At 66.8% G+C, this 56,082-nt stretch carries 53 protein-coding genes and 1 pseudogene (2 of these 54 only partly in view); 30 read left to right on the top strand and 24 right to left on the bottom strand.

Annotated elements, in window-relative coordinates:
* A protein-coding gene (gene parC, locus FHT36_RS01645; RefSeq protein ID WP_169120548.1) for a DNA topoisomerase IV subunit A crosses the window boundary here: on the bottom strand, positions 1-211 show its beginning. The gene continues 2,027 nt to the left of window position 1, outside the view; 211 of the gene's 2,238 nt are visible here — the first part of the coding sequence; its start codon is at positions 209-211; the stop codon falls past the left edge of the window.
* 294 nt (positions 212-505) lie between these two features.
* Between parC and FHT36_RS01640 the strand changes: the two genes are divergently transcribed.
* Positions 506-757: a hypothetical protein gene (locus FHT36_RS01640; protein ID WP_169120546.1), complete on the top strand. Its 252-nt coding sequence runs from the start codon at positions 506-508 to the stop codon at positions 755-757.
* Here the strand turns inward: FHT36_RS01640 and recO are convergent.
* Positions 742-1,476, bottom strand: coding sequence for a DNA repair protein RecO (gene recO, locus FHT36_RS01635; RefSeq protein ID WP_169120544.1), 735 nt, complete (start codon positions 1,474-1,476; stop codon positions 742-744). The genes FHT36_RS01640 and recO overlap by 16 nt on opposite strands.
* A 124-nt stretch (positions 1,477-1,600) precedes the next feature.
* Between recO and FHT36_RS01630 the strand changes: the two genes are divergently transcribed.
* From FHT36_RS01630 to FHT36_RS01570, 13 genes are all read left to right on the top strand, one after another.
* Complete coding sequence (locus tag FHT36_RS01630; protein ID WP_169120542.1) at positions 1,601-1,915, top strand: septum formation initiator family protein; 315 nt, start codon at positions 1,601-1,603, stop codon at positions 1,913-1,915.
* A 155-nt stretch (positions 1,916-2,070) separates the two neighbouring features.
* Positions 2,071-3,087, top strand: coding sequence for a pyruvate dehydrogenase (acetyl-transferring) E1 component subunit alpha (gene pdhA, locus FHT36_RS01625; RefSeq protein ID WP_371745092.1), 1,017 nt, complete (start codon positions 2,071-2,073; stop codon positions 3,085-3,087).
* 10 nt (positions 3,088-3,097) lie between these two features.
* Complete coding sequence (locus FHT36_RS01620) at positions 3,098-3,454, top strand: hypothetical protein (protein WP_169120538.1); 357 nt, start codon at positions 3,098-3,100, stop codon at positions 3,452-3,454.
* 5 nt (positions 3,455-3,459) lie between these two features.
* Positions 3,460-4,851, top strand: coding sequence for a pyruvate dehydrogenase complex E1 component subunit beta (locus FHT36_RS01615; protein ID WP_169120536.1), 1,392 nt, complete (start codon positions 3,460-3,462; stop codon positions 4,849-4,851).
* Positions 4,848-5,555, top strand: coding sequence for a class I SAM-dependent methyltransferase (locus FHT36_RS01610; protein ID WP_169120534.1), 708 nt, complete (start codon positions 4,848-4,850; stop codon positions 5,553-5,555). The genes FHT36_RS01615 and FHT36_RS01610 overlap by 4 nt, the downstream gene beginning before the upstream one ends.
* A 31-nt stretch (positions 5,556-5,586) precedes the next feature.
* Positions 5,587-6,948, top strand: a complete 1,362-nt coding sequence (locus tag FHT36_RS01605) for a pyruvate dehydrogenase complex dihydrolipoamide acetyltransferase (RefSeq protein WP_169120532.1) — start codon at positions 5,587-5,589, stop codon at positions 6,946-6,948.
* A 146-nt stretch (positions 6,949-7,094) separates the two neighbouring features.
* The gene (locus FHT36_RS01600) at positions 7,095-7,331 is read left to right on the top strand and encodes a YdcH family protein (RefSeq protein ID WP_169120530.1); all 237 of its coding nucleotides are present in this window, start codon (positions 7,095-7,097) and stop codon (positions 7,329-7,331) included.
* Positions 7,332-7,443: 112 nt separating this feature from the next.
* Positions 7,444-8,079 carry a nucleoside 2-deoxyribosyltransferase gene (locus FHT36_RS01595; protein ID WP_169120528.1) on the top strand — a complete coding sequence of 212 codons (636 nt, stop codon included), beginning with the start codon at positions 7,444-7,446 and terminating at the stop codon, positions 8,077-8,079.
* Positions 8,072-9,487 (top strand): dihydrolipoyl dehydrogenase, encoded by a 1,416-nt coding sequence (gene lpdA / locus FHT36_RS01590; protein ID WP_169120526.1) that lies wholly within the window; start codon positions 8,072-8,074, stop codon positions 9,485-9,487. The genes FHT36_RS01595 and lpdA overlap by 8 nt, the downstream gene beginning before the upstream one ends.
* 103 nt (positions 9,488-9,590) lie before the next feature.
* Positions 9,591-10,028 carry a hypothetical protein gene (locus tag FHT36_RS01585; protein ID WP_169120524.1) on the top strand — a complete coding sequence of 146 codons (438 nt, stop codon included), beginning with the start codon at positions 9,591-9,593 and terminating at the stop codon, positions 10,026-10,028.
* 21 nt (positions 10,029-10,049) lie between these two features.
* Positions 10,050-10,328 (top strand): GlsB/YeaQ/YmgE family stress response membrane protein, encoded by a 279-nt coding sequence (locus tag FHT36_RS01580; protein ID WP_024279094.1) that lies wholly within the window; start codon positions 10,050-10,052, stop codon positions 10,326-10,328.
* 124 nt (positions 10,329-10,452) lie between these two features.
* Positions 10,453-11,406 (top strand): lipoyl synthase, encoded by a 954-nt coding sequence (gene lipA, locus FHT36_RS01575; RefSeq protein WP_169120522.1) that lies wholly within the window; start codon positions 10,453-10,455, stop codon positions 11,404-11,406.
* Between the two features lies 1 nt (position 11,407).
* Positions 11,408-11,866, top strand: a complete 459-nt coding sequence (locus FHT36_RS01570; RefSeq protein ID WP_169120520.1) for a type II toxin-antitoxin system RatA family toxin — start codon at positions 11,408-11,410, stop codon at positions 11,864-11,866.
* Here FHT36_RS01570 and FHT36_RS01565 read toward each other — a convergent pair.
* The 8 genes from FHT36_RS01565 to FHT36_RS01530 all read right to left on the bottom strand — a co-directional run bounded on the left by FHT36_RS01565 (position 11,848) and on the right by FHT36_RS01530 (position 19,465).
* Entirely contained in the window at positions 11,848-12,261 is a 414-nt protein-coding gene (locus FHT36_RS01565) for a rhodanese-like domain-containing protein (protein WP_169120518.1), read from the bottom strand. The genes FHT36_RS01570 and FHT36_RS01565 overlap by 19 nt on opposite strands.
* Positions 12,262-12,329: 68 nt before the next feature.
* Entirely contained in the window at positions 12,330-13,430 is a 1,101-nt protein-coding gene (locus FHT36_RS01560; RefSeq protein ID WP_169120516.1) for a branched-chain amino acid ABC transporter substrate-binding protein, read from the bottom strand.
* 239 nt (positions 13,431-13,669) lie between these two features.
* Positions 13,670-14,770 carry a branched-chain amino acid ABC transporter substrate-binding protein gene (locus FHT36_RS01555; RefSeq protein ID WP_169120514.1) on the bottom strand — a complete coding sequence of 367 codons (1,101 nt, stop codon included), beginning with the start codon at positions 14,768-14,770 and terminating at the stop codon, positions 13,670-13,672.
* 125 nt (positions 14,771-14,895) lie between these two features.
* The gene (locus FHT36_RS01550; protein ID WP_348644364.1) at positions 14,896-15,354 is read right to left on the bottom strand and encodes a DUF6867 family protein; all 459 of its coding nucleotides are present in this window, start codon (positions 15,352-15,354) and stop codon (positions 14,896-14,898) included.
* Position 15,355: 1 nt separating this feature from the next.
* A complete protein-coding gene (locus tag FHT36_RS01545; protein WP_169120512.1) occupies positions 15,356-16,129 on the bottom strand; it encodes an ABC transporter ATP-binding protein in 774 nt (257 codons plus the stop codon).
* Entirely contained in the window at positions 16,126-17,070 is a 945-nt protein-coding gene (locus FHT36_RS01540; RefSeq protein ID WP_169120510.1) for an ABC transporter ATP-binding protein, read from the bottom strand. Before FHT36_RS01540 ends, FHT36_RS01545 begins: the two co-directional genes overlap by 4 nt.
* On the bottom strand, positions 17,070-18,548 hold the full coding sequence (gene livM / locus FHT36_RS01535) for a high-affinity branched-chain amino acid ABC transporter permease LivM (protein ID WP_169120500.1): 1,479 nt from the start codon (positions 18,546-18,548) through the stop codon (positions 17,070-17,072). Before livM ends, FHT36_RS01540 begins: the two co-directional genes overlap by 1 nt.
* Entirely contained in the window at positions 18,548-19,465 is a 918-nt protein-coding gene (locus tag FHT36_RS01530) for a branched-chain amino acid ABC transporter permease (RefSeq protein WP_169120498.1), read from the bottom strand. The genes livM and FHT36_RS01530 overlap by 1 nt, the downstream gene beginning before the upstream one ends.
* 363 nt (positions 19,466-19,828) lie before the next feature.
* Here FHT36_RS01530 and FHT36_RS01525 point away from each other — a divergent pair, with 363 nt between their 5' ends.
* From FHT36_RS01525 to FHT36_RS01510, 4 genes are all read left to right on the top strand, one after another.
* The gene (locus FHT36_RS01525) at positions 19,829-20,893 is read left to right on the top strand and encodes a bile acid:sodium symporter family protein (protein WP_229644032.1); all 1,065 of its coding nucleotides are present in this window, start codon (positions 19,829-19,831) and stop codon (positions 20,891-20,893) included.
* A 161-nt stretch (positions 20,894-21,054) separates the two neighbouring features.
* Positions 21,055-21,573, top strand: coding sequence for a (2Fe-2S)-binding protein (locus FHT36_RS01520; RefSeq protein ID WP_169120494.1), 519 nt, complete (start codon positions 21,055-21,057; stop codon positions 21,571-21,573).
* A 76-nt stretch (positions 21,574-21,649) separates the two neighbouring features.
* Positions 21,650-24,028, top strand: coding sequence for a xanthine dehydrogenase family protein molybdopterin-binding subunit (locus FHT36_RS01515; RefSeq protein ID WP_169120492.1), 2,379 nt, complete (start codon positions 21,650-21,652; stop codon positions 24,026-24,028).
* A 9-nt stretch (positions 24,029-24,037) separates the two neighbouring features.
* The gene (locus FHT36_RS01510) at positions 24,038-24,838 is read left to right on the top strand and encodes a xanthine dehydrogenase family protein subunit M (RefSeq protein WP_169120490.1); all 801 of its coding nucleotides are present in this window, start codon (positions 24,038-24,040) and stop codon (positions 24,836-24,838) included.
* A 12-nt stretch (positions 24,839-24,850) separates the two neighbouring features.
* Here FHT36_RS01510 and FHT36_RS01505 read toward each other — a convergent pair whose 3' ends face one another.
* The gene (locus tag FHT36_RS01505) at positions 24,851-26,368 is read right to left on the bottom strand and encodes an EAL domain-containing protein (protein ID WP_169120488.1); all 1,518 of its coding nucleotides are present in this window, start codon (positions 26,366-26,368) and stop codon (positions 24,851-24,853) included.
* Positions 26,369-26,649: 281 nt separating this feature from the next.
* Between FHT36_RS01505 and FHT36_RS24920 the strand changes: the two are divergent.
* A pseudogene (locus FHT36_RS24920) lies at positions 26,650-26,949 on the top strand (TMEM175 family protein); the annotation flags it as partial.
* A 121-nt stretch (positions 26,950-27,070) separates the two neighbouring features.
* Positions 27,071-27,253 (top strand): hypothetical protein, encoded by a 183-nt coding sequence (locus FHT36_RS24285; RefSeq protein ID WP_169119955.1) that lies wholly within the window; start codon positions 27,071-27,073, stop codon positions 27,251-27,253.
* Between the two features lie 76 nt (positions 27,254-27,329).
* Here the strand turns inward: FHT36_RS24285 and FHT36_RS24280 are convergent, their stop codons facing one another.
* The 5 genes from FHT36_RS24280 to FHT36_RS01470 form a co-directional block, all read right to left on the bottom strand.
* Positions 27,330-27,671, bottom strand: a complete 342-nt coding sequence (locus FHT36_RS24280) for a hypothetical protein (RefSeq protein ID WP_197023024.1) — start codon at positions 27,669-27,671, stop codon at positions 27,330-27,332.
* A gap of 167 nt (positions 27,672-27,838) precedes the next feature.
* The gene (locus tag FHT36_RS01485) at positions 27,839-29,011 is read right to left on the bottom strand and encodes an isovaleryl-CoA dehydrogenase (RefSeq protein ID WP_168457791.1); all 1,173 of its coding nucleotides are present in this window, start codon (positions 29,009-29,011) and stop codon (positions 27,839-27,841) included.
* A gap of 129 nt (positions 29,012-29,140) precedes the next feature.
* Positions 29,141-30,244, bottom strand: coding sequence for a serine/threonine protein kinase (locus FHT36_RS01480; protein WP_169120486.1), 1,104 nt, complete (start codon positions 30,242-30,244; stop codon positions 29,141-29,143).
* Positions 30,245-30,253: 9 nt separating this feature from the next.
* The gene (gene trmFO / locus FHT36_RS01475; protein ID WP_169120484.1) at positions 30,254-31,699 is read right to left on the bottom strand and encodes a methylenetetrahydrofolate--tRNA-(uracil(54)-C(5))-methyltransferase (FADH(2)-oxidizing) TrmFO; all 1,446 of its coding nucleotides are present in this window, start codon (positions 31,697-31,699) and stop codon (positions 30,254-30,256) included.
* A 195-nt stretch (positions 31,700-31,894) separates the two neighbouring features.
* Entirely contained in the window at positions 31,895-32,056 is a 162-nt protein-coding gene (locus FHT36_RS01470; RefSeq protein ID WP_169120482.1) for a DUF1127 domain-containing protein, read from the bottom strand.
* Positions 32,057-32,372: 316 nt separating this feature from the next.
* On the opposite strand from FHT36_RS01470, the gene FHT36_RS01465 reads away from it, so the two are divergent.
* Positions 32,373-33,089 (top strand): FkbM family methyltransferase, encoded by a 717-nt coding sequence (locus FHT36_RS01465; RefSeq protein ID WP_169120480.1) that lies wholly within the window; start codon positions 32,373-32,375, stop codon positions 33,087-33,089.
* 30 nt (positions 33,090-33,119) lie between these two features.
* On the opposite strand, the gene uvrA is transcribed toward FHT36_RS01465, so the two are convergent.
* Positions 33,120-36,257: an excinuclease ABC subunit UvrA gene (uvrA, locus tag FHT36_RS01460; RefSeq protein ID WP_246701972.1), complete on the bottom strand. Its 3,138-nt coding sequence runs from the start codon at positions 36,255-36,257 to the stop codon at positions 33,120-33,122.
* Between the two features lie 451 nt (positions 36,258-36,708).
* Here uvrA and ssb point away from each other — a divergent pair, with 451 nt between their 5' ends.
* From ssb to recQ, 4 genes are all read left to right on the top strand, one after another.
* Complete coding sequence (ssb, locus tag FHT36_RS01455; protein WP_169120479.1) at positions 36,709-37,269, top strand: single-stranded DNA-binding protein; 561 nt, start codon at positions 36,709-36,711, stop codon at positions 37,267-37,269.
* 336 nt (positions 37,270-37,605) lie between these two features.
* Positions 37,606-40,365 (top strand): DNA gyrase subunit A, encoded by a 2,760-nt coding sequence (gene gyrA, locus FHT36_RS01450; protein WP_169120477.1) that lies wholly within the window; start codon positions 37,606-37,608, stop codon positions 40,363-40,365.
* 38 nt (positions 40,366-40,403) lie between these two features.
* On the top strand, positions 40,404-41,015 hold the full coding sequence (locus tag FHT36_RS01445) for a LysE family translocator (RefSeq protein WP_169120475.1): 612 nt from the start codon (positions 40,404-40,406) through the stop codon (positions 41,013-41,015).
* Positions 41,016-41,071: 56 nt separating this feature from the next.
* Positions 41,072-42,889 carry a DNA helicase RecQ gene (recQ, locus tag FHT36_RS01440; protein WP_169120473.1) on the top strand — a complete coding sequence of 606 codons (1,818 nt, stop codon included), beginning with the start codon at positions 41,072-41,074 and terminating at the stop codon, positions 42,887-42,889.
* A gap of 69 nt (positions 42,890-42,958) precedes the next feature.
* On the opposite strand, the gene FHT36_RS01435 is transcribed toward recQ, so the two are convergent.
* The gene (locus FHT36_RS01435) at positions 42,959-43,843 is read right to left on the bottom strand and encodes an ATP-binding protein (protein WP_169120471.1); all 885 of its coding nucleotides are present in this window, start codon (positions 43,841-43,843) and stop codon (positions 42,959-42,961) included.
* Positions 43,844-44,076: 233 nt separating this feature from the next.
* Between FHT36_RS01435 and FHT36_RS01430 the strand changes: the two genes are divergently transcribed.
* Entirely contained in the window at positions 44,077-44,730 is a 654-nt protein-coding gene (locus FHT36_RS01430; protein ID WP_169120469.1) for a hypothetical protein, read from the top strand.
* Between the two features lie 9 nt (positions 44,731-44,739).
* Here the strand turns inward: FHT36_RS01430 and FHT36_RS01425 are convergent, their stop codons facing one another.
* The 5 genes from FHT36_RS01425 to FHT36_RS01405 all read right to left on the bottom strand — a co-directional run bounded on the left by FHT36_RS01425 (position 44,740) and on the right by FHT36_RS01405 (position 50,300).
* On the bottom strand, positions 44,740-45,576 hold the full coding sequence (locus FHT36_RS01425; protein WP_169120467.1) for a sulfite exporter TauE/SafE family protein: 837 nt from the start codon (positions 45,574-45,576) through the stop codon (positions 44,740-44,742).
* Between the two features lie 134 nt (positions 45,577-45,710).
* Positions 45,711-46,664 carry a tRNA dihydrouridine(20/20a) synthase DusA gene (gene dusA / locus FHT36_RS01420; RefSeq protein ID WP_246701971.1) on the bottom strand — a complete coding sequence of 318 codons (954 nt, stop codon included), beginning with the start codon at positions 46,662-46,664 and terminating at the stop codon, positions 45,711-45,713.
* A 496-nt stretch (positions 46,665-47,160) separates the two neighbouring features.
* Positions 47,161-48,216, bottom strand: a complete 1,056-nt coding sequence (locus FHT36_RS01415; RefSeq protein WP_169120463.1) for a hypothetical protein — start codon at positions 48,214-48,216, stop codon at positions 47,161-47,163.
* A 139-nt stretch (positions 48,217-48,355) separates the two neighbouring features.
* Entirely contained in the window at positions 48,356-48,880 is a 525-nt protein-coding gene (locus FHT36_RS01410) for a phenolic acid decarboxylase (protein WP_169120461.1), read from the bottom strand.
* A 247-nt stretch (positions 48,881-49,127) separates the two neighbouring features.
* Positions 49,128-50,300 (bottom strand): PAS domain-containing protein, encoded by a 1,173-nt coding sequence (locus tag FHT36_RS01405; RefSeq protein WP_169120459.1) that lies wholly within the window; start codon positions 50,298-50,300, stop codon positions 49,128-49,130.
* Between the two features lie 806 nt (positions 50,301-51,106).
* Here FHT36_RS01405 and FHT36_RS01400 point away from each other — a divergent pair.
* The 4 genes from FHT36_RS01400 to FHT36_RS01385 are packed head-to-tail and all read left to right on the top strand — an operon-like array spanning position 51,107 to position 55,322.
* The gene (locus FHT36_RS01400) at positions 51,107-52,714 is read left to right on the top strand and encodes a thiamine pyrophosphate-binding protein (protein WP_169120457.1); all 1,608 of its coding nucleotides are present in this window, start codon (positions 51,107-51,109) and stop codon (positions 52,712-52,714) included.
* 59 nt (positions 52,715-52,773) lie between these two features.
* Positions 52,774-53,109: a hypothetical protein gene (locus FHT36_RS01395; protein ID WP_348644363.1), complete on the top strand. Its 336-nt coding sequence runs from the start codon at positions 52,774-52,776 to the stop codon at positions 53,107-53,109.
* The gene (locus FHT36_RS01390; RefSeq protein ID WP_169120455.1) at positions 53,106-53,474 is read left to right on the top strand and encodes a hypothetical protein; all 369 of its coding nucleotides are present in this window, start codon (positions 53,106-53,108) and stop codon (positions 53,472-53,474) included. Before FHT36_RS01395 ends, FHT36_RS01390 begins: the two co-directional genes overlap by 4 nt.
* A 54-nt stretch (positions 53,475-53,528) precedes the next feature.
* Positions 53,529-55,322, top strand: coding sequence for a CocE/NonD family hydrolase (locus FHT36_RS01385; protein ID WP_169120453.1), 1,794 nt, complete (start codon positions 53,529-53,531; stop codon positions 55,320-55,322).
* A 41-nt stretch (positions 55,323-55,363) separates the two neighbouring features.
* Here the strand turns inward: FHT36_RS01385 and FHT36_RS01380 are convergent, their stop codons facing one another.
* Positions 55,364-56,082, bottom strand: the end of a protein-coding gene (locus FHT36_RS01380) for a hydantoinase/oxoprolinase N-terminal domain-containing protein (RefSeq protein ID WP_169120451.1). It continues 832 nt past the right edge of the window; 719 of the gene's 1,551 nt are visible here — the last part of the coding sequence; its start codon lies off the right edge, out of view; the stop codon is at positions 55,364-55,366.

The following is a 56,082-nucleotide window of genomic DNA, read 5'->3' as shown; positions in this document are numbered from 1 at the left end:
ACTTCTTGAAGCCCTGCCCGGGATCGAGCCGCAACTGCCGCATGGCGTGGAGGATGCGCCGGTGGACAGGCTTCAATCCGTCGCGCGCGTCGGGCAGCGCGCGGTGCATGATGGTCGAGAGAGCATAGGCGAGGTAGCGCTCTTCCAGCGCCTCCTTCAGCGTGACTTTCTCGATGTTCCCGTCGCCGGGCGGAAGTGTGCGGGTGGCCATGCCCCGCAGTACCTCGCGCGCAAGCGCGCGACAAGCCCGCGCCACCGGCCCGGCCGCCTCCGGTCCCCCGCGTTCCGCTGCCTTCCGAGCCGCGATCTCGCCGCAAGACTGAACGGATCGTCAAGTCTGGGGCATGCCGCTGCGTCATACGGCACGAATGTACCGGAGAAGGCCACAATCTGCGGCGAAGCACACGCTTAAGATGTCACTCCCGGAACAAAATCCCGCCCCTGCGACGTTTCAGCATTGATCTGCGAGCGCTTCTCTACGTTCGCATCAAGAGGAGAAGGGTCCATGAAGGTTGCAACTCTTGCGGCGGGGGGAGTCGTTGCGTTGGCGCTTCTTGGTGCGGCGCCTTCTGCATCGGCGGGATCACTTGCCGGCAGCGCGGGAAGTTTTGCCGGTGCCGTCCATGAACAGGCGAAGGTCGAGGATGTGCGCTGGGTGCGGCGCTGCTGGCAGGTGCGCCGTTGGTGGAACGGGCGCCCGCATTGGGTGACGCGCTGCCGCAACGTCTGGGTCGCGCCCCGTTACAATCGCTGGTGATCGGCGCTTCGCCGCCACGATGCGATGAACGCCGCGCGGGCTTCTGAAAAGCCCAGCCCGCGCGGCTCCAGCGCCCGCACCAGCAGGAAATGCCCGGTGATCGCCAGCGCCGATTCCACATCATCCATGGCGGGTGGTGCGCCGGTCCGGAGAAAGGGCGGCAGAGGAAACAGGCGATCCTTGTAGGGCGCCCCGGCTTCGCGGCACACCGCCCGTCCGCTCTTCGGAGAGACATAGATGAGATCATCGCGCTGGCCGGTCGCAGCGCACGTCTCCAATTCCAATCCGAATCCCAGCTCCGACAGCATGGCCAGCTCGAACCGCGCGACCAGCATGCCGGCGGAGTCTGCCTCCCCAAACGCATCGAGAATGGCCCCGAGGGTGACGAACAGCTCCTCGTGGGGATCGCGCTCCGGCAGCAGGTGCAGCAGCTGCGCCATATGGGTGAAGCCGAAAGCCGCGTGGGGGGCTTCCATCAGGAGCCCGGCACGGACCACCGAAGCTTCCAGCGCATAATTGCCCATGTGCTCATCGAGTCGGGCGCGCCACGTGGCGCTCACCGAATTGCCGGGCTGGAGGACGGGCGCCAGCCGGCGCGAGCCACCGCCGCGCACCATGCCGAGATGGCGGCCCCGCTGGCGCGTCAACAATTCGACGATGGCATTGCCTTCGCCGTGCCGCCTGACCCCAAGCACGATGCCCTCGTCCGTCCACTCCAACGACTTCCGCTCCCGTGTGGTGCTTCCTCCCCCAGTTGATGCGCGGATGGCGCCGGGTGCAACTCCAGCGCTCCGAAGCGTCAGCCTTAACAGGGCGGAAACCTAAAAACGGCAGGATGCGCCCATGCAAAGCCGCTCGCGCCTCCAGACCATCCTTGCGACGCTCGCCCTCCATGTGGGGGCTGCGGCGCTCATTGGCTATTTCGCCTATCATGCCTATATCGGCGATCACGGCCTCCTCGCCCGTCGCAATTACGAGCAGGAGATGAAGGCGCTCGAATCCGACCTCGCCGCACTCAAGGCGCAGCGGCAGGCGATGGAGAACAAGGTGTCTCTTCTCGCCCCTAGCCAGCTCGATCCGGACTTGCTGGACGAGGAGGCGCGGCGGCAGTTGAACTTCATAAACACCAAGGATCTTGTGCTGCTACGCACCAAATGAACTATAAAGTGGTTCATACACCATTTGAACCATATTCGAGTTCAATCCTTGATCCACAAGAGTTTGCAACGTGTTGCGTTGCAGCATCGAAAATTTCCCGCTTTCAGGCGGCTCGGCTGTGCGTTAGAGAGGCGCAGTTCCAGAGCTTCCTGAGGATGCCGATGGCCGCCAAGAAGACTTCCCCCCGGACCGCCGTGCCGTCCGGCCCGGTACCCTTCACCAAGGATCAGGACCTCGAAGCCTATCGCGAGATGCTGCTCATCCGCCGCTTCGAGGAGAAGGCCGGCCAGATGTACGGCATGGGCCTCATCGGCGGCTTCTGCCACCTCTATATCGGCCAGGAAGCGGTCGTCGTCGGCATGCAGATGGCGATGAAGCCGGGCGACCAGGTCATCACCGGCTACCGTGACCACGGGCACATGCTGTCCACCGGCATGGACGCCAAGGGCGTTATGGCCGAGCTGACGGGCCGCCGCGGCGGCCTCTCCAAGGGCAAGGGCGGCTCGATGCACATGTTCAGCATCGAGAAGCAGTTCTTCGGCGGCCACGGCATCGTCGGCGCGCAGGTGTCGCTCGGCACCGGCCTCGCCTTCGCGGACCGCTACCGGGAGAACGGCAACGTCTCCGTCACCTATTTCGGCGACGGTGCGGCCAACCAGGGCCAGGTCTACGAGAGCTTCAACATGGCCGAGCTGTGGAAGCTGCCGGTCGTGTATGTGATCGAGAACAACAAGTACGCCATGGGCACCGCGGTCTCCCGCGCCTCCGCCCAGCAGGACTTCTCCAAGCGCGGCACCTCCTTCAATATTCCCGGCGAGCAGGTGGATGGCATGGACGTGCAGGCGGTGAAGGCCGCCGGCGAGCGGGCCCTGGCCTTCGCCCGCGAGGGCAACGGCCCCTACATCCTCGAGATGCAGACCTACCGTTATCGCGGCCACTCCATGTCGGACCCGGCGAAGTACCGGTCCAAGGAGGAGGTCCAGAAGATGCGCACCGAGCATGATCCCATCGAGCAGGTGCGCACCCGTCTCCTCGACGGCCACAAGGTGACCGAGGACGATCTGAAGAAGATCGACGCCGACGTCCGCGAGATCGTCAATGCGGCGGCGGATTTCGCCAGCAGCGATCCGGAGCCGGATGTCGCCGAGCTCTACACGGACATCCTGCGCTGAGGCCCGGCCCGTGGCCGAACTCTTCCATGTAATCGCCGGGGCGGCGCTCATCGCCGCCATCGGTGCCTGGGTCGTCGCGGTGCGCGGCGGCCGCGCCGCCCTCGCCGCCGAGCGGGCGACCGGGCGCCCCGTGGGCGTGGGGAGCTACCTCCTGCTCGCCTTCTGGCCGTTCGCCGTCGGCCGCTCCGGCGCCGCCGAGGATGTGGACCGGGTGCGCTCCGGCAAGGCGGCCATCGCCTTCTTCGTTTCCCTGACCGTCGCGATCGCGGCCATCTCCGCCTACACCAACCTCACCTTCAAGCGCGATCATGCGGCCCCGGCCGGCGCCACGCCGTCCGTCCCCGCTCCCGCGCCGAGCAAGAGCTGACAGCCATGGCCATCGAAGTCCTCATGCCGGCCCTGTCTCCCACCATGGAGAAGGGCAACCTCACCAAGTGGGTGAAAAAGGAAGGTGACACGGTCAAGTCCGGCGACGTGCTCGCCGAGATCGAGACCGACAAGGCCACCATGGAGGTGGAGGCCGTCGACGAGGGCATCCTCGGCAAGATCCTGGTGCCGGAAGGCGCGCAGGACGTGGCGGTGAACACGCCCATCGCCACCATCCTGGCCGACGGTGAGGATGCGAATGCCGCGCCCGCCCCCGCGGCCAAGGCCGCTGAGAGCGCGCCGTCCCCGGTCGCCGCTGCGGCGCCTGTCACCCCTGTCTCTCCGGCCCCCTCGGCTGTTGCGGCCCCGCCGCAGGTAACCGTGCAGCCCGATCCGGAAGTGCCTGCCGGCACCGAGTTCGTCACCCAGACTGTCCGCGAGGCCCTGCGCGACGCCATGGCCGAGGAGATGCGCCGCGACGGCGATGTCTTCGTCATGGGCGAGGAAGTGGCCGAGTATCAGGGTGCCTACAAGATCACCCAGGGCCTGCTGCAGGAATTTGGCGCCCGCCGCGTGATCGATACCCCGATCACCGAGCACGGCTTTGCCGGTGTCGGCGTCGGCGCCGCCATGGCGGGACTGAAGCCCATCGTGGAGTTCATGACCTTCAACTTCGCCATGCAGGCGATCGACCAGATCATCAACTCCGCCGCCAAGACGCTCTATATGTCCGGCGGTCAGGTCCACTGCTCCATCGTGTTCCGCGGCCCCAACGGCGCTGCCGCCCGCGTCGCCGCCCAGCACAGCCAGGACTACACTGCCTGGTATTCCAACGTGCCAGGCCTCAAGGTCATCGCGCCTTATTCGGCGGCTGACGCCAAGGGCCTGCTCAAGGCCGCCATCCGCGACCCCAACCCGATCATCTTCCTCGAGAACGAGATCCTCTACGGTCACTCGTTCGAGGTGCCGAAGCTCGACGATTACGTGCTGCCCATCGGCAAGGCGCGGATCGCGCGGTCGGGCAAGGACGTGACGATCGTCTCCTTCTCCATCGGCATGACCTATGCGCTCAAGGCCGCCGAGGAACTGGCGAAGCAGGGCATCGAGGCGGAGGTCATCGACCTGCGCACCATCCGCCCCATGGACGTGGAGGCCATCGTTACCTCGGTGAAGAAGACCGGCCGCTGCGTCACGGTGGAAGAGGGCTGGCCGCAGTCGGGCATCGGCGCTGAGATCGCCGCCCAGCTCATGGACAAGGCCTTTGATTTCCTTGACGCTCCGGTCCTGCGCGTCACCGGCAAGGATGTGCCGATGCCGTATGCCGCCAACCTCGAAAAGCTTGCGCTGCCGTCGGTTGCGGAGGTGATCGAGGCGGTCAAGGCGGTGACCTACAAATGACCGCCGGAAAGCGGTCGGAAACCGCTCCGACCACCTATTACGACCTCGATCACGTGGCGCGCCACGTGCAGCAGGGACAGCACCGCGAAGTCATCGGCGGCCTCTGGGAAGAGGTCGGCCGGCTGCAGCGGGATTTCCTTGTGAAGCAGGGGCTTAAGCCGCACCACCGGCTGGTGGACATCGGCTGCGGCAGCCTGCGCGGCGGGGTCAAGTTCGTCGCCTATCTCGATGCCGACCGGTACTACGGTATCGACCTCAGCGGCGATCTGCTGGAGGCCGGATACGCCCAGGAGATCGTCCCGGCGGGGCTCGATGCCAAGCTGCCGCGCGACCACCTGAGTGTGTCTGACAGCTTCGATATCGGTGGGTTCGGTGTGCAGTTTGACATGGGAATCGCCCAGTCAGTCTTCAGTCACCTGCCGATGCCGTATCTGGTCGACTGCCTCGCCCGGGTCGCCCCCCATTTCGTGCCCGGAGGTATCTTCTTCGTGACCTGCTTCCTCGTGCCCGACCGCAAGTTCGGGCAGCAGGTGAAGCAGGGCAAGGGTGGGGTGGTGACGTTCCCGGACAAGGACCCGTACCACTATACCCAGGCACAGCTTTCCACGGCGCTCGCCGGCGATCCCAATTGGGAGATGAAGATCATCGGCGACTGGTCCCATCCCCGCCAGCAGCAGATGCTCGCCTTCGTCCGGCGTCGCTGAGGGTTTTTGCTTTTTTCGAAAGGCCAAGAAGATGCCCATCGAAATCCTGATGCCGGCCCTGTCTCCCACCATGGAGAAGGGCAACCTCGCCAAGTGGCTCAAGAAGGAAGGCGACACGGTCAAGTCCGGCGACGTGCTGGCCGAGATCGAGACCGACAAGGCCACCATGGAAGTCGAGTCCATCGACGAAGGTGTGCTCGCCAAGATCCTCGTGCCGGAAGGCTCGCAGGACGTGCCGGTGAACCAGCTCATCGCCATCCTCGCCGCCGAGGGTGAGGACGTGGCGACCGCTGCCGCCGGCAAGGGCGCTCCGGCCCCGGCCGCTGCTCCCGCGCCTGCCGCGGCTGCTCCTGCTGCGAGCCCGGCTCCTGCGGCCGCTCCCGCCCCTGCGGCGGCGGCGCCGGCTCCGGCATCGAACGGGCAGGGTGGGCGTGTGTTCGCCTCGCCGCTCGCCCGCCGGATCGCCAAGGACAAGGGCATCGACCTCGCCAGCCTGTCGGGTTCCGGCCCGCACGGCCGCATCGTCGCCCGCGACCTCGAAGGCGCCCAGCCCGGCGCGAAGCCGGCGGCGGCGCCCGCTCAGGCGGCTGCTGTGGCTCCGGCCCCTGCGGCTGCGGGTCCCGCCCCCAAGGCGACGGCCGCGCTCACCGGTCCCACGGCGGATCAGGTGAAGGCCATGTTCGAGGCCGGCACCTACGAGGAAGTGCAGCTCGACGGCATGCGCAAGACCATCGCGCGCCGTCTGGTGGAGAGCGAGCAGCTCACCCCGCACTTCTACCTGACGGTGGATTGCGACCTCGACGACCTCATGGCCCTGCGCGAGCAGGTCAATGCCAATGCGTCGAAGGACAAGGACGGCAAGCCGTCCTACCGCGTCTCGGTCAACGACTTCATCATCAAGGCGCTGGCGCTCGCGCTCCAGAAGGTGCCGGCGGCCAACGCCGTGTGGGCCGAGGACCGCATCCTGCGCATGAAGCATTCGGACGTGGGCGTCGCGGTCGCCATCGATGGTGGCCTCTATGCGCCCATCGTGAAGAAGGCCGAGCAGAAGACCCTCTCCACCATCTCCAACGAGATGCGTGATCTGGCCGCCCGCGCCCGCACCAAGAAGCTCAAGCCGGAGGAATATTCCGGCGGCTCCACCTCCGTGTCGAACCTCGGCATGATGGGGATGCGCAACTTCACCGCGATCATCAACGCGCCGCAGTCCTCCATCCTCGCGGTGGGCGCTTCGGAGCAGCGGGCGGTGGTGAAGGGCGGCGAGGTGAAGGTCGTCACCCAGATGACCGTCACCATGACCTGCGACCACCGGGTGATGGACGGCGCGCTCGGCGCAGAACTCCTCAGCGCGTTCAAGGGCTTCATCGAGAAGCCCATGGCGATGCTGGTCTGAGGTCGCAGCTGACGCGACTTCGCCGGCGCGAGGCCAGCGCCTCCGCCGGCGGGACCGGGCTGCGGCAGATCAAATCCTGCCGCAGCGGAGCAGTGTAGCTGCGGGGCAGCGGCGCCCGCGCCGTTCGACCCGAGAAAGGAACAACAATGAGCCACACGCCGCACGAGCTCGCCGCCGACTTCCCGGAATATGCCGAGAAGATCCAGGCCCTGAAGCTCTCAGACGCTCATTTCGCCAAGCTCCACGAGGCCTATCACGAGGTGAACCGGAAGGTGCACCGGGCCGAGACCGACGTGGAGCCCACCGGCGACGAAGAGATGGAAGCCATGCGCCGCGAGCGCATGCGCCTCAAGGATGAGCTTTACGCCATCCTCGCCAAGTGAGGCTCGCCAAGTGAGGTGATGACGGGGCTGGATTCCCGCCCCGGTGCAGCCTGACCCCTCTCCCGCCCGCGGGGGAGGGATCGAACGGGGAACGGAAGGACACGCCCACCCGATGAAGCTCTATCTCGCCGGCCCGGAGGTGTTCCTCGACGATGCGCGCGAGATCGGCCGGCGCAAGGTGGAGCTGTGCGCCCGCCACGGTTTCACGGGCCTGTTTCCCCTCGATGGCGAGATCGCCCTCGATGCGGCGGGCGGGGTTTCCGCCTCCGCGATCTTCGCCGCCAATGTGAGCATGATGCGGACCGCCGACGCGGTGCTCGCCAACCTCACGCCGTTTCGCGGCATCAGCGCCGATCCCGGCACCGCCTTCGAGGTGGGATTCGCCTTCGCCCTCGGCAAGCCGGTGGCGGCCTATTCCAATCATCCCGGCGAGCTGAAGCACCGCGCCCGCGCCACTATCGGTCCCGCGCCGGAGGGGCCGGACAGCCTCATGGCGGACGGCCTCCATGTTGAGGACTTCGGCCATTTCGACAATCTCATGCTGGCCGAGGCGCTGCATGCCTTCTGCCTGCCGGTAATCCAGGCCGAAGCTCCGGCCGAGGATCCCTTCCGCGACCTTTCCCTGTTCGAGGAGGCGCTTTTGCGCCTCGCCGAAGCCCACGCTGGCGGCCGCCTCGGGACGCCCCGATCCCCATCACGACCAGAGCCCGCCGCAACAGCGCGCGGCGAGGAGACCTTCCATGGCTGATACCTACGACATCATCGTCATCGGCGGCGGGCCGGGCGGCTATGTGGCCGCCATCCGCGCGGCGCAGCTCGGCTTCAAGACCGCGGTGGTGGAGAAGAGCCACCTCGGCGGCATCTGCCTGAACTGGGGCTGCATCCCCACCAAGGCGCTGCTGCGCTCCGCCGAGATCTACCACTACATGGAGCACGCCAAGGATTACGGTCTCTCCGCCGAGAAGATCGGCTTCGATGCGGCTGCCGTGGTCAAGCGCTCGCGCGGCGTCTCCTCCCAGCTCGCCACCGGCGTGGGCTTCCTGCTCAACAAGAACAAGGTGGACGTGATCTGGGGCAAGGCCGCCTTCACCGCCCCTGGCAAGCTGAAGGTCGAGGCGGCGCAGAACCCGCCCAAGAATGCCAAGGGCGGCGGCGACTACACCGCCAAGCACATCATCGTCGCCACCGGCGCCCGCCCGCGCGCCCTGCCCGGTCTTGAGCCCGACAAGAAGCTGATCTGGACCTATTTCGAGGCCATGGTGCCGGAAAAGATGCCCAAGAGCCTGCTGGTCATGGGCTCCGGCGCCATCGGCATCGAGTTCGCCTCCTTCTACCGCACCATGGGCGTGGACGTGACCGTGGTTGAGGTGCTGCCGCAGATCCTCCCCGTGGAGGACGAGGAAATCGCCGCCATCGCCCGCAAGCGCTTCGAGAAGCAGGGCATGAAGATCATGTCCGGCGCCAAGGTCACGGGCGTGACCAAGCACGCGGACAGTCTCACGGCGCATATCGAGGATGCGAAGGGCACCAAGCACGACATCACCGTGGACCGGATGATCTCGGCCGTGGGCGTGGTGGGCAATGTGGAGGGCCTCGGGCTCGAGGCCATCGGCGTGAAGATCGAGCGCGGCATCGTGGTGACCGACGGCCTCGGCCGCACCAACGTGCCCGGCGTCTATGCCATCGGCGACATCGCCGGCCCACCCATGCTGGCGCACAAGGCCGAGCATGAAGGCGTGATCTGCGTGGAGACCATCAAGGGCCTCCACACCCACCCCATGGACAAGAACAAGATCCCCGGCTGCACCTATTGCACGCCGCAGATCGCCTCCGTGGGCCTCACCGAGAAAAAGGCGAAGGAAGCCGGCCGCGAGATCAAGGTCGGCCGCTTCCCCTTCATCGGCAATGGCAAGGCCATCGCCCTCGGCGAGCCGGACGGCCTCGTGAAGACCATCTTCGACGCCAAGACCGGCGAGTTGCTGGGCGCCCACATGGTGGGTGCGGAAGTGACCGAACTGATCCAGGGCTTCGTGGTGGCCATGAATCTGGAGACCACCGAGGAAGACCTGATCCACGCCGTCTTCCCGCACCCGACCCTGTCCGAAATGATGCACGAGAGCGTCATGGCGGCCTACGGGCGCGCGATCCACGTGTGAGGTTGGGCGGCGCGGATCGGCTGCGTGGTGACCCCTCTCCCGCTTGCGGGGGAGGGCGGGATAAGGCAGAAGTCATTGCAACCTCACCTTGCGAGAAGTTGCTATGGCAGAAGAGCGCTTTGAAGAATCGAAGACCCGATCTGCCGTGAGGCGCATGCTTGAAAATTCCTCCGCCGAGGAGAGGGAAAATCTCAGGCTGTGGTCAAAGGCGATTATTGAGATATACAAATCAGACGCATCTGCCTTTCAAAAATCTAAAAAGGCAATGACTGTCACCTATTCATCTAAGACTATTCTTCCATTACTGAGGGCTCTGGGATCTTATGCGCGGCGTCATGCCTGGGATGGCCGCGGGCCGGCGATGAAGCTGGGTCTAGGTGGGGCAGCCGCTGGTGTGTTGTTTTTTGGCTTCCAGGGTGCCGGGATCGCCGCATTTGGCACCGCCGTTGGCGTGCCATTATTCTTTCTCACTGGTGCTGTCTTTGCCGTTGCCGGTGTCGTTTGGCAAGAAATCGCGGGCAAGGACGGGACGGGGAAGTAGAGCCGGATCAAGGGGACCATCATGGACCAGCAGACCTATGCCTTCCTGAGCCAGCCGGGGGTCGGCTTCTTCTCGCTCATCATCATCGGCGTCATCGCCGGATGGGTGGCGGAGCGGGTGACCGCGAGCAATCACGGCCTGCTGACGAACCTCATCGTCGGCGTGGCCGGCGCCTTCATCGGCGACAAGCTGGCCGGTGTGCTGAACGTGCCGGTGCATGGCTTCTTCCGCACGCTGATCGCCGCCATCGTCGGTGCCATCATCCTGCTCTGGGTGTGGCGGGCGATCAGGTCGCGCTGACGGAAGGTCCGCGCTGGGGTATGCCGGCCCTGCGGCGCCGTCCCTTCCGGGCGGCGGCGCGGGGCACTATGTTGCAAGGATGCAGGCGCCGAAACGGCGCGCTGCCGGGTATGGAAGTTCGCACATGGTCACGGTGATCGACACGCGGGAACGGCCCCGCCATCCGGAGAAGGCGCATCGGCCGGAAACCGAGGTGCTGCGCAAGCCGGACTGGATCCGGGTGAAGGCGCCGGGCTCGGCCGGCTGGTCCAAGACCGCTGGTATCGTGAAGGAGCACGGGCTCGTCACCGTGTGCGAGGAGGCGGGCTGCCCCAATATCGGTGAGTGCTGGGAGAAGAAGCACGCCACCTTCATGATCATGGGCGACACCTGCACCCGCGCCTGCGCCTTCTGCAACGTGCGCACCGGCCTGCCCGACGCCCTCGACCGGGACGAGCCGCAGAAGGTGGCGGATTCCATCGCCAAGCTCGGCCTCTCCCACGCCGTCATCACCTCGGTGGACCGCGACGACCTCGCCGATGGCGGTGCCGAGCACTTCGCCCGCACGATCGCCGCCATCCGCAAGGCGAGCCCGTCCACCACCATCGAGATCCTGACCCCCGACTTCCTGCGCAAGGACGGGGCGTTGGAAGTGGTGGTCGCGGCCCGGCCCGACGTGTTCAACCACAATCTGGAGACGGTGCCCTCGCGCTATCTCTCGGTGCGCCCGGGCGCCCGCTATTTCCATTCGCTGCGCCTGCTGCAGAAGGTGAAGGAGCTGGACCCGTCCATCTTCACCAAGTCCGGCATCATGGTCGGCCTCGGCGAGGAACGCCCCGAGGTGCTCCAACTCATGGACGACCTGCGTTCGGCGGACGTGGACTTCATCACCATCGGCCAGTATCTCCAGCCCACCCGCAAGCACCACAAGGTGGAGCGCTTCGTGACGCCGGACGAGTTCAAGGCCTATGAGACGGTCGCCTACGCCAAGGGCTTCCTGATGGTCTCGGCGAGCCCGCTCACCCGCTCGTCCCACCATGCGGGCGACGATTTCGAGAAGCTGCGCGCGAACCGCGCGGCGCGGCTCGGACGGGCCTGACGTGCCCTCCTTCTCCAACAGCCGGCGCGTCAGGCACTCCGCCCCCGACATGTTCGACCTGGTGGCGGACGTCGAGCACTATCCCGAGTTCGTGCCGCTCTGCCAGGCGCTCCGTGTGAAGCGCCGCACCAAGTCCGACGAGGGCGTGGAAATCCTCGTGGCGGACATGACGGTCGCCTACAAGCTCATCCGCGAGACCTTCACGTCTCGGGTGACGCTGGATCGGCCCCGCCTCACCATCCACGTGGAATATCTCGACGGCCCGTTCAGCCGGCTCGATAACCGCTGGGAGTTCATCCCCCAGGGCGACGCGGCGTGCGACGTGAAGTTCTTCATCTCCTACGAATTCCGCTCGCGCACGCTGGGCATGCTCATGGGCGCCATGTTCGACGCCGCCTTCCGCCGTTTCGCCGATGCCTTCGAGAAGCGGGCGGACGAGGTCTACAGGACGGTCGGGTAGGCGGACGGCACCTCCACCGGCGCGCCGGCCTCGCGCAGCGCCTTGAAGCCACCTTCCACATGGGCCACCGGATTCAGCCCCATGTCCTGCGCCGTCGCGGCCGAAAGCGCGGAGCGCCAGCCGCCGGCGCAGAAGAAGACGAAGGCCCGGTCCTCGCCGAACACCGGCTTGAAATAGGGGCTTTCCGGGTCGATCCAGAATTCCAGCATGCCGCGCGGGCAATGGAACGCGCCGGGCACGCGGCCATCGCGCTCCAGTTCGCGCGGGTCGCGCAGGTCCACCAGCAGCGCACCCTCGCCGGCGCGGCGCAGCGCCTCCTGCGGCGTCACGGTTTCGATCTTAGCGTTCGCCTCGGCGAGGAGGGCCTTGTAGCCGCGGGTGATGGTCTGGGGCATGGGCGTCCTCCGTTATGGCTCAGGGCCTTTTCTCCCCGCTCCCGCGAGGGGAGAAGGAAACAGGGCGCCTACAGCTCGCTGTAGGCGCCGTCCTTCCACTCATAGACCACGAAGTCGGGCTTGGTGATGTCGCCCTTCTTGTCGAAGGAGAGCGGGCCGAGCACCGTCTGGAAGGTCATGCCGGAATGGATCTGCGCGGCGACCTTCTTGGGGTCGAGGGATTTCGCCGCCTCGGCCGCCTGCTTGATGACCTGCACGCCGGCATAGGAATAGAGCACGTAGCCCTCGGCATCGATCCCCTTGGCGGTCATGGCCTCCACGATGCCCTTGGCCGCCGGATTCTTGCGCGGGTCGGGGCCGAAGGTCATCAGCGTGCCGGTGCCGCCGGTGCCGGCGATGTTCCAGTATTCCTTGTCGGCCAGCGCGTCGCCGCCCATGAGCACGGTCTTCAGGCCCTGGTCGCGCATCTGCCGCACGATCAGGCCGGCCTCGGGGTGCAGGCCGCCGAAATAGATCACGTCGACGCCGGCCGCCTTCATCTTGGAGACGAGGGCCGAATAATCCTTCTCGCCGGGGTTGATGCCCTCATACATCACTTCCTTCACGCCGGCCTTGTTGAGGGCCTTCTGCGTCTCGTCGGCGAGGCCCTTTCCGTAGGGCGACTTGTCGTGGACGATGGCGATCTTGCCGTCCTTGAACTTCTCGGCGAGGAAGGCGCCCGCCACCGGCCCCTGCTGGTCGTCGCGGCCGGCGGTGCGGAAGGTGTTCCAGAGCTTGCGCTCGGTATAAGCGGGGTTGGTGGAAGCGGGGCTGATCTGCAGCACGCCGGCCTCGGCATAGTCCGACGAGGCGGCGATAGAGATGCCGGAATTGACGTGGCCGATGACGAAGGTCGCGCCGTCGGTGATCAGCTTGTTGGCCGCCGCCACGCCCTGCTCGGGCTTGCCGCCGTCGTCGGCCACCAGCAGCACGATCTTCTGGCCGTTGATGCCGCCGGCGGCGTTGATGTCGGCCACCGCCTGCTCGACACCGGTCTTCATCTGCGTGCCGAAGGCGGCGATGGAGCCGGTGAGCGGCCCGGCAGCCCCGAGCTTCACATCCGCGTGGGCGGGCGGCGCGAGGACGAGGCCGGCGCAGACGGCGAGCGCGGCGAAGGAAAGCCTGTTCATCCCGATCCCCTCGAAATGATTGAAAGGGTCTGGCGTGGGGCCGTTGGTCCGGCCTTCGCACGCCGGGCTTCGGGCGCATGGGACGCGCCTTGCCCTTGTGGCAGCATGATTGCCAAACCGCGGTCCGAAGACAAGCGTGGCACCGGGGCGCCTGAAGCCGAAAATTGGCTCAAACGAAAAAGCCTGCGCCGGGGGGCGCAGGCTTCGGATGTGTCAGATGTCGATTGAACGGTGAGGCATCACAGCTCGCTGTAGGTGCCGTCCTTCCAGACGTAGACCACGTAGTCGAGCTTGGTGATGTCGCCCTTCTTGTCGAAGGTGAGCGGGCCGAGCACGGTGTCGAACTTCATACCCGAGTGGATCTTCTCGGCCACCTTCTTGGGGTCGAGGGACTTGGCCGCCTCGGCCGCCTGCTTGATGACCTGCACGCCGGCATAGGAATAGAGCACGTAGCCCTCGGGATCGACGCCCTTGGCCTTGAACTTGTCCACGATGGCCTTGGCGGCGGGGTTCTTGCGCGGGTCGGGACCGAAGGTGGTCAGGGTGCCGGTGGCGCCGTCGCCGGCGATGGACCAGAACTCCTTGTCGATCATGCCGTCGCCGCCCATGAGGACGGTCTTGAGGCCCTGGTCACGCATCTGGCGCACGATCAGGCCGGCTTCCGGATAGAGGCCGCCGAAATAGACGAGGTCGGCGCCGGACGCCTTGATCTTGGAGACGAGCGCCGAATAGTCCTTCTCCTTCGGGTTGATGCCCTCGTAGAGAACTTCCTTCATGCCGCCCTTGTTGAGGGTCTTCTGGGTTTCGTCGGCGAGGCCCTTGCCGTAGGGCGTCTTGTCGTGGACGACGGCGATCTTCTTGCCCTTGAAGTTCTTCAGGATGTATGCGCCGGCCACCGCGCCCTGCTGGTCGTCACGACCGCAGGTGCGGAAGGTGTTCCACATCTTGCGCTCGGTGAAGGTCGGGTTGGTGGAGGCGGGGCTGATCTGCAGCACGCCTGCCTCTTCATAGTCCTGCGAGGTCGGGATCGACACGCCGGAGTTGTAGTGGCCGATGACGAACTTGGCGCCGTCGGTAATCAGCTTGTTGGCCGCCGACTTGCCCTGCTCGGGCTTGCCGCCGTCGTCACCCACCAGAAATTCGATCTTCTGGCCGAGGATGCCGCCGGAGGCGTTGATGTCGGCGATGGCCTGCTCGGTGCCGTTCTTCAGCTGGGCGCCCACGGCGGCGAGATCGCCGGTGATGGGGCCGGCAACGGCGATCTTCACCTGCGCCTGGGCCTGCGCCGCCAGGACGAGGCCGGCGCCGAGCGCCAGCGACGCCATCAAAAGCTTCTTCATGCCTTGTCTCCCCTTCTGCACCCCGCCGCCGTCACGGCCGGCGAGGTTGAATCCGTTGGCGGCGCATTGTGCCGCAATCACGAGTCGTGTCGATCCCTCTCATGAGGAGATCGGCGGGCCACTTCTCAGCTGCTGCCAAGCTTGCGCGGACGCCACGCGACGCTGCCGTGCCGCTCGTACATCCAGCCATATTGCACCGTCATCTGCCGCTGCCGCATCGCACGGAAGCCGAGGGTCGCGATGGAGGCGAGCAGCACGAATTCCACCGCCAGAGGCTCGGGATCGAACAGCGTCGCCTGGAACAGCGCGAAGTGGCAGAAGCGCACCGCGCAGGCGAGCAACCCACAATAAACCAGAAGATGGAGGTAGGGGTCCCACGATCGGGCGACAGCCTTGCCGGTAAGCCACGCCGCGCCGCCACCGAGGAACAGCGTCACCAGCAGGAAGTCGGCAAGCGAAGCGCCGATCAGTTCCTCCGGCCACACGAAGAGCGTCGCCACCAGCACCGCCAGCGCAATGGCGGGGCCGAGGAGCATGGGGGAGGTGATGCGGCCGGGATCGCGCGCGGGATGGATTGCGGTCACGTCAGCGCCCTCCTTCCAGATAGGCGGCGCGCACTTCCGGCCGGGCGAGCAGTTCCGCACCCGTGCCGGACATGGTGACGAGGCCGTTCACCATCACATAGCCGCGGTGGGCGAGCTTCAGCGCGTGGAAGGCGTTCTGCTCCACCAGGAACACTGTGAGCCCCTCGGTGCGGTTGAGCATGCGGATGGCGTCGAAGATCTGCCGCACCACCAGAGGCGCGAGGCCGAGGGAGGGTTCGTCCAGCAGCAGCAGGCGCGGGCGGCTCATGAGCGCGCGGGCGATGGCCAGCATCTGCTGCTCGCCGCCGGAGAGCGTGCCGCCGCGCTGGGCGATGCGCTCCTTCAGCCGCGGGAACAGGGTGAACATGCGCTCCAGATCCTCGGCGAAATGGGCGTTGCCGTCGATGGCGGCGCCCATCTGCAGATTCTCGTAGACCGTCATGCGTGGGAAGATGCGCCGGCCTTCCGGAGACTGCGCGATCCTGAGGCGCATGATCTCGTGGGTGGGCAGGGCCGTGATGTCCCGTCCGGCATAGATGATGCGGCCGTCGCGGGCGCGGGGACTGCCGCAGATGGTCATCATCAAGGTGGACTTGCCGGCCCCGTTGGCACCGATGAGGGTGACGATCTCGCCCTCATTCACCTCGATGTCCACGCCCTTGAGCGCGATGATGTTGCCGTAATAGGCGGTGACGCCCGAGACGGAGAGCAGCGGCGCCTTGCGCGCGGCGGGAGCGGGAGAGGTCACGGCCTTGGTGTCCGGCTGGATGCTCATGCCCCGGCCTCCACCACCGCGACGGCCTCTTCCTCGTCCTCGACGCCGAGATAGGAGGCGATGACGCGTGGGTCGTTGCGCACCTCGTCGGGCGTGCCGTCGGCGATCTTGGAGCCGTATTCCAGCACGACCACGTGGTCCGAGATTTCCATCACCACCGACATGTCGTGCTCGATAAGCAGGATGGAGGCCTGATGCTCGCGCCGGATGGACAGCAGCAGCTCGTTCAGCGCCGCGGATTCGCGCGGGTTGAGGCCGGCGGCGGGCTCATCGAGACAGAGGAGCACGGGGTCCGTGCACATGGCGCGGGCGATCTCGAGCCGGCGCTGGTCGCCATAGGGCAGGTCGCCTGCCGGATCGTCGGCGCGGTCCACGAGGCCGATCTTGTTGAGCCAGTAGAGCGCGCGGTCCACGGCACCCTTCTGCTTCCGCTGCCAGGACGGCAGGTTGAGGATTGCGGCCGGGTTGAGCAGGCCCGAGGTGGTCAGCGACATGTGCTGCGCCACAAGCAGGTTTTCCAGGATGGTCATTCCCGAGAACAGGCGGATGTTCTGGAAGGTCCGCGCCACCCGCGCCCAGGAGGCGACCTTGTGGTCGGGCAGGCGCTCCAGCAAATAGAGCGCGCCGGCCTCCGACTTGCCCCAGGCGAGGCCCGAGGCGGTGACGCCGTCCACTTCCGCGTCCGTCGCCGGGCCGCCGTGGAACAGGGCGAGGCGGCCGGTACTGGGCTTGTAGAAGCCGGTGATGCAGTTGAAGACCGTGGTCTTGCCCGCGCCGTTCGGCCCGATCACCGCCGTCACCTCGCCCCGCCCGGCGACGAAGGAGACGTCATTGACGGCGACGAGGCCGCCGAAACGCATGGAGAGGTGATCGACCTTCAGGATCGGATTGCGGTCCCAGGCCCGGCTCTCGCAGGCGGGGCTTGCGCTCTCGCCCGCCATCAGCCGTGCCCTTCCTTCACCAGCGACCCGGACACCGCCTTGCGCTCCTTCAGGAAGATGGTGGGCATGCGGCTGGAGACGAGGCCGCGCGGGCGCCACACCATCACCGCCACCATGGCGAAGCCGAAGATGAGCATGCGGTAGAGGGAGGGGTCGAAGTCCGAGCCGAACAGGAAATCGGCTTTCAGGAAGGAGAGGTTGCGCAGCAGCTCCATGCCGCCGATGAGCAGGATCGCCGCGCCCGCGACGCCCATCTGCGATCCCATGCCGCCGAGCACAACGATAGCGAGAATCACCGCCGATTCCATGAAGGTGAAGCTCTCGGGCGAGACGAAGCGGATGCGCACGGCGAAGAAGGCGCCGGCAAAGCCACCGAACATGGCGCCCGTAGCGAAGGCCGTGAGCTTGGTCAGCGTGGTGTTGATGCCCAGCGACCGACAGGCGATCTCATCCTCGCGCAACGCTTCCCACGCCCTGCCCACCGGCATCTTCCTCAGGCGGATGGTGACGACGGCGGTCAGCGCAGCGAGGCCCAGGATGACGAAATAGAGGAAGAACATGCGGTGCATGGAGTTGAACTCCAGCCCGAAGATGCTCGCGAAGCCGGTTTCGGAGGAATCGAACGGCACGCCGAAGAAGGTGATGGGCGGGATAGAGGAGATGCCCGCGCCGCCATTGGTCAGCGACACCCAGTTGATGAGCACGAGGCGGATGATCTCGCCGAAGGCCAGGGTGACGATGGCGAGATAGTCGCCGCGCAGCCGCAGCACCGGGAAGCCGAGGATGACGCCCCACATGGCGGCGAGGATGCCGGAGAGCGGCAGGCAGATCCAGAATGCCCAGGCGGTCCAGAAGTCGTCGCCCAGCGTGCCGGCGAAGAAGTCGTTGATGGGCACGCTGGTGGAGAGCAAAGCGAAGGTGTAGGCGCCCACCGCGTAGAAAGCGACGTAGCCGAGATCCAGCAGGCCCGCGAGGCCCACCACGATGTTGAGGCCCCATCCCAGCATCACATAGGTGAGCACGTAGATGCCGAGGTCCACCCAGTAGCGGCTCGGGCTCAGCCCGCCGGCGAGCAGGATGGACAGGAACGGGTAGAGGATGGCGAAGCTGAAGAACAACGGCTTCACCGCCGGCGAGGCCAGCGCGCCGAGGCGGGCCATGACGCCGGGCGTGGTCGAGACGCGGCGCGGCGGCCGGTTCGGGTTCCACACCGTGACCATGAGCAGGAAACGGCCCACCATCACGATGCCGGCGAAGATGGCGACCAGCCCGAAGCGATAGGTGAGGACCAGCGAGCCGGTGCTCGATTCGCTGGCGCGGAAGCCGACGAGGGGCAGGAAGAGCAGGGCGGTCAGCAGGCCGCTGACGAGGGCGTCCTTGAAGGCCCCCGCCACGGCGGAGGTCCGCTCCGGCCCACGGGGCTTTTCCGGAACCGGTGAGGGCACATCGGCGAGATCGGAACCGGAGACCGGAGCCATCACACCTTCTCCACTTCCGGCCGGCCGAGCAGGCCCTGCGGCAGGAAGATGAGCGTTACCACAAGGATGGAGAACGCCGCCACATCCTTGTATTCAATGGAGAAATAGGCCGACCAGAAGGTCTCGATGAGGCCGATGAGGATGCCCCCCAGCACCGCGCCCGGCAGCGAGCCGATGCCGCCCAGCACGGCCGCGGTGAAGGCCTTCACGCCCGGCACGAAGCCGTCGGCGAAGTTCACGACGCCGTAGTACATCAGATACATGACGCCCGCGACGGCAGCGAGAGCAGCGCCGATGACGAAGGTGAGGGCGATGGTCTGGTCCACGTTCACGCCCAGCAACGCCGCCATCTTGCGGTCCTGCTCGCACGCCCTCTGGGCGCGGCCGAGGGGCGTCTTCTTGACGAGATACCAGAAGCCCGCGAGCAGCACCGCCGTCACCACCATGATGATGATCTGCTTGTACGCGAGCGTCACCTCGTAGCCGTTGGTCTCGCGGATGACGATCACCTCCGTCACCATGGGCGGCAGCGGCTTGTTGCGCGGGCCCTGCGCCACCTGCACGAAGTTCGAAAGCAGGATGGACATGCCGATGGCAGAGATCATCGGCGCCAGGCGGAAGGAGCCTCGCAGGGGCCGGTAGGCCACGCGCTCGATGGTCCAGCTCACGAGGCCCGTGAACAGCATCGCCACCACCAGCGTGATGGCGAGGATGAGGAAGATGGAGCTGAGGCCGACCACCGTCGTCAGCAGCAGCACGCATATGAGCGCGATGAAGGCGCTGACCATGAACACGTCGCCGTGGGCGAAGTTCACCATTCCGATGATGCCGAAGACCATCGTGTAGCCGATGGCGATCAGTCCGTAGATCGACCCGAGGGTCAATCCGTTGATGAGCTGCTGGAGGAAGACATCCATCCGCCGCTTGAACCCCTCTGTTCGGGCGCCTCTTATCTCATCGTGCCCGATGATTGTGCGCTGCCGTATTTAAGAGTCATAACCCGGCCCCTCGGCCGACACAATTGCGTCGCGAACCCCGTCAACGGGAGCTTTCGGCCAAGCTTCGACTGCCTTTATTTCGGCCTTGCAGGGGGGGGCGCAGGTGGATACCTTCCTGGTATATTGTCGACACCAAGATCGGCACAGCCGTGGCCGGGCATCTCAGATGCCGGGTGGCGGAAGAAGCGGAGCCTTTCCGCGCCTCAGGCGCAGCAAGCTTCGATGGGGACGGGAAGCGGCCGCGGGGAGGGGACATCATCCCCACGCCTCGTCACACGGCTCATGTTGTCACGACTGAAGCTCGATCCCTTTCTCGTCGCCCTCGCCACCACCGTCGTCCTTGCCCTCGCCTGGCCAAAACCCGGCGTCACCGGCGGTATCCTCCACGCCGACAAAGCGGCGACGTGGGGCGTGGCGGTCATCTTCCTGCTCTACGGCGTCTCGCTGTCTCCACGGCGGCTGATCGAGAGCGCCGCGCGCTGGGATCTGCACCTCGTGGTGCAGGCTACAACCTTCCTCGTCTTCCCGGCGGTAGTCGTGGGGGCGCTGGCGCTGGCCGGCGGGCTCTTCCCGGAGCCGCTCGCCATCGGCTTCTTCTTCCTCGCGGCGCTGCCCTCCACCGTTTCGTCCTCGGTGGCGATGACCTCGCTGGCGCGGGGCAACGTGCCCGTCGCCATCTTCAACGCCTCCATCTCCAGCCTCATCGGCGTGTTCGCCACCCCGGCTTTGATGGCGTGGTATCTCCACGCGGTGGGCGGCGGGATGGATCTCGGCGCGGTCATCCTCAAGCTGGTGACGCTGGTGGTGCTGCCGCTGGCCCTCGGCCAGGCGCTGCGGCCACTCCTGCTCAAGACCGTGGAGCGGCACCGCGCGTTCGTGAAGGCGGCGGACCGCGTGGTGATCCTCGCCATCGTCTACAATTCGTTCTGCGACAGCGTGGTTTCCGGCGTGTGGAAGGGCCTGAGCCCGCTGCTGCTCGCTGAAGTGATCGTCGCCGTCGTCGGCCTGTTCGCGGTGGTCTACGCGCTGACGCGCGGCGTGTGCCGGCTGATGGGTTTTTCCGCGCCGGACACGGTGGCGGTGGCCTTCTGCGGCTCCAAGAAGTCGCTGGCGACGGGTCTGCCCATGGCCCACGTGATGTTCGGCGCGGCGCCGGCGTTGTCGCTCATCATCACGCCCATCATGCTCTACCACTTCCTCCAGTTGGTCATCGTGGGCGTCATCGCCAACCGCTTCGCCTCCCGGGCCGATGCGCTGGCGATGATCGATGCGGAGGAGACAGAGCCCTCGCTGATCGCCGAGGACGACACCTTGCCCCTGCCGGAGCCCGCGCGCACGAGAGCGTGACGGGTTCCCCATCGGGGCACCCCCGTCTTGACCGCGTCACCGGCGCCGTCCCACATTGGAGGAATGAAAAACGGCCGGCCGCCGTGAGTGCCGGACGCGGGGACGAACCCCGCGCCGGAAGACTGCCCGGGCAACCGGGGGCCGGCTCAGGGAGGTGAGGCATGTCCGAGGCGACGACCATCGTTCGCGTCCCCGTCCGTCTGACCGTGAACGGCAAGTCCGTCTCAGCCGAGATCGATCCGCGCACTCTCCTGGTGCAGTTCCTGCGCGAGACGCTGGACCTGACCGGAACGCATGTGGGCTGCGACACCAGCCAATGCGGGGCCTGCGTCGTCCATCTCGACGGGGTGGCCGTGAAGTCCTGCACGGTGCTCGCCGCGCAGGCGGACGGCGCGTCCGTCACCACCATCGAGGGGCTGGCGACCGGCGGCAAGCTGCACCCCATGCAGGAAGCCTTCCGCGAGAACCACGGCCTGCAGTGCGGCTTCTGCACGCCGGGCATGATCATGAGCGCGGTAGATCTCGTGGCCCGCTTCGGCCCCGACCTCGACGAGGCGACCATCCGCGAGAACCTCGACGGCAACATCTGCCGCTGCACGGGCTATCACAACATCGTCAAGTCGGTGGCTGCGGGCGCCGCCGCCATGGGCTCCGCCGAGGCGCCGCGCGCCGCCGAATAGGCGGCTGCCGCACCCCGTCCGCCACGCATCTCGCAGACATAGCCCGCCCGCAAAGGGCGGCGCCGGGAGGATCCCGATGAACGCCAGCGTTTCTAGCTCCGTCACGCCCATCGGCGCCGCGGTCCGGCGCAAGGAAGACCACCGCTTCATCACCGGCAAGGGCCGCTACACGGACGATCTCGACCGTCCCGGACAGGCCTACGCCTATTTCGTCCGCTCGCCCTATGCCCACGCCCGCATCCGCCACATCGACCCCACCGCGGCCAAGGCCATGCCGGGCGTGGTGGACGTGCTCACCGGCGCGGACATCGGCGCCGACGGTCTCGGCGACCTCATCTGCGGCTGGATGATCCATTCCAAGGACGGCAGCCCCATGAAGATGGGCTCCCATCCGGCGCTGGCGAAGGAGAAGGTGCGCTATGTGGGCGACCACGTGGCCGTCGTCATCGCCGAGACGCTGAACGAGGCGAAGGACGCCGCGCTGGCGGTGGAGGTGGAATACGAGCTTCTCCCCGCCGTCGCGGACCTCGCCACGGCGACGGACGGCGAGCAGATCCACGACTGCGCCCCTCGCAACACCGCCTTCGAGTGGGAGCTGGGCGACAAGGCCGCCACCGAGGCCGCGTTTGCCCGCGCGGCGAAGGTGACGAGCATCGACATCGTCAACAACCGCCTCGCCCCCAACGCCATCGAGCCGCGCGCGGCCATCGGCGAATATGATTCCGGCGACGAGGCCTTCACCCTCTGGACCACCAGCCAGAACCCGCACGTTGCCCGCCTCGTGCTCTCCGCCTTCGTCGGCATCGCGCCGGAGAACAAGCTGCGCGTCATAGCCCCGGACGTGGGCGGCGGCTTCGGCTCCAAGATCTTCATCTATGCGGAGGAGACGGTCTGCACCTGGGCGTCGAAGAAGGTGGGCCGGCCGGTGAAGTGGACGGCGGACCGCTCCGAGGCGTTCCTGTCCGACGCCCATGGCCGCGACCACATCACCCATGCCGAGCTGGCGATGGACGAGGCCGGCCACATCATCGGCTTCCGGATCAAGACGCGCGCCAACATGGGCGCCTATCTCTCCACCTTCGCCTCCTCCATCCCGACCTATCTCTACGCCACGCTGCTGTCGGGCCAGTACGCTATCCCCGCCATCTATTGCGAGGTGGATGCCATCTACACCACCACCGCCCCGGTGGACGCCTATCGCGGCGCCGGCCGGCCGGAGGCGACGTTCCTGCTGGAGCGCATCGTGGAGAAGGCGGCGCGCGAGCGCGGCGAGGACCCGGCGGAGTTCCGCCGGCGCAACTTCATCAAGTCCTTCCCGCACCAGACGCCCGTCATCATGTGCTACGACGCGGGCGATTACGTCGCCTCCCTCGACAAGGCGCTGGAGGTGGCGGACTACAAGGGCTTCCCGGCTCGCCGCGCCGAGTCCGAGCGCAACGGCAAGCTCAGGGGCATCGGCCTCTCCGCCTATATCGAGGCCTGCGGCATCGCCCCCTCGGCGGCGGTGGGCTCGCTCGGTGCCGGCGTCGGCCTATGGGAAAGCGCGGAAGTGCGCGTGAACCCCACCGGCAACGTGGAGGTGCTCACCGGCTCCCACAGCCACGGGCAGGGGCACGAGACCACCTTCGCCCAGCTCGTCTCCGCCCGCCTCGGCATTCCCATCGATCAGGTGACCGTAGTGCACGGCGACACCGACAAGGTGCAGTTCGGCATGGGCACCTACGGTTCGCGCTCCGGCGCCGTGGGCATGTCAGCCATCGTGAAGGCGCTCGACAAGGTGGAGGCCAAGGCGAAGAAGATCGCCGCCCACATGCTGGAAGCTTCGGAAGGGGACATCGAGTTCAAGGACGGCAAGTTCACCGTTGCCGGCACCGACCGCTCGCTCGCTTTCGCCGAGGTGGCGCTCAACGCCTATGTGGCGCACAAATTCCCCACCTCCGAGATCGAGCCGGGGCTGAAGGAGGGGGCGTTCTACGACCCCACCAACTTCACCTTCCCCGCCGGCTGCCACATCTGCGAGCTGGAGGTGGACCCGGAGACCGGCGTCGTCGAGATCAAGTCGTTCGTCGCCATCGACGATTTCGGCGAGATCATCAATCCGATGATCGTGGAAGGGCAGGTGCACGGCGGCATCGGCCAGGGCATCGGCCAGGCGCTGATGGAAGGCGTCACCTATGACGAGGACGGCCAGCTCGTGACCGGGTCCTACATGGACTACACCATGCCCCGCGCCGGCGACCTGCCCTCCTTCACCGTGGGCATGACTCAGACCCGCTGCCCCTCAAACCCGCTCGGCATCAAGGGTTGCGGCGAGGCCGGGGCCATCGGCGCGCCGCCCGCCGTCATCAACGCGCTCACCAACGCCCTCGGTACCGAGGACGTGCCCATGCCCGCCACGCCCTCCAGGGTGTGGGCCATCGCGCAGGCGCGCGCTTCCCGTCTTGCTGCGGAATAGGAGGACGCCGTGTACGCCTTCGACTATCAGCGTCCCGACGCCATCGCCGCCGCTGCCGCGATCCTCTCCGCCGATCCCGAGGCCAAGGCGCTGGCCGGCGGGCAGACCCTGCTGCCGACCCTGAAGCAGCGCCTCGCCCAGCCGACCGCGCTGGTGGACCTCTCCCGCATCCCGGAACTTTCCGGTATCTGCGCCACGACGGAGGGCGTCTCCATCGGCGCCATGACGCGCCATGCGGAGGTGGCCGCCTCGGATGTGGTTCGCGCCGCTATCCCGGCCCTCTCCGATCTCGCCGGCATGATCGGCGACGTGGCGGTGCGCAACCGGGGCACCATCGGCGGGTCGCTGGCCAATGACGACCCGACCGCCGACTACCCGGCCGCCGTGCTCGCGCTGAACGCGACCGTGGTCACCGACCGCCGCTCCATCGGCGCGTCCGACTACTTCCGCGGCCTGTTCGAGACGGCGCTGGAGGAGGGGGAGATCATCACCCGCGTGGACTTCCCCAGGGTGGAGAAGGCCGGCTACGCCAAGTTCCGAAACCCGGCCTCGCGCTACGCCATGGCTGGCGTGTTCGTGGCGAAGACGGCGGCCGAGGTGCGGGTGGCGGTGACGGGCGCAGGGCAGTCCGGCGTGTTCCTGTGGACCGAGGCGGGGGACATCCTCTCCTCCGATTTCACGGTCCAGGCCATCTCCGGCCTCGCGCTCGATCCCTCCAATCTCATGAGCGACCTGCACGGCAGTGCCGAATACCGGGCGCAGCTGGCGAAGGTGATGCTGAAGCGGGCGCTCGCCTCGATCACGGGGTGAGAGCGGCCGGCCCTATCGGCGTCTGGCTGTCCAGAAGACGAGGAATGCCGAGGCCGGAAGGGCCTTCGAGTAAAGCCAGCCTTGGGCGAAGCTCACGCCCTGGGTGAGCAGGTATTCGGCCTGGTTCTCGGTTTCCACACCCTCGGCGATGATCTGCAGTTTCAGTTCGTGTCCCATGGCGATGATGTAGGGGGTCACGTCGCGCGTGGGGGCCTCCGTATTGACCGCTGTGATGAAGGATCGGTCGATCTTCAGAAGATCGATGGGCAGGTTCTGGATGTAGTTGAGGCCGGAATATCCCGTTCCGAAATCGTCGATGGCGGTCCTGTGGCCGCGGCGGCGCAGTTCGAGGAGCGTGGCGCGCGCACCGTCCACATCGATGAAGCTGCGCTCCGTCGCTTCGAGCCATATCTGCCGCGGCTGGATGCCGGAGCCGTCCAGCACACGCTCCAGCACCGGCAGGATGCGGCCGGTGGTGATGTCGACGGCGCTGAGGTTGATGCTGACATGCGCCTGCGGGTCATCGCGCAGCAGATCTCCGAGATCCTCGATGACGGCGGACAGCATCTGGTCGGTCAGGCGCCCGATCAGGCCGGTTTCCTCGGCGAGGGGGATGAACATATCAGGCGGAGTCTGGCTGCCGTCCGCACGCGGCCAGCGCACGAGCGCCTCGGCGCCGATGCAGCGCCCCGTAGCCAGCTCGATGATCGGCTGGTAGTGCGCGACCAGTTCGCCCTTCTTCAGTGCCTTCGCCAGTTCGGTGCGGGGCGAGCTTTGCCGGCGCAGCACCAGCAGCCCCGACGCGGCCGACAGCAGCGCGATCGCGGCCGAAAGGGGCAGGAGGACCGCCCGATTGGCCTGCAGATGCTCCTTGAATGTGATGCGCGGCTGACGGACGGTCACGGCCCAGTTGCGCGAGACCTTCTCGACGCTCGCATCCGATGCGTCGGGCGGCGTGGGTCGGTCCCGGTCAAGATAGCTCGCATAGATGGGCAGCGCGCCGCGGGTGCGGACTTCCGAGATCGTGAATGGGTTGGAGGTCTCCCACTCATTGAAGAATTGTCTCTGGTCGACGAGGACGCTGTACTCGCGCAGGCGCAGGATGAGGATCGCCCGGTCAGTGCCGAAATTGGTCGGCCGCCAGTTCAGGATGAGGCCGATGCCATCCGGCTGCTCGATCTGGACCGGGGCTCGCACCAGTTTGTAGTTCAGCATGCCCCACGAATTGCACTCGACCACGTCCCCCGCGCCATAGCCGATGTTGACAACAGACAACGCCTCTTCGGTGATCTGCAACATCGCGCGAATATGCTGTGGCGAGCAGGGCGGAAAGGGCATCGCTGCAATGGTGCGCAGCGCCGACACCGCATCGGCGTAGACCGCGTCGGTATGATCAAGAACTCGCAATGCATAGGCATTGAGTTGTTCTTGCTGCGTGGAAAGAGCAAACCGCCATGACACATAAAGGGTCGGCGCCAGCGGCACCATCGTGCCGATAACGGTTGCAAGAACGACCAATGCCCAGGTCAATCCCCGGCTCATGTCGGATGCCCAAAAGGTGCAGCAATCATGTCCGACAGAGAATGTCGGCCGGTATTGTGCTACACGCTCGCATGATCTATACGCTAATTATCTTGCTTCAGCGGGTCGTGATTATTTCATTAATGGCAAAAAGCCATTGGCGCAAATGAAGGTGACGTGCGCAGTTCGCGTCCGTCGAGGGGCGTTGCGGCGGGCGAGACGCCCGATGGCGACTGACCCGCCCGGCCGGGCTGTCGCATGCGTCGTGCCCGCGGCACGGAGCGCGTAGGATGCAATCCAGCGGCAGGAGCCTCTTTCCCAAGGCGCGTGTGGACGCCCTGAGCGACGGTATTTTCGCCTTCGCGATGACGCTGCTGGTGTTGGACATCCGCCTGCCGGACGACCTTCCGCTCACCTCGGCAGCGGAACTGACGGCGCATCTGGTCTCGCTGTCTCACCAGATGCTGACCTATGTGATTTCCTTCTTCGTACTCGGCGCCTTCTGGCGCAGCGGCATCGAGATCCGGCCCACGAGCGAGAGGGTGGACCGGCACACGGTGCGCCTTGCGCTGTTGTTCCTGTTCTTCGTCACCACCGTGCCGTTCTCGTCGGGGCTGGTGGGGCGCTATGGCGGGTTGGCGCCGGCGGTGGTGGTCTATGCCGGCAACATGACCATGCTGGCCGTGCTGACCATCGCCATCCGATATCTGGATGTGGAGCCGAAGCATCGGTCGCTGCGCGGCCGGCGGCGTGCTGCCGCTGTTCATCGCGACCGCGATTCTCTCGGTGCTCATCAGCGCCGTGGCGCCGCGGCAGGCCATGTACGCCTACCTGCTGACCGGGCTGGCGCGTCTGCCCTTCTGGCCGCGCGGCGGCTACGGCGCAGCGGACTGACCAAAAGGAAAGGCCGGCGCAGGGGTGCCCCGCGCCGGCCTTTCACTCAATCACGTGGCGATCACTTCACGCCCGGTCACTTCACGCCGATGACGCCGCCCACGGCACCACCGACCGCACCGACCGCGCCACCGACCACCGCGCCCACGGGGCCGGCGGCCTTCTCGCCTTCCTTGGCGCCCTTCTCGGCGCCGGTGCCGGTGCCCTTGACGCCGCCGGCGACACCGCCCGCGACCGCACCGCCCACACCGCCGACCGTGCCGCCGACGCCGGCGCCGACCGGGCCGGCCGCCTTGTCACCGGCCGAAGCGCCGGCATTGGCGCCCTGCTCGGCACCCTTCACCACGCCCTGCGCGAACGCGGCGGCGGGGGCCAGAGCCAGAGAGAGAGCGGTAGCGGCCAGAATGATCTTCTTCATGGCATTCCATCCTTCGGTTCGTCACTTCGACAGGCGACGGGAGCCGTTGCTTCCGCCGCCGAGCGCGCGACCGTGGGGCGTCGTGGTGCGCAGACCCGCCCCTACGATAATCCGCCGGTCGACCTCCCGCCAGACACGCTGACGGGAGCTTCGCCGCAGCGGTGGTATCAGGCGGTCTTGTCGAAAAGCTGGCGGCCGATGAGCATCCGCCGGATTTCGCTGGTGCCGGCGCCGATCTCATAGAGCTTGGCGTCGCGCAGCAGGCGGCCGGTGGGATAATCGTTGATGTAGCCGTTACCGCCGAGGGTCTGGATGGCCTCGAGTGCCATCCAGGTGGCCTTTTCCGCCGCATAGAGGATGGCGCCGGCCGCGTCCTCGCGGGTGGTGGCGCCGCGGTCGCAAGCCTTGGCCACGGCATAGACGTAGGCCTTGGTGGCGTTCATGGTCACGTACATGTCGGCGATCTTGCCCTGCATCAGCTGGAAGGTGCCGATGGGCTGGCCGAACTGCTTGCGCTCGTGGACATAGGGCATCACCACGTCCATGCACGCCTGCATGATGCCGGTGGGGCCGCCTGCCAGCACCGCGCGCTCATAGTCCAGCCCGCTCATGAGCACGTTGACGCCCTTGCCCACCGCGCCCAGCACGTTCTCCTCCGGCACCTCGCAATCCTCGAACACCAGTTCGCCGGTGTCGGAGCCGCGCATGCCCAGCTTGTCCAGCTTTTGGGCGGTGGAGAAACCCTTGAAGCCCTTCTCCACGAGGAAGGCCGTCATGCCCTTGGGGCCGGCAGCGGGGTCGGTCTTGGCATAGACCACCAGCGTCTCGGCGATGGGACCGTTGGTGATCCACATCTTGGAGCCGTTGAGGACGTAGCGGTCGCCCTTCTTCTCCGCGCGCGTGCGCATGGAGACCACATCCGAGCCCGCGCCCGGCTCGGACATGGCAAGCGCGCCCACATGCTCGCCGGAGATGAGCTTGGGCAGGTACTTCGCCTTCTGCTCCGGCGTGCCGTTGCGGCTGATCTGGTTCACGCAGAGATTGGAGTGCGCGCCATAGGACAGGCCCACCGAAGCGGAGGCGCGGGAAATCTCCTCCATGGCGATGACGTGCTCGAGATAGCCGAGGCCGGAGCCGCCATATTCCTCCTCCGCCGTCACGCCGAGCAGGCCCAGCGCGCCCAGCTTGGGCCACAGGTCGCGGGGGAACTGGTTGGTCTTGTCGATCTCGGCGGCGCGCGGGGCGATCTCGGCCTGGGAGAAATCGCGCACGGTGTCGCGCAGCATGTCGGCTGTTTCGCCGAGGTCGAAATCGAAACCCCCGGGGGCGTTCGGCAGCATGGTCACATCCTCCCTCGCTCCCCGGATTCTCATGCGCGGTCGTGGCCGCCGCCAGGAAGCGGGGCCTAGAATAAAACGGTTGTCCGTTTAATCAATGGGCCGTGCACGGCCCGCGCCGCACAACTTTCGTCAGGCGGCGGGGCGGGTGATGCGATCGGTGAGGTTGAGCCGGCCACGGGCGATCTCCGCCACCTGAAGCCGCACGGCCTCCGAGCCGGAGAGCTGGTCCAGCATCTCGATCTGGTTGCGGGCGATGAGCAGCAGCAGATCATCGCGCACCGCGCCGTCCGGCCCCTTGGGCAGGGCGGCGACGACCTGGAGGTGATCAAGGTGCGGCCGCTCGGGCAGGGCGGCCGCGAGATGGGCGCGCAGGGCATCCGTCGTCACCGGCGCGGACGGCGCGACGAAGGCGTAGAGGCCCACTTTCCCGCCCAGCGTCTGGAAGTCCGACATATGCACCTCCGCCACGGCGGGATGGCTGGCGAGGGCGTCGGCGATGCGGGGACCCACCTGCGTCACCCGCGGGCCGCGGCCCTCGGTGTCGGAATAGGACATCAGCCGCCGGGTGACGAAGCGGTAGACCTTCTTGCCGGTGGCCATCCACACGCGGGTGGGCAGGCTCTTCGTGGCCAGCACCTTCTTTTCGCGCGGCGTGAGACGGTCGGGGCAATAGGTGCGCTTGTGCTTGAGAAGGTGGCGCAGATCCTCATAGGCCAGCACGCGGCCGAGCTTGGATCGCCGGCTGAACGGCAAAGCCAGCTGGAAGTCCATCAGCCACGCCTCGCCATCCGCCCCGCGCAGCCAATTCTGCTGCTTGGCGAGGTCGTTATGGACGTAGCCGGCGCGATGCAGGGTCAGCAGCGCGGCGCGGGCGGAGTGGAAGAAGTGCATGTCGCCGGCCGGCCGGGCGATCTGCAGCGGCGCGCCGTCGATCCAGCCGCGAACGAGGAAGCGCTTGCCCACGGCGAGCAGCGGCGTGGTCACGCCGGTGCGCGTCACCTTCTCCAGCGCATGGATCTCGTGAGCGGCGAGCTGATAGGCGATGGGCGCGAACCAGAGCGACACGTCGTTCCAGCGCCGGCGCACGGCGGGCCATTCCCGGCCATGGCGGTCGGTCCAGGTGCCGCGCTCCACGGTGGAGAAGACATCGCGCTTCAGCACCGTGTCCACGGCAAAGCGGGCCGGGTCGGCATCATATTCCAAAGGCGGCGGCGTGATGGACTGGCGCGGCATCTGGGCCTCTTAAGCCGCCTGTTGCGGGCTGTCGAGCCAGGTGAGGATGTCAGCCAGGGCCCGCGCAGCGAGCGCCTTCTTCTTGGCGAGCGTCTTCTCGGCGCCGCGCAGGCGCTTGCCGCCCTCGCCCTTGGGGGCCTCGGCGAGCGGGGGAAACAGGCCGAAATTCACGTTCATGGGCTGGAAGGAGCGGGGACCGCCTTCCGCTTCCGCTTCGATATGCCCGCCGGTGATGTGGGCGAGCAGCGCACCGTGCGCCGTGGTGAGCGGCGGCAGCGGCACGTCCAGCCCCAGGCGCTCGGCGGCGGCGAAGCGCCCGGCCATGAGACCGACCGCCGCGCTCTCCACATAGCCCTCGCAACCGGTGATCTGGCCGGCGAAGCGCAGGCGCGGATCGGCCTTCAGGCGCAGCGTGCCATCCAGAAGGCGCGGGGAATTGAGATAGGTGTTGCGGTGGAGGCCGCCGAGCCGGGCGAACTCCGCATTCTCTAGCCCCGGTATGGTGCGGAACACGCGGGCCTGCTCGCCATGGCGCAGCTTCGTCTGGAAGCCCACCATGTTGTAGAGCGTGCCCAGGTTGTTGTCCTGCCGCAGCTGGACGATGGCATAGGCCTTCACATCAGGCGCATGGGGATTGGTGAGGCCCACCGGCTTCATGGGGCCGAAGCGCAGCGTCTCGCGGCCCCGCTCGGCCATCACCTCGATGGGCAGGCAGCCGTCGAAATAGGGGGTCTTGGCCTCGAAGTCCCGCACCGGCGCCTTGTCGCCGGAGATCAGCGCATCGACGAAGGCGTTGTACTGCGCCTCGTCCATGGGGCAGTTGATGTAGTCCGCGCCCGTGCCGCCCGGCCCCGCTTTGTCATAGCGCGACTGGAACCAGGCCTTGCCCATGTCGATGCTGTCGAAATGCACGATGGGCGCGATAGCATCGAAGAAGGCGAGGGCGCTTTCACCGGTGAGGCCGAGGATGGCCTCGGCCAGCGCCGGGGAGGTGAGGGGCCCGGTAGCGAGGATCACATTGTCCCACTCGGCCGGGGGCAGGCCGGTGATCTCCTCGCGACGGATCTCGATGAGCGGGTGCCCCTCCAGCGCGGCGGTCACGGCGCGGGAGAAGCCCTCCCGGTCCACCGCGAGCGCGCCGCCCGCCGGCACCTGATTGGCATCCGCCGCCTTGAGGATCAGCGAGCCGGCGCGGCGCATCTCCGCATGGAGCACGCCCACGGCATTGCCCTGCGGATCGTCCGAGCGGAAGGAATTGGAGCAGACGAGTTCGGCGAGACCGTCGGTGAGGTGGGCTTCGGTGCCGCGCACGGGCCGCATCTCGTGAAGCACCACGGGAATGCCCCGCGTGGCCAGCTGCCAGCTCGCCTCCGAGCCCGCGAGCCCTCCGCCGACCACATGGACGGGTGCGACATTATCGCCATTCGGACGGTTGGGCCAAAAAGTGTCAGGCATCGCGGCTCCAGTGTGCCGCCGGCAATCGGGGGCACCCGGCGGGACAAGGGGTGTGCCACACGCGCCGCAGGGACTTCAACCCTCAGGGCCATTGGGAGCCATGGAGGGGGCCCAAAAACGAAAATGGTCCCCTCAGGGGACCATTCTCCGGTGCCGGCCCGAAGGCCGGCTCAGCCATGGCGGCGGCGCCTGAAATCAGGCGACGGCCGAAGCGTGGCGGGCCACGGCCCGGATTTCGCTGCGCGACACGTTGATGTCGGCGAGGGAGCGATCATCAAGGCTGGACAGCTCCGCAACCGTGCGGTTGTAGACCTGCCACCGGCGGAACTGGCGAGCCAGGAAACCCCAGAGCAACATGTTACTTCTCCTCTTGTGGACCGCCTCGCGGCGATTCCACTTGCTGAGACCAAACATATGCCCACATGCTGCATCGCCATAGGACCGCTGACGCATTGCAGCAATGCAACGCGTGCATGGTGGGCGCCATAGGTCTTTAACCTATCGGAATCTTGCAATGCTGCATTGCATCCCGCTGATGGAGACCACCTTTAGGGCGGTACTTTTGTGCCTCCCTGGTGCTATAAATAGCTTGAGCGGGGCGGGGGCCCTCTCGACATGCCATCGCCATCGGGGATGGCATGACGCAAATGCGTAAGCCGCATGGGGGCATGTGATGAATGTGGCGAGCGCCACCGGTCTTGCCGGGGCCGCGGTCTATACGGCTCAGGAAGAACGTGGACTGACGTCCCGCTTCCTTGGTCCGTCAGGGGTTTTCGTGGAGGTGGGGGCCTACGATCCGGTTTTCCAGAGCCAGACGCTGCATCTCGAGCTGACCGGCTGGAGAGGGCTTCTGGTGGAGCCGGTGCCGGAATTCGCAGAAAATCTGCGGCGCGCGCGGCAGGCTCAGGTGGTCCAGTGCGCCTGTGTCGCGCCCGAAGCTGCGACGGCGGGTCGCGTCGCCCTGCTGGAGCGCCGCGGCAGCAGCACCATCGTCTTCAATCCGCGCAAGGTGCGGCCGGAGGACATGGTGATCGAGGTGCCGGCCGCGACCCTGGACTCCGTTCTTGAGGGCGCCGGTGTCTCGACCATCGACTTCCTCTCGGTGGATGTGGAAGGCGCCGAGCCCGACGTCCTCAAGGGTGTGACGCTCAGCCGTTTCCAGCCGAAGCTGGTGGTGGTGGACGACCGCGAGCGGTTCGGCGAGACCTGTGCCGTGCTCCGCAGCGGCAACTACCATCTCGTCCGGCGCACGGGCCACAATGCGTGGTTCGTGCCGCAGGACACCGCCCGGCACCTGAGCCTGCGGGCGCGCGCCCAGCTCATGTGGACCTACGGGCCCGGCCGCCTGCTCCGCCGTCGCATGCGCATCGGTAACGCCCGCATGGCCTGAGCCTGCGGGCGCAAGACACGGGAGGCCGCCTTACTCGGCGGCCTGTCGACGCCGACGGCCGCGCGCCACACGCGGCGCTTCGGGGGCCTCCGCCGAGGCGGCCTCTTCCGACACGACGGCAGCAGCCTCCACCCCAGGGGCGGGCGCGCCAGCCTCGACATCTTCCACAGCCGGACGCCGCGCGGCCTTGCCGCGACCGGCTGCCGCCGGCTTGGCGTCCGTCCCGGCGCCGCCCTTCCGGTCGTCGGCGAACGGCCGCCGGGCCAGCACCTCGGCGAGGAAGCGGCCGGTGTGGGAGCGCTTGCTGGCCGCCACCGTCTCCGGCGTGCCGGCCACCACGATCTCGCCGCCGCCGTCGCCACCCTCGGGGCCGAGATCGAGGATCCAGTCGGCGGTCTTGATGACCTCCAGATTGTGCTCGATCACCACCACCGAATTGCCCTGCTCCACGAGCTCGTGCAGCACCTCCAGCAGCTTCTTCACATCATGGAAGTGCAGGCCGGTGGTTGGCTCGTCGAGGATATAGAGCGTGCGCCCGGTGGCGCGGCGCGACAGCTCCTTGGAGAGCTTCACCCGCTGCGCCTCGCCGCCCGAGAGCGTTGTCGCCTGCTGGCCGACCTTGACGTAATCGAGGCCGACGCGGTGCAGCGTCTCCAGCTTCTCGCGCACCGAGGGCACGGCCTTGAAGAATTGCGCGCCCTCTTCCACCGTCATGTCCAGCACGTCGGCGATGGACTTGTTCTTGAAGGTGACTTCCAGCGTCTCGCGATTGTAGCGCTTGCCCTTGCAGACGTCGCAGGTGACGTACACGTCCGGCAGGAAGTGCATCTCGATCTTGATGACGCCGTCGCCCTGGCAGGCCTCGCAGCGCCCGCCCTTCACGTTGAAGGAGAAGCGCCCGGCGCCGTAGCCCCGCGCCTTGGCCTCTGGCAGGCCGGCGAACCATTCGCGGATGGGCGTGAAGGCGCCGGTATAAGTTGCCGGATTGGACCGCGGCGTGCGGCCGATGGGCGACTGGTCGATGTCGATCACCTTGTCGAGGTGCTCCAGCCCCTCGAGCTTATCGAACGGGGCAGGGGCCTCGGAGGCGCCGTTGAGCCGGCGGGCCACCGCCTTGTAGAGCGTGTCGATCAGCAGGGTGGATTTGCCGCCGCCTGACACGCCGGTAATGCAGGTGAACAGGCCGAGCGGGATTTCCGCCGTCACGTTCTTCAGGTTGTTGCCGCGCGCGCCCGAGAGCTTGAGCATGCGCTTGGGGTTCGGCTTGCGCCGCGCCGGCACGCCGACGCTCAATTCGCCGGTGAGATAACGGCCGGTGAGGGAGGCCGGATTGGCGAGGATTTCCGCCGGCGTGCCCTGCGCCACGATCTCCCCGCCGTGAATGCCCGCGCCCGGGCCCACGTCCACCACATGGTCGGCGGCGAGGATGGCGTCCTCGTCGTGCTCCACCACGATCACTGTGTTGCCGAGGTCGCGCAGGTGCTTCAGCGTGCCGAGCAGCCGCTCGTTGTCGCGCTGGTGTAGGCCGATGGAGGGCTCGTCCAGCACGTAGAGCACGCCGGTGAGACCGGAGCCGATCTGCGATGCCAAGCGGATGCGCTGGCTCTCGCCGCCCGAGAGCGTGCCCGAGGAGCGGGCCAGCGTGAGGTACTCCAGCCCCACGTCCAGCAGGAAGCGCAGCCGCTCGCGGATCTCCTTCAGGATGCGCCCGGCGATCTCGTTCTGCTTGTCGGTGAGCTGGGCCGGCAGGTTCTCGAACCATCCGGCCGCAGCGCGCACCGACAGTTCGCCGATCTCGCCAATGTGCCGCCCGGCGATCTTCACCGCCAGCGCCTCCGGCTTCAGCCGGTAGCCGTTGCAGACCTTGCAGGGGACGGTGGAGAAGTATTTGGAAATCTCCTCCCGCGCCCAGTCGCTGTCGGTCTCCTTCCAGCGCCGATCGAGGTTGCGCACCACACCCTCGAAGGTCTTCGAGGTCTCGTAGGCACGCATGCCGTCGTCATAGTGGAAGGTGATCTTCTCGCTGCCCGAGCCGAAGAGCAGCACCTCGCGCGCCTGCTCCGGCAGATCGGCGAAGGGCACGTTCAGCTTGAAGTGGTAGTGCTTGGCCAGCGCATCCAGCGTCTGCCCGTAATATGGCGAGGTGGACTTGGCCCAGGGTGCGATGGCGCCCTGCTTCAGCGAGCGCGCCTTGTCCGGCACCACGAGGTCCGGGTCGATGGTCTGCTCCACGCCGAGGCCGTCGCAGGCCGGGCAGGCGCCGAAGGGATTGTTGAAGGAGAACAGCCGCGGCTCGATCTCCGGAATGGTGAAGCCGGAGACGGGGCAGGCGAACTTCTCCGAGAAGATGATGCGGCGGGGCGCGCCGGCCTCATCCTTCTCGTCGGCGAACTCGGCCACTGCGATGCCGTCCGCGAGGCCGAGGGCGGTCTCGAAGCTGTCGGCAAGCCGCTGGGCAAGGTCCGCGCGCACCACGATGCGGTCCACCACCACGTCGATGTCGTGCTTGAACTTCTTGTCGAGGGTCGGCGCTTCGGCGATCTCGTGGAAGGCGCCGTTGACCTTGACCCGCTGGAAGCCCTTCTTCATCCAGTCGGCCAGCTCCTTGCGGTACTCGCCCTTGCGCCCGCGCACCACCGGCGCGAGCAGATAGAGCCGCGTGCCCTCTGGCAAGGCGAGGGTGCGGTCCACCATCTGCGAGACGGTCTGGCTCTCGATGGGCAGGCCCGTGGCCGGGGAATAAGGCACGCCGGTGCGCGCCCACAGAAGGCGCATGTAGTCGTAGATCTCGGTAACGGTGCCGACCGTGGAGCGCGGATTCCTCGAGGTGGTCTTCTGCTCGATGGAGATGGCCGGCGAGAGACCGTCGATCTGGTCCACGTCCGGCTTCTGCATCATCTCCAGGAACTGGCGGGCATAGGCCGAGAGGCTTTCCACATAGCGCCGCTGGCCTTCCGCATAGATGGTGTCGAAGGCGAGCGAGCTTTTGCCCGAGCCCGACAGGCCGGTGAACACCACCAGGCTGTCGCGGGGGATTTCGAGGTCCACGTTCTTGAGATTGTGCTCGCGCGCGCCGCGCACTGAAAGCGTGCGGGCATCGCGGCGGGGCACCTCGCGAACGGGGGCTTCGGCCGGGTTGGAACGCGGGGAGGCTGCGCGATCAGACATGGACATCCGCTGGCGCCTGCGGCGCAAAAAGGGGTCGGGGCCTGAGAAACGATCGTGCCGCCCTTGCAGCGGCGGGCACGCGAGCGGCCGGAAAGCCGCGCAGCGCACCGGGGAACGTGCTCATGAACTCTCGGAAATGTAGTGAACCTTGTGCAATGCGGAAGAGAACATAATCAGAACTCCGGAGGGCGCCACCCAAAAAGAGCCGACGACTCGCATCGGGCGCGCCCGATGCCCTTGCCAGTCTGGGGGAAGTCGGTTAGGAACACAACGTGAACATTGAGATCCTGAGCTGTTACGTGCGGCAGCGCGCGTCGGTTCATCGGTTCATCATGGGGATAAAACCGCGCCGGGGGTCGCATGGCCCGGCGGGGACGGTAGGGTGCGGGATTCGCGGCGCGCCGAGATGGCGGCCTGCGGTAGTGTGGAACACGGCACGAGGGAGAGCGGGATGGCCGGCAGCGTCAACAAGGTGATCCTGGTCGGCAATCTGGGCCGCGACCCGGAGGTCAAGTCGTTCCAGAACGGCGGCCGCGTCTGCAACCTGTCCATCGCCACATCCGAGAACTGGCGGGACAAGGCCTCCGGCGAGCGCCGCGAGCGCACCGAGTGGCACCGCGTGGTGATCTTCAACGAGAACCTGGTGGGCGTTGCCGAGCGCTTCCTGAAGAAGGGCTCCAAGGTCTACATCGAGGGCCAGCTCGAGACCCGCAAGTATGAGAAGGACGGCCGCGAGACCTACACCACCGAGGTGGTGCTGCGTCCCTATCGCGGCGAGCTGACCCTGCTCGACGGTCGCGAGGGTGGCGGCGCTGGCGCCGACGAGTTCGGCGGCGGCTCCGACTTCGGCTCTGCCAGCCCCATGGGCGGCGGAGGCGGCAGCTTCGGCGGCTATAGCGGCGGCGGCGCCTCGGGCGGCGGGCGCCGTCCGGCCCCGGCTGGCGGCGGAATGGGCGGCGGTTCGGGTGGTGGCCGCCCCGCAGCCGATCTCGACGACGAAATCCCGTTCTGAGGCGCGCTTTCGGCTTTGAGGGCGGGGCAAGGCGGGCAGCTTCGGTGCTGACCGCCCCCGTTTTGTGCTGATCGGCTCACAGAAAGTCACCGCCTGCGCCTGACGCAGGCGGGCTTTTGCCATGCCGTCGCAGCCCCCTTTTCGAGCCGCTTCGGACGGCGTTCGCGGGCCCATCTGACGCAAAACGGACAAATTGTCCGGCGACCGGCAAGGTGGTCCGCATAACCCATTGATTTATATGGTATAAATTTACGTCCGCCAGAGGGGTTTTGCTGGCGTCGGAGGGGTGAATCGGCTAGAAGGAAGCACCTCACCAATCCATGCGAGTATTGACTTTTGGCCGATTCCGAAACGCCGAAGACAGGTGGCGAGCCGCCGTCCGACATCCGGCCCGTTTCCATCACGGAGGAGCTGTCCCGCTCCTATCTCGACTATGCCATGAGCGTCATCGTCGCCCGGGCCCTGCCCGACGTGCGCGACGGCCTCAAGCCCGTGCATCGGCGCATCCTGTTCTCCATGCACGAGAACGGGTACGAGTGGAACAAGCAGTACCGCAAGTCGGCCCGCGTGGTCGGCGACGTGATCGGTAAATACCATCCCCACGGTGATCAGTCGGTCTATGACGCGCTGGTGCGCATGGCTCAGACCTTCGCCATGCGGGTGCCGCTGGTGGACGGCCAGGGCAATTTCGGCTCGGTGGACGGTGATGCCCCGGCAGCCATGCGCTACACCGAGGTCCGTCTGGAGAAGGTGACGAACACCCTCCTCGACGACCTGGACAAGGAAACCGTCGACTTTCAGGACAATTACGACAATTCGGAACATGAGCCGACCGTCCTGCCGGCCAAGTTTCCCAACCTGCTCGTCAATGGCGCCGGCGGCATCGCGGTGGGAATGGCCACCAACATCCCGCCGCACAATCTCGGCGAGATCATCGACGTCACCGTCGCGCTGCTGGACGACCCGCTGCTGGAGCCCGAGGCGCTACTCGACCTGCTGCCCGGCCCGGATTTCCCCACCGGCGCGCTGATCCTTGGCCGCACCGGCATCCGCCAGGCCTATCTCACCGGTCGCGGCTCGATCCTGATGCGCGCGAAGGTCGCCATCGAGCATATCCGCAAGGACCGCGAGGCCCTCATCGTCACCGAGATTCCCTATCAGGTGAACAAGGCGACGATGATCGAGAAGATCGCCGAGCTGGTGCGCGACAAGCGGGTGGAGGGTATCTCCGAAATCCGAGACGAGAGCGATCGCGACGGCATGCGCGTGGTCATCGAGATCAAGCGCGACGCCCAAGCCGACGTGGTGCTGAACAACCTCTACCGGCTCACGCTGCTGCAGACGTCCTTCGGCGTGAACATGGTGGCGCTCTCCGGCGGCAAGCCGGGCATCCTTACCCTGCACGACGTGCTGACCGCCTTCATCGCCTTCCGCGAGGAGGTCATCAGCCGGCGCACCAAATTCCTGCTGCGCAAGGCGCGCGACCGCGCCCACGTGTTGGTGGGCCTCGCTATCGCCGTCGCCAATATCGACGAGGTGATCCGCCTCATCCGCACCGCGCCGGACCCGGCGACTGCGCGTGAGTCGCTGATGGGCCGCGACTGGCCGGCCAAGGACATGGCGCCGCTGATCGCCCTCATCGCCGATCCGCGCCACAAGCTGAAGGAAGACGGCACCTATCGCCTCTCCGAGGTGCAGGCCCGCGCCATCCTCGACCTGCGGCTCCAGCGCCTTACTGCCCTCGGCCGCGACGAGATCGCCGAGGAGCTGGACAAGCTCGCCGCCGAGATCGCCGATTATCTCGAAATCCTCGCCAGCCGGCCGCGCATGCGGGCGATCATCCGGGACGAGCTTCTCGCCATCAAGGCGGAGTTCGGCACCCCGCGGCGGACCGAGATCGTCGAAGGCTTCGGTGATCTGGAAGACGAGGATCTCATCCAGCGCGAGGAGATGGTCGTCACCGTCTCCCACGCCGGCTACATCAAGCGCGTGCCGCTCTCCACCTATCGGGCGCAGCGGCGCGGCGGCAAGGGCCGCTCGGCCATGCAGACGCGGGACGAGGATTTCGTCACCCGCCTGTTCGTCGCCTCGACGCACGCGCCGGTATTGTTCTTCTCCTCCAAGGGGCAGGTCTACAAGATGAAGGTGTGGCGCCTGCCGCTGGCGGCGCCCCAGGCCCGTGGCAAGGCCCTCATCAACATCCTGCCGCTGGAGCAGGACGAGCGCATCACCTCCGTGGTACTGCTGCCGGAGGACGAGGGCGAGAACCAGCGCCTGCAGATCATGTTCGCCACCACCGGCGGCACCGTGCGGCGCAATGCGCTCACCGATTTCCAGCAGGTGAACCGCAACGGCAAGATCGCCATGAAGCTCGCCGAAGGCGAGGCCATCGCGGATGTCGGCCTGTGCACGGAGGAGGACGACGTGCTCCTCACCACGGCGGCCGGCGCCTGCATCCGCTTCCCGGTCACCGAGGTGCGCCTGTTCAAGGGCCGCGACAGCGTGGGCGTGCGCGGCATCCGGCTGGAGGAGAGCGACAGCGTCATTTCCATGGCCATCATCCGCCATGTGGATGCCGACGCCGAGCAGCGGCTCGCTTACATCAAGATGCGCCGTGCCCTGCGCGGCGAGGCGGGCGAGAGCGCCGAGGTGGAGCAGGAGGAGGGCGCGAGCGGCTCCGGCCAGCTCAGCCAGGAGCGCTACGCCGAGATGGGCGCGAAGGAGCAGTTCATCCTCACCGTGTCCGAAAACGGCTACGGCAAGCGCACCTCGTCCTACGAATATCGCGTCACCGGCCGCGGCGGTAAGGGCATCGTCGCCATGGCGGTGAACGAGCGCAACGGGCGCCTCGTCGCCTCCTTCCCGGTGGAGGATGCCGACCAGATCATGCTCGTCACCGACGGCGGCCAGCTCATCCGCTGCCCCGTGGATGGCATCCGCATCGTCGGCCGCGCCAGCCAGGGCGTCATCGTGTTCGACACGGCGGAAGGCGAGCGCGTGGTCTCGGTTGAGCACATCAGCGAGGACACCGGTGCCGAGGGTGAGGCGGGCGAAGGCGGCGTGGAAGCTGCCGGAGACGATACGCCGGAGGCCTGATCCGCGAGCGGGGGCCTTCGGCCGGAGGAGCGCAAGTGATGATCTCGGCTGAAAGCCTCGCCTTGTTCGTGCTCGCCTGCATCGCGTTGGGAGCAACGCCGGGGCCGAACGTGGCGCTCATCGTAGGCACCAGCCTCAAGCACGGGCGGCAGGCGGGCATTCTTACCGCCATGGGCGTCAATGTGGGCCTGATTGCCCAATTGGCGCTGGTGGCGGGAGGCCTTGCCTATGTGGTGGAGGCCTTCTCCCGCCACTTCGATCTCGTGCGTTATGCCGGCGCGGCCTACCTCGTGTGGCTCGCCGTGATGCAGTGGCGCAGCGCCGGCAAGGCGGTCGAGGCGCCCGCGCCCTCCGCCCATGCCGCCTTCGGGCGGGGGCTCGCTGTGGCGTTCGCCAATCCGAAGACCCTGCTGTTCCACGCGGCCTTCCTGCCGCAATTCGTCACCAACACCGCCGATCCGGTGCCGCAGATCGCGCTTCTGGCCGCGATCTTCGCGGTCATCGCGCTGGCGGGCGACATGCTGTGGGCGGTGGTGGCGGACAAGGCGCGCGCCGCGCTGAAGGGCCGCTTCACGCTCGTGGCGGACCGCGTCTCCGCCGGCATCCTCGTCGGCGGCGCGGCCCTGCTGCTGGCGGCAGGACGGCGATAGGCCGTCCGCGGCGCCACCCCGCATTGCCCCGCGGGGGGAGGGGGCTATAAGGCCCCATGTCTGCCCTTCTGGATGATTCCGCCCCGCTTGAGGTCCTGCGCCACGTCTTCGGCTACGAGACGTTTCGCGGGCGGCAGCGGGAGATCGTGGAGCATGTGGTCGCCGGGGGCGATGCCCTCGTGCTCATGCCCACCGGCGGGGGAAAATCCCTGTGCTATCAGGTGCCGGCGCTGGTGCGGCCCGGCACGGGCATCGTGGTTTCGCCACTCATCGCGCTGATGCACGATCAGGTGCAGGCGCTGCGGCAGCTCGGCGTGAAGGCGGCGATGCTCAATTCTTCCCTCGCCCCCGGCGAGGGGCGACAGGTGGAGCGGGCGCTCGCCATGGGCGACCTCGATCTCCTTTATGTGGCCCCCGAGCGGCTGCTGACCGACGGCTTCCTGAACCTGCTGGACGGCGCGCGCATCTCGCTGTTCGCCATCGATGAGGCCCATTGCGTTTCCCAGTGGGGGCATGATTTTCGGCCCGAGTATCGCCAGCTCACCATCCTGCACGAGCGCTATCCCGGCGTGCCGCGCATGGCGCTCACCGCCACTGCGGACGGGCCGACGCGCCGGGAGATCGTGGAGCGGCTCAATCTGGAGGAGGGACAGGTGTTCCTGTCCTCCTTCGACCGGCCGAACATCCGCTACCGCATCGCGCCGAAGGCCAATCCGCGCGTGCAGCTGAAGGCCTTCCTCGACGCCCATGATGGCGAGGCGGGCATCATCTATTGCATGAGCCGGGCGAAGGTGGAGGCGACCGCCGAGATGCTCTCCACCGAGGGCCGCACGGCGCTGCCCTATCACGCCGGGCTCGACGCCGACACGCGCGCGCGGCATCAGGACCGCTTCCTGAAGGAGGAGGGCGTGGTGATGGTGGCCACCATCGCCTTCGGCATGGGCATCGACAAGCCGGACGTGCGCTTCGTCGTCCATCTCGATCTACCCAAGAGCATCGAGGCCTATTATCAGGAAACCGGCCGCGCCGGCCGCGACGGCCTGCCCTCCGAGACGCTGCTGCTGTACGGCGTGGAGGATGTGGCCAAGCTCATCCAGTTCGTGGATGGCTCGGATGCGCCCGAGGCGAGGAAGCGCGTGGAGCGCAGCAAGCTCGATGCGCTGCTGGGCCTCGCCGAGACCGCCTCCTGCCGGCGGCAGGTGCTGCTGAAATATTTCGAGGAAGACCTGCCGCAGCCCTGCGGCAATTGCGATACGTGCCTCGATCCGCCGCGCACCTTCGATGGAACCGAGGCGGCGCAGAAGCTGCTCTCCTGCGTCTACCGCACCGGGGAGCGGTTCGGCGCCGGTCATGTCATCGACGTTCTGCGCGGCGACGCCAACGACAAGGTGACCAAGTTCGGCCACGACAAGCTCTCCACCTTCGGCATTGGCGGCAACTTCTCGCGCGATGAATGGCGGGCCGTGGTGCGCCAGCTGGTGGCCATGGGCTATCTGTGGGTGGACGTGGAGGGCCACGGCAGCCTTGGCCTCACCGAAAAATGCCGGCCGGTGCTGCGCGGCGAGGAGCGGGTGGAGCTGAAGGCTGAGGCCCGCCCCCGCGCCGCCCGTGTCACCGGCGGCGGGCGCGGCCCCTCCGCGGCCCTGGCCGATCCGGCCGACGAGGCGCTGTTCCAGAAATTGAAGAAGCTCAGGCTGGAGCTGGCGCGGGCGCAGGGGGTGCCGCCCTACGTCATCTTCCACGACACCACCTTGATGGCCATCGCCGAGCTGAAGCCCACCTCCATGAAGGCGCTGGGCATGATCTCCGGCATCGGCGAGGCCAAGCTGATGCGCTACGGTCAGCAATTCCTGGCGGTGATCGCCGAGGGATGAGGCGATCCGGGGCACGCTCTTGCGCCCCGGACCCAGGGATCGACAGCAAATGCGTCCGGGGTGCGCCCGTCACGCCGCCTTCAGCGCCACCCCCAGCCGGCCGGCGAGATCCTGCACGAACTGGTAGGCGGTGCGGCCCGAGCGGGCGCCGCGGGTGGTGGCCCATTCGAGCGCCTTCGGCCGCCACTCTTCCTCCGTCGCCGGAATGCCGTGGTGGTCCACATAGGCGGCGACCATGGCGAGATATTCGTCCTGGCTGCACTTGTGGAAGCCGAGCCACAGGCCGAAGCGGTCGGAGAGGGAAACCTTCTCCTCCACGGCCTCGCCGGGATTGATGGCGGTTGAGCGCTCATTGTCCATCATGTCGCGCGGCAGCAGGTGGCGACGGTTGGACGTGGCGTAGAAGATCACGTTGTCCGGCCGCCCCTCGATGCCGCCTTCCAGCACCGCCTTCAGCGACTTGTAGGACGTATCGTCGGAATCGAACGAGAGATCGTCGCAGAAGACGATGAAGCGGTGATGGGATCCGCGCGCCAGCCCCATCAGCGCCGGCAGGGTCTCGATGTCCTCGCGGTGAATCTCCACCAGCTTCAGGCGCGCGCCATCTTCGGCCAGAGACCGGTTGATGGCGGCGTGAGAGGCCTTCACCAGCGAGCTTTTCCCCATGCCGCGCGCGCCCCAGAGCAGCGCATTGTTGGCCGGCAGGCCGCGGGCGAAGCGCTCGGTGTTCTCCACGAGCTGGTCGCGCACCCGGTCGATGCCCTGCAGCAGGTCCATCTCCACCCGATTGACCCGCGGCACCGGCTCGAAACGGATCGGGTCCGTGTGCCAGACGAAGGCGTCGGCCGCCTCGAAATCGGGGGTAGGCACTGCGGGCGGGGCCAGGCGCTCCAGTGCCCCGGCAATGCGGGTGAGCAGATCGAGGGTCGCGCTCGAAAGTTCGGGCTGTGTCATTATCATCCTCCCGCGCGGGGATTAGGACGCGGCCGGCCCGGCGGCAAGGCGGCCCGGCGCGCGTGTGGCGCAAAAGCCATGCGGCGCGCGCATGATGGGGACGACGCTGCAGCGCAACAATTCCGCCTTAACTTCTCCCCATCCATCCTCGACCAAGCAAGCCGAGAGGAATGGTAGCCGCGTGCTCGGCCACCGTTCAGGTGCCCACCCTCTGCCCCGGGAGGTCGAGACCCATGGCGATCCGCCGCCCCCTCACGCGCTCCGCGCTTCTGCCCGCGCTGCTGTCTCCGCTCTTTGCCGCCGCGCCGGCCCTTGCCGACGGGACGGAGGCGAAGACGGCCCTGAAGGCCGACGGCTCGACCTCGCTGACCTATTCGACGCCTGTGCAGGACTATGGCGCCGTGGTTGGCCTCGACCTTTCGGCCACCGGATCGAGCGTGGCACCCACGGTCGGTCAGAGCGCGGACGGCCTCGGCGGCACCGCCTATGCGAAGGTCACCGTCGCCCGCCTGCCGGACTGGATGGTGTGGGAGAAGGGCACGGTGAACGTCTCCGTCGATCCCAACGATGCGGCGAGCAAGCTCGCCACCACTTTCGAGCGCACCATTCCCCTGACCAGCGGCCTCGCGGCGACGCTGGCGGATACCTATCAGGTGAAGGCCGGTTCGCAGGCGTGGGAGACCGACAAGTCGCTCAGTCTCAAGCTGACGGACGTCGGCACCACCTTCGCCGTGTCGACCAAGGCGACCAGCAATTCGCCCCAGCTTCTGCCCACAGTGAGCGCCCAGCAGCAGCTCGCGCCGGACTTCACCGTCACCACCTCCGTGGCCGATACCGGCTCGACCCTGAACAAGAGCATCACCGCCGGCTTCACCCACCGCTGGTGAGGCGCCGCCTCATCCGTGGATGATGGCGACGAGGAACCGCGCACCGATCAGCAGCAGGAACAGGCCGAAGCCGATCTCCAGATGGCGGCGGCTCAGCCGGTGTGCGAGCCGCGCCCCATAAGGCGCCACCAGCGTCGCCACAGGGGCGATGCACAGGAAGCCGATCACCGACACATAGCCGATGGATAGGGGCGGCAATTCCGACAAATGCGGCCAGCCGGCGATGGCATAGCCGATCACCCCCGGGATGGGGATGATGACGCCGATGCCCGCCGAAGTAGCGACGGCGGCGTGGATCGGCACGCCGTAGAGCAGCAGGATGTTGGTGGAGATGCCTCCGCCGGAGATGCCGACCAGCGACGACGCGAGGCCGATGAAGAAGCCGTAGAACCGCATCATGGCGGACGACGGCAGGTGATCGGCGATGCGGATGTCGTTGCGGCCGATGAGGCTCTTCAGCCCCAGCAGCGACACCACCGCCACGAACACCGCTTGCAGCACCCACCCCGCCGCCACCGCCGCGATGGCGCTGCCGGTGATGATGCCGATGATGGCCGGGATGCGCCACTTCGCCAGCACGCCGGGCAGCGATGCGCCCTTGGCCATGTGGGTGCGATGGGAGGCCATCGCGGTGGGGATGATGATGGCGAGCGAGGTGCCGACGCACAATTGCATCCGCACGCTGTCGTCCACCCCGAGGAAGCCGAACACCTCGTAAAGCACCGGCACGATGACGCCGCCGCCGCCGATGCCGAAGAGGCCGGCGAGCAGGCCGGTCAGTACCCCGCCGGCCAGCATGGCGGCGACGAGCAGGACAAGCTCCTGCACGGGAACGTTGGAAAACATGAGCGGAACCGAAGGCTTGCAGGCGGATGGGGGAGGAGGAGTGGCCCGGAATCCGGCATATGTCCACTGTGCCGGCCGCATGACGCCGCCGACAGCTGCGCTATTCACGCAACTCCGCGGGAATTGCCGCTCGGTCAGGCCGCCTGCAAGTCGCGGCGGCGCACCTCGTCCACCGCGCCGCGCAGCACCTCGAGCCCGGCGCCGGGGATGATGGCCTCGGTGGAGAGGCGGCGGCGGAAGATGCGCGCGCCCTTTTTGCCGCCGAACAGGCCGAGCATGTGGCGGGTGATGTCGGAGAGCCGGCCGCCGGCTTCGAGATGGCGTGCGATATAGGGCTCGAACGCCTCGATGGCCGCGAAGGTGTCCTCGTGCGGGGCCGGGACGCCGTGGAGGGTGGGGTCCACCTTCGCCAGCAGCTCCGGCGTGTGATAGGCGGCGCGGCCGAACATGATGCCGTCGAGCCCTTCCGCCTCGGCAAGCCCCTGCGCGAGGCTTTCGAGGCCGCCGTTGAGCGCCACCGGCACGTGGGGCAGGCGGGCCTTGAGGCGCCGCACGCGGTCATAGTCGAGGGGCGGGATGTCCCGGTTCTCGCGGGGGGAAAGGCCGTTCAGCCACGCCTTGCGGGCATGGACGATGAGCCCGTCGCAACCGGCCGCCAGCACCGCGTCGGCGAGGGTGTCGAGGGCTTCTTCCGGGTCCTGGTCGTCCACGCCGATGCGACATTTCACGGTGACGGGGAGGGCGACGGCCCCCTTCATGGCGGCGACGCAGTCAGCCACTACAAGTGGCTCGCGCATGAGGCAGGCACCGAAATTGCCGCCCTGCACTCGGTCGGAGGGGCAGCCGACATTCAGGTTGATCTCGTCATAGCCGAAATCGGCGCAGATGACCGCCGCCTGCGCCAGAAGCGCCGGATCACTGCCGCCCAACTGCACCGCGACGGGATGCTCCGCGTCCGAAAAGCCGAGCAGCCGCGCCCGATCGCCATGGATCACCGCCGGCGCGGTGACCATCTCCGTGTAGAGCAGCGCATGGCGCGAGAAGGTGCGATGGAAGGCCCGGCAATGGCGGTCCGTCCAATCCATCATAGGCGCCACGGAAAAGCGAAACGAATGATTTTCCGACATTATTTCTAAGACATCACCCAGCTGGGCCACATCGTGTGCACGCGGTTTTCGCCACGATACGCCCCAATCTCCGATTTTTCGACGCGCGCGTGCACACGGAGCGCACACGGATTGGCTGACCCTACTAAACTAAAATCCGGCTCCTGGAGAACCCAGATCCATCGGAAGGGGCCGCACGTCAACGAGACGTTCCTGCGCCGCATTGATCGCCAGGAGCCGCCGTCACGCGCAGGTCGAGCGATGCGAAACGCTTCCACGATCTCGTCGCGCTCGACCGCCAGGCCATGGCCGAAATGGAGATCAGGATCAGCCGTCCAAGGACTTCTGCCAGGGCCCTCGGCTAGATCCGCGCGACCGAGACGGGACGGAATGCGGCTTACCCGTCCATTCTTCTGGGGGCGATGAATGCGCCGAAACAATGCCGCGCGCGCACTGGAGAAGACTGATGCGCGATTTTTCAGTCCATAAGATGTGAGATCTCACTCGCAACGTCTGCGGCGGTTTGCCTGAGGCGCTTCAACGTCTGCACGGTTCTCCGCGCACCATTTTCACCAAGGAAGAACATGTGGTTGCCCGGGAGCGTCGCGCTCAGTCGGTGGGCGGCGTGCCCGACATGCTCCACAAGCAACGCCCATTTCTCGCCAGGAAGCGCGGCAAGTTTGTCTGGTTGCGAGAAAACGAGACCTTCGCAAAGCTGCTGGGTGATGTAGACGCCCCATGTGAAGCGGTCCGTGAGAGCGTGCCGGGCGTCGAGCGCGGAGGCGTGCGTCATCAAGGCGAGCGGCGGAAAGGCGCGATACCGCGCGGTGCCGACCTCAATCGCGTCTCCGGCCGGGTCGGGAACGAAAGCGCCGTCTCTGTAGCGCATGGCCGATGCGGCCAGCCCGACCGGGAAATCGCCGGTCATCTCACGTGTGAATGCCTCGGCATCGAGCACCACGTGGCCGGCCGCCCCGTTCTGATCCGCGAGGCAGTGGAGCAGCCAGTCGAGGTAGGCGCCCCTGATCGCGGCGAGGCCGCTTGCGGCTGGCTTCAAGTGATCGAGGCCGGGCAAGGTATGGGGAAGCGCTGATGCGGCCGCCACCGCGACGAAAAGCTCTATGCCCTTTCCCTTTCGTCGGAGCGCGGCATGAAGCGGCTCCGCAATGCGCCCCGCCATGCTCCAACCGAGCACGATGGCGTTGGCCGGCAGGCCATTGCGGTCCATGAAGCGGGCGATGATCTCGGCGCTCTGCTCCGCCCAGTCCGTGATGGAAAATTGCGGGAATGCGGCGTCGAACACACCCCTGCTGTCGATGGGATAGGACAGGGCCAGTGATGGGAAGCCGTCCTCATGCAACCAGTGGCAAAGGAAATCGGCAGCCCTTCCTTCGGGCGGTCCGTAGGCGATGCGACCGAGCACCCCTCCTCCTGTGACGAACACCACGACGGGAAGCCCCGGTCGCCCGGGTTCGAACCGCACCAGAGCCGGATAGCCGGCCGCCTCGGTCAATTCCTCGCCCGGATAGAGCATGGGGGATCTCTTCTGTGCTTGCGCCGGAGCGCGCCATGTCGCGGACAAGCCAACACCGAGCATCGCGACTTCACGACGATTAAAGTCCCGGATCACCACCCTTGAACGCCTCCGTGTTGCATCCGGCCATCAGCGCCCATCAGCCGACGTTGCGACGCGCAGCATAGCCCGGGGGCAGATCCTCCGGTGCGCAGGCGATGACACTTTCGTCGTCGCGCCCGCAATCCTCCACGAAGGTGATGTCGGCGAATTCGTCGACGAGAAGGGTCGGATAGGTCGGCCCCGCGTCGCGATACTGGCGCATCAGGTCGATCTTCTCGTTCTGGAAGCCGATGATCTTCCTGGGCTCCTCCTCGATCCAGCGCGGGAAGAAGGTCGCACCGTGGGCGCGGTTCTCATTGAGATTGTAGGCGACGCTCACGCAGGTGCCAGTCGGCTCGTGCCAGGAGACCTTGTACACGCCATCGGCCAGGCGGACGATGTGAACCTGCTGGCCCTTGACCCAGCGCCCGCCCACCATGCCGCCATGGACGCGATAGTCGATGGTGCGGTCGTTCTTGAAATACATCTCGTACTGCCAGCCATTGGCATAAGTATAGATGATGTGCTTGCCCACGAAGACGGCGATCTCCGCCGGATGGGTGGATTCAAATGAATCGGACATGATCTTCCTCTCTCCGGCGCCGAGTGATGCCCGGACCGCCAGCGGTTGACGTGTGGTGGGGTGGGGACGCTTACGTGAACCCGTCCTCGCTCCAGCGGAGACGCAAGCGGTCGACGATCTCCGCCGGGCAGCCATGGCGGGCATCCCGTCCCGGTTCGAATGGACGCAGCCTAGCCAGGCGGTCCCGGCGCCTCATCGTCAGAACTGGCTATGCGGGACGCGGGCCGCCGGGCCGGTCGAAGACGCTTCAGCGCAGCTGCGGCACGAGCGCCCCGAGGGTCGCCATGGTGCGCTCGAAGTCGCGCAGGTTGTCCGCTTCCGACTTGCCCAGGATCGAGCGGATCTGGCTGCGGACGGTCATGAGAGAGACCCCGCGTCCGCGCGCCACATCCTCGGCGCTGGCGCCGCCGGTGAGTGCGAGAGCGACTTCCGCCTCGGCCCGGCTGAAGCCGAACATCTCGCACAGCATGTCCGCCTGCGGCACGGCCTTGCGATTGAGCGGCCGCAGGATGATGAGGGCAAGCGATTCCCTGTTGCCACCGGCTTGTGATCCGCTCACGTCGTCGGCTAGGCGCTGCGGCGCGGGGGCGACCATCAGCGCCACGATTGCGCCGTTGGGCGAGGTCACGCGCATTCCGCCTCCGGAGCCCCCCGATGTGGCGGAGGCCACGAGCCTGCGGAGCACGACGGCTTCTTCGCGGGACATGGCCGCCATGTAGACGCCGCTGCCGGTATAGGGACCGGAGCGCAGGGAAAATAGGCCGGAATTGGGCCCGGCCAGATACTTGCGGGCGAGATCGTTGATGAAGCGGATCTTTAGCCCCGCATCGACGATGCTCACGCCTACGGGAAGCGCATCTAGGGCGGCTCGCGTCAGGGCGACCGCTTCGTCATCCCGCCCCAGCCGTGCGCGCAGCTCGATGGCACGTTGCACGTGCGGCATCAGGGTCTTGAGCAGGCGGACATGGGTTTCGTCGAATGCTCCCGTGTCGTCGCCCCGGGACACCAATATGGGAGTCGCTTCCGTGAGGCCGGCCATGCCGCCGATCACATGGCGGCGCTCGTGATGCCGGGCGAAGTCACAATAGAATTCACTGTGCAGGAAGTCGTTTTCGGCGACCAGCTCGGCGCCGAGCTTCGCGTTGCCGAGGTGGTAGGCCCGCGCTGTCGCAAAGTCGTAGCGGGCCTTGGCCGCATAGGGGTCTCGGGCGTGGAAATAGTCCGAATATGCGGTCTCGCTGCCGTCGGCAGGCATCAGCAAGTTGCGAGGTCCCCCGGGGCCTCCGAGGATCAGCAAAGCGCGCCGGGCGTCCATGACCCGGCAGATGCGGGCGCCGACGTCGAACCAACTGCCATCCCCGGCGCCGGCCTGATAGATGGCGCCGACGCAATCGGCAAGTTCGCGCTCCGTATCTTTCACGCTGGGGCAGCCTCGAAAGTCACCGGAAGATGGCAGAGAATTTCAACCCATTCAACGCATCGCGACCTGATGGGTGACGTCCGGCGCTGGCCTGCGAGGTCCGATTGCCCGCCCGCGATTTGCGACCGCCCTCAATCGCCGAATTTCAGGAATTGGTCGTGATCCGGCGCAGCCCCGTAACGTGCAGCGGATGTCGATGCCACCAAGCAATGGGTGAGCGGATGACTGGTACGGCGGTGCCGATACGGCGGCTTCGGCCGTCAAGGCGTTGGGTGCGGCCGGCAACGCCCTACCCCGGTGCAGAACGAGACGCGCAGGGAAGAACCGGAACGAGAGACACGGCGCTTCACCACTTCTGTTGATGTGGCGTCCAATGCCGTTGCGTTAGGCTGACATCTCATCAAGCCCACGCCGGGCGGCCCATCGGCCCCCGACGGATCTGTTTCAGAGGCGATCACCAGATCAGGCCGTTGTTCGCATGCGGCGGAAAGCAAAAGGTGATGTTTGGAAGAGCTGTCGCTATGAATGCTGCATTTCTCGACTTGAGCGTCCCAACACGCGACGCTGCAGCCGAAAGACAGTCGCGGAGGAAGCGGACCTCGTCGCGGTCCTGCAAGAGACCGTCGGTCGATCCCTGCAACACGTTCAATCCGGGGATCGGCCGCACCACCAAATGCGCGCACTGGATGCCGCGCGGACAGAACGTTGGACCAAGCCACATCCGATGCGCCGGCTGACAGTATCGCATGCCAATCGCGGCGTGAGCCGCGCGGGATGCTTCGGCAAGATCATTTGGGGGGGAGAACATGACGACACGGACCGGCGGAGAGCTCATCCAGGACTTTCTTGAGACTTATGAAGTTCCATTCGTTTTCGGCAATCCCGGAACCACGGAGACCACCTTCCTTGCGGCGGTGGCGGCCTCGAAGGCCACCTATGTCCTGTCGCTGCATGAATCGAGCGCGGTCGGCATCGCCGCGGGGTATGCGCTGATCACCGGCAAGCCGTCCATCGTCAGCCTGCACACCTATCCGGGCCTCGCCAACGGCATGTTCAACATGCGCAACGCACTCATGTCCGGGGTGCCGCTGCTGGTCATCAACGGGCAGCAGGATTCCCGCTTCCTCATCCACAATCCGGTGCTGGGCGCGCCCAATGTCCAGCTGGCGGAGACCGCCACCAAATACGCTTACGAGGTGACCCGCACGGACGATCTCGCCGTCGCCCTGCAGCGCTGCTACCTACACGCGCGGCTCCAGCCGACGGGTCCCGTTTTCCTCTCCATCCCCATGAATTTCATGCTGGAAGAGACCGGGCATACGACGTTCAAGAAAACGCGCATCATCGAGGATGTGGTGCCCCGCGCCATCGGCGAGGTCTCGGGCGCACTCAAGGCGGTGCCGGCAGGCAGGCTCGCCATCGTCGCCGACTATGCGGTGGGCGCGGCGCACGGCATCGACGCCGTAAGCCGCATCGCAAGCGCGCTCGGCGCCGACATCTATGCCGCCCCCTTCCATGTGCAGGGCACGGTTGATCCGCTGCATCCGAACTTCCGGGGCCAGCTTCCGCCCACCACGAAGAAGATCAACGAGACGCTCGGCCGCTACCACACCATGCTGCTGATCGGCGAGAAGGTGGACAGTTTCACCTATGACGGCCTCCAGGCGCTGCCGCCGGAATTGCAGGTCATTCAGATCGCCCCCGCCGCAAGCCAGCTGGGGTTCGACTTTCCCTGCGATATGGCCGTGCTCGGCGACATCCATGCGACCCTGGACGCGCTGGCGACGGCGCTGGGTGCTCCGAGCGCGCCAGCCGGTGGGCGGGCGATCAGCGAGGCCGCTCTGGACGCGAAATATCCCGCCTCGGGACCACACGCGAGCGATGCGCTGATCCTGGCGGTCCTGCGCCATCTCGACCGATCCACGCACGTCATTACGGAAGGCTCCTCCGAGGACGCCATCGTGCAGGACATGGCGGTGAGCCTCGGCTTCCGGAGCGTGCATTTCTCGCCCCGCGGCGGCGGGCTGGGCTGGGCCCTGCCGCTGGGTGTTGGCATCGGGCTGGCGACCGGCAAGCACGCCGCCTGCTTCGTCGGCGATGGGGGCAGCCTGTTCTCCATCCACGCACTCTGGACGGCGGCGAAATATTCCATCCCGTCCATCTTCATCTGTTTCGTGAACCACGAATACCGGCTGCTGAAGGACCTGTGGTGCAATGTGATGGGCACGAGCATCGCGACCACCCACTTCGTCGGCCTCGACTTCAGCGATCCCGATGTGGACATTGAGAAGATCGCCGAGGGCTTCGGTGCCCGCGTCGAGACGATCGACGCTGTCGAGAGCGTCGGCGACGTGCTCGCCCGCGCGCTCGCGCATCAAGGTCCGAGCTTCCTGATCATCAATCGCGAGCCGTGAACCGGTGGCGCGGCGCTGCCCCGCCGTATCCCATCGAAGCGGGAACAAGGGAGACATCCGTGTCCGGAGATTTCGAGAAGGAGCTGACGCGGCGCGTGTGGACCGACGATGCGTTCGCCGCGCAGGTGGAGAGCGACCCCGTCGAGGCGCTCAAGTCCATGGGCGTGGAGGTGCCGGGCGGGGTCAAGGTGAAGGTGGTGGTGCAGCGGCGCGACCGGGTCTACTTCACCATCCCGCCCGCCCGCGCGCCACAATCGTCCCCGCCGCCGGGGCCGCTCAACCAGATGGACCTGTGGTCCAGCCAGGGCCTGTTCATCTGGCTCGTGCCCGTAGCCGCCAAATTCAAGCTGCTGGCCCTGCGCAACGCGGCCCGCACCGGGGGAGATCAGCCGTGAGCAATGCCGATTTCGTCGAGAAGAATTACGAGCGCATCACCACCGATCCCGATTACCGCGCGAAGCTCCTCGCCGACCCGGTCGGGGTGGTGTGCGCGGAGTTCGGCTACTCGCCGGGCCCGGATTTCAAGATCGAGATCGTTGAGCAGGCGAAAGACACCATCGTCATCATGGTGCCCCCGAAGCCCCAGGCCGGCGAGGACATGGAGCTGGCGCTCACCGCGGTGACCGAGCGGGTCTTCGACCTGCTCTTTTCGTCCGGCATCGGCGGCTTTTTCATTCCCGATGACAAGCAGAAATGGGTGGTGCGAGAGCTGCGCCTGGCCGCGCAGAAGAAGACCGGCCTCGACATCTCGCAATTGTAGGGCGCCCTAGCGCCAAGATCTGGCGCGGCGCCCCTGAGACCGGGGGGAATGCACATGACGGCCAAGAACGGGAAGCCGGGCTTCTGGGACAATCTTATCGCGCCGAAGGGCGGTCTGTTCGGCCCGCAGCTCGCCGGCTGGACGCCGGGGCCGACCGCGAAGTCGGGCCTCGGCTGCCGCATCCTCGCGGACCAGATGGTCGAGGTGGCTCCCTCCATCGCGCTCGCCGCCGATGTCTATGTGCCCAAGGCACCGGGCCGCTATCCGGCTATCATCGCCTTCGCCGCCTATTCCAAGGAATTGCAGGCCGCCGGCGCCCCGGCCGGCAACAACGAGACCGGCAGCCCGCCGGTCTTTACCGATCGCGGTTATGCCCATGTCATCGTCACCCGCCGTGGCATGGGCCGTTCGGGCGGAGACGATGCCGTCTACCTCAATGACACAGACGTGGAGGACCACGCCAAAGTCATTCAGTGGGCGGCGGCCCAGCCCTGGTGCGACGGGCAGGTGGTGCTGTTCGGCACCTCCTATTACGGGCTGACCCAGCCGCAGGTGGCGCGGCTTCGCCCGCCGGCCCTGAAGGGCTTCTTCACCAACGAGATGTGCACGGACTACTTCCGCCACATCGCCATGTTCGGCGGCGCGCCACAGCCCGATTTCTTCGCGCTCTGGATGGGGGCGAACTTCACGCCCCTGCAGTTCCGGCTGCATCTGCCGCCGCTGCTGCGCGCGGTGGTGAGCCACATCACCAACTCGCCCCTGAAGCACGTGTGGTGGCCGCAGCTGAAGAAGCGCATGGCGCGCATCATGAAAGCCTTCCAAAGGCAGGTGCCGACGCCGCAGACGCGTCGGCTGTTCGCCGGCCTGATGCTCGACGGCAAGACCCGGGCGACGAGCGTGCTGCCGGCCGGCCCGTCCGGCGCGCTGGGTGACATCAAGGTGCCGTTCGTGGTGGTGCAGAATGCCGGCTATCTCAACCTGCATCAGTTCGGCGCCTACGATCTGTTCGAGAATGCCGGCACGCCGAAGGATCAACGCTGGCTGATCGTCGGCCCTGCGACCTATGACCTGCCGGTCTATGCCTGGCAGCTGGAGGCGCTCGCCTTCTTCGATCATCTCGTCTACGGCGCGGACAACGGCTATGCCTCCCAGCCGCGGGTGCGATATTGGACCGAAGGGGCGAAGGACTATCGCAGTGCGCCGGACTGGCCGCTACCCGGCAGCACAGCCCTGCGCCTTTACCCGGCCTCCAATGGTGCTGACGCGGCACCCCATCGCCTCGACAGCGCGCCGGGCGCAGGCGGGACGAACCGATGGGCGGCGGTGCCGCTCGGCGCCATCGTGACGGCGGGCTTCGACGAGGTGGAAAACCAGCGCCTCACCTTCGAGCTTCCGATCGAGGAGGAGATGGAGCTGACCGGCCCGGTGACCGTGAGCCTCTCCTTCAGCACCAACGAGATCGATTCCTACGTGGTGGCCCGCACCGGCCTCGTCTCGGCGGACGGCGGCTACCAGATCCTCTCCATGGGCGCGATCCGACCTGCCTGCCGCAGGATCGATGTGGCGCGCTCCACCATGACCGAGATCGCCATCGACATCGACACGCCCGCGCCCCTGACACCCGGCGTGCCGGTCACGCTGCGCTTCAGCCTCACGCCCCAGCCCGTGGTGCTGAAGCCGGGCGAGCGGCTGCGCCTCGACGTCGCCAGCCGCACCGATCTCCTGCGCAGCGACGTGAGCCACGGGCACGCCCAGTTCGACATGCAGGTGCCGCCCTATTACGCGCGCAACACCCTGCATTACGGGCCGGACACCTTCATCGAGCTCAAGCGCGCCGGTCAACGGTAGAAGAGATTTCCGGGGGAAGCTCGGAGCGATCGGTGCCCGCGCTACCCGGCGAGCCGCGCTATCTCCCCGACGATGCGCACACGGACCCGACGCGCATTGCCGGGGAGATAGGCGATGGGGATGTCCTCCACGTCGAGCGTCTGCACGCTGCCCGGCTCCGCGCCGGCCTCGATCGCGCGCCGGGTCGCCTCCCGGGTCGCTTCATCGAGCGCCGCATCGCGCTCGACACCGGAGAAGATGCGGTCCACCTCACCGCTGACCTGCGCGATGGCCGCGCCCACGGCATTGGCCACCGCATGATGTTCGATGCGCACCACCTCCGAGACACCCTCCATGCGATCAGGCACCAGAAAGCTGCCGCCGCCTACCGCGATGAGGGGGATCGGCGCGGCATCCGTCTTCATGCGGTCCACCACCTCCGCAACCATGCGTTCCATGTGGAGGAGGCTATCGGCCACCAGAGGGCCGGGAAGCCTGCTCACCAATCCCGGCTGTCCCAGCGCGATCCGTCCGGCCGCGACGGCGATGTCCGTGGCGGTCAGCGTATCGCCGCCGAAGCAGAGCGCCTTTTCCGGCAGCCGGAAGCCGACGCTGCCCGGACCGATCCGGCGCCCGTCATCGGCAATCTCCGTGCCGCCGCCGAGACCGATGGAGATCAGGTCCGGCATGCGAAACAGCGTGCGCACGCCGCCGATTTCGACCATCGCATTGGCCTGGCGCGGAAAGCCGCCCTTGAGGCAGCCCACGTCGGTGGTCGTGC

The organism is Xanthobacter sp. SG618 (genome assembly GCF_012932745.1).
Lineage (GTDB): Bacteria > Pseudomonadota > Alphaproteobacteria > Rhizobiales > Xanthobacteraceae > Xanthobacter > Xanthobacter flavus.
The sequence above is the reverse complement of the archived record's forward strand: the minus strand, read 5'-3'. Positions and strand labels throughout refer to the sequence as shown.

What these genes read in the sequence shown, in the direction of transcription:
- FHT36_RS01640 (WP_169120546.1), top strand. Translation starts at nt 506, where the DNA reads ATGAAGGTTGCAACTCTTGCGGCGGGGGGAGTCGTTGCGTTGGCGCTT.
- FHT36_RS01630 (WP_169120542.1), top strand. Translation starts at nt 1,601, where the DNA reads ATGCAAAGCCGCTCGCGCCTCCAGACCATCCTTGCGACGCTCGCCCTC.
- pdhA (WP_371745092.1), top strand. Translation starts at nt 2,071, where the DNA reads ATGCCGATGGCCGCCAAGAAGACTTCCCCCCGGACCGCCGTGCCGTCC.
- FHT36_RS01615 (WP_169120536.1), top strand. Translation starts at nt 3,460, where the DNA reads ATGGCCATCGAAGTCCTCATGCCGGCCCTGTCTCCCACCATGGAGAAG.
- FHT36_RS01610 (WP_169120534.1), top strand. Translation starts at nt 4,848, where the DNA reads ATGACCGCCGGAAAGCGGTCGGAAACCGCTCCGACCACCTATTACGAC.
- FHT36_RS01605 (WP_169120532.1), top strand. Translation starts at nt 5,587, where the DNA reads ATGCCCATCGAAATCCTGATGCCGGCCCTGTCTCCCACCATGGAGAAG.
- FHT36_RS01600 (WP_169120530.1), top strand. Translation starts at nt 7,095, where the DNA reads ATGAGCCACACGCCGCACGAGCTCGCCGCCGACTTCCCGGAATATGCC.
- FHT36_RS01595 (WP_169120528.1), top strand. Translation starts at nt 7,444, where the DNA reads ATGAAGCTCTATCTCGCCGGCCCGGAGGTGTTCCTCGACGATGCGCGC.
- lpdA (WP_169120526.1), top strand. Translation starts at nt 8,072, where the DNA reads ATGGCTGATACCTACGACATCATCGTCATCGGCGGCGGGCCGGGCGGC.
- FHT36_RS01585 (WP_169120524.1), top strand. Translation starts at nt 9,591, where the DNA reads ATGGCAGAAGAGCGCTTTGAAGAATCGAAGACCCGATCTGCCGTGAGG.
- FHT36_RS01580 (WP_024279094.1), top strand. Translation starts at nt 10,050, where the DNA reads ATGGACCAGCAGACCTATGCCTTCCTGAGCCAGCCGGGGGTCGGCTTC.
- lipA (WP_169120522.1), top strand. Translation starts at nt 10,453, where the DNA reads ATGGTCACGGTGATCGACACGCGGGAACGGCCCCGCCATCCGGAGAAG.
- FHT36_RS01565 (WP_169120518.1), bottom strand. Translation starts at nt 12,261, where the DNA reads ATGCCCCAGACCATCACCCGCGGCTACAAGGCCCTCCTCGCCGAGGCG.
- FHT36_RS01560 (WP_169120516.1), bottom strand. Translation starts at nt 13,430, where the DNA reads ATGAACAGGCTTTCCTTCGCCGCGCTCGCCGTCTGCGCCGGCCTCGTC.
- FHT36_RS01555 (WP_169120514.1), bottom strand. Translation starts at nt 14,770, where the DNA reads ATGAAGAAGCTTTTGATGGCGTCGCTGGCGCTCGGCGCCGGCCTCGTC.
- FHT36_RS01545 (WP_169120512.1), bottom strand. Translation starts at nt 16,129, where the DNA reads ATGAGCATCCAGCCGGACACCAAGGCCGTGACCTCTCCCGCTCCCGCC.
- FHT36_RS01540 (WP_169120510.1), bottom strand. Translation starts at nt 17,070, where the DNA reads ATGGCGGGCGAGAGCGCAAGCCCCGCCTGCGAGAGCCGGGCCTGGGAC.
- livM (WP_169120500.1), bottom strand. Translation starts at nt 18,548, where the DNA reads ATGGCTCCGGTCTCCGGTTCCGATCTCGCCGATGTGCCCTCACCGGTT.
- FHT36_RS01530 (WP_169120498.1), bottom strand. Translation starts at nt 19,465, where the DNA reads ATGGATGTCTTCCTCCAGCAGCTCATCAACGGATTGACCCTCGGGTCG.
- FHT36_RS01525 (WP_229644032.1), top strand. Translation starts at nt 19,829, where the DNA reads ATGTTGTCACGACTGAAGCTCGATCCCTTTCTCGTCGCCCTCGCCACC.
- FHT36_RS01520 (WP_169120494.1), top strand. Translation starts at nt 21,055, where the DNA reads ATGTCCGAGGCGACGACCATCGTTCGCGTCCCCGTCCGTCTGACCGTG.
- FHT36_RS01515 (WP_169120492.1), top strand. Translation starts at nt 21,650, where the DNA reads ATGAACGCCAGCGTTTCTAGCTCCGTCACGCCCATCGGCGCCGCGGTC.
- FHT36_RS24285 (WP_169119955.1), top strand. Translation starts at nt 27,071, where the DNA reads ATGTGGAGCCGAAGCATCGGTCGCTGCGCGGCCGGCGGCGTGCTGCCG.
- FHT36_RS24280 (WP_197023024.1), bottom strand. Translation starts at nt 27,671, where the DNA reads ATGAAGAAGATCATTCTGGCCGCTACCGCTCTCTCTCTGGCTCTGGCC.
- FHT36_RS01485 (WP_168457791.1), bottom strand. Translation starts at nt 29,011, where the DNA reads ATGCTGCCGAACGCCCCCGGGGGTTTCGATTTCGACCTCGGCGAAACA.
- FHT36_RS01480 (WP_169120486.1), bottom strand. Translation starts at nt 30,244, where the DNA reads ATGCCGCGCCAGTCCATCACGCCGCCGCCTTTGGAATATGATGCCGAC.
- trmFO (WP_169120484.1), bottom strand. Translation starts at nt 31,699, where the DNA reads ATGCCTGACACTTTTTGGCCCAACCGTCCGAATGGCGATAATGTCGCA.
- FHT36_RS01470 (WP_169120482.1), bottom strand. Translation starts at nt 32,056, where the DNA reads ATGTTGCTCTGGGGTTTCCTGGCTCGCCAGTTCCGCCGGTGGCAGGTC.
- FHT36_RS01465 (WP_169120480.1), top strand. Translation starts at nt 32,373, where the DNA reads ATGAATGTGGCGAGCGCCACCGGTCTTGCCGGGGCCGCGGTCTATACG.
- uvrA (WP_246701972.1), bottom strand. Translation starts at nt 36,257, where the DNA reads ATGTCTGATCGCGCAGCCTCCCCGCGTTCCAACCCGGCCGAAGCCCCC.
- ssb (WP_169120479.1), top strand. Translation starts at nt 36,709, where the DNA reads ATGGCCGGCAGCGTCAACAAGGTGATCCTGGTCGGCAATCTGGGCCGC.
- FHT36_RS01445 (WP_169120475.1), top strand. Translation starts at nt 40,404, where the DNA reads ATGATCTCGGCTGAAAGCCTCGCCTTGTTCGTGCTCGCCTGCATCGCG.
- recQ (WP_169120473.1), top strand. Translation starts at nt 41,072, where the DNA reads ATGTCTGCCCTTCTGGATGATTCCGCCCCGCTTGAGGTCCTGCGCCAC.
- FHT36_RS01435 (WP_169120471.1), bottom strand. Translation starts at nt 43,843, where the DNA reads ATGACACAGCCCGAACTTTCGAGCGCGACCCTCGATCTGCTCACCCGC.
- FHT36_RS01430 (WP_169120469.1), top strand. Translation starts at nt 44,077, where the DNA reads ATGGCGATCCGCCGCCCCCTCACGCGCTCCGCGCTTCTGCCCGCGCTG.
- FHT36_RS01425 (WP_169120467.1), bottom strand. Translation starts at nt 45,576, where the DNA reads ATGTTTTCCAACGTTCCCGTGCAGGAGCTTGTCCTGCTCGTCGCCGCC.
- dusA (WP_246701971.1), bottom strand. Translation starts at nt 46,664, where the DNA reads ATGATGGATTGGACGGACCGCCATTGCCGGGCCTTCCATCGCACCTTC.
- FHT36_RS01415 (WP_169120463.1), bottom strand. Translation starts at nt 48,216, where the DNA reads ATGCTCTATCCGGGCGAGGAATTGACCGAGGCGGCCGGCTATCCGGCT.
- FHT36_RS01410 (WP_169120461.1), bottom strand. Translation starts at nt 48,880, where the DNA reads ATGTCCGATTCATTTGAATCCACCCATCCGGCGGAGATCGCCGTCTTC.
- FHT36_RS01400 (WP_169120457.1), top strand. Translation starts at nt 51,107, where the DNA reads ATGACGACACGGACCGGCGGAGAGCTCATCCAGGACTTTCTTGAGACT.
- FHT36_RS01385 (WP_169120453.1), top strand. Translation starts at nt 53,529, where the DNA reads ATGACGGCCAAGAACGGGAAGCCGGGCTTCTGGGACAATCTTATCGCG.